Source organism: Pedobacter sp. KBW06 (assembly GCF_003852525.1).
In the GTDB taxonomy this organism is placed as follows: Bacteria; Bacteroidota; Bacteroidia; order Sphingobacteriales; family Sphingobacteriaceae; genus Pedobacter.
Map to the genome: position 1 here is coordinate 705,009 of NZ_QAJL01000001.1, position 57,671 is coordinate 762,679.

Annotated in this window: 40 protein-coding genes (2 of these 40 cut by a window edge); 11 read left to right on the forward strand and 29 right to left on the reverse strand. The window is 42.3% G+C overall.

Annotation, left to right across the window (positions count from 1 at the left end; translation table 11 throughout):
• A protein-coding gene (locus DBR43_RS02775) for a PAS domain S-box protein (RefSeq protein ID WP_124577694.1) crosses the window boundary here: on the reverse strand, positions 1-2,309 show its 5' portion. It extends 97 nt beyond the left edge of the window; the window shows 2,309 of its 2,406 coding nt (coding positions 1-2,309); its start codon is at positions 2,307-2,309; its stop codon lies beyond the left edge, outside the window.
• 252 nt (positions 2,310-2,561) lie between these two features.
• Between DBR43_RS02775 and DBR43_RS02780 the strand changes: the two genes are divergently transcribed.
• The 3 genes from DBR43_RS02780 to DBR43_RS02790 all read left to right on the forward strand — a co-directional run bounded on the left by DBR43_RS02780 (position 2,562) and on the right by DBR43_RS02790 (position 5,811).
• The gene (locus tag DBR43_RS02780) at positions 2,562-3,764 is read left to right on the forward strand and encodes an FAD-dependent monooxygenase (RefSeq protein WP_124577696.1); all 1,203 of its coding nucleotides are present in this window, start codon (positions 2,562-2,564) and stop codon (positions 3,762-3,764) included.
• 113 nt (positions 3,765-3,877) lie between these two features.
• Entirely contained in the window at positions 3,878-5,197 is a 1,320-nt protein-coding gene (locus DBR43_RS02785) for a serine hydrolase domain-containing protein (protein ID WP_124577698.1), read from the forward strand.
• Between the two features lie 59 nt (positions 5,198-5,256).
• The gene (locus DBR43_RS02790) at positions 5,257-5,811 is read left to right on the forward strand and encodes a hypothetical protein (RefSeq protein ID WP_124577700.1); all 555 of its coding nucleotides are present in this window, start codon (positions 5,257-5,259) and stop codon (positions 5,809-5,811) included.
• 92 nt (positions 5,812-5,903) lie between these two features.
• Here the strand turns inward: DBR43_RS02790 and DBR43_RS02795 are convergent, their stop codons facing one another.
• The 5 genes from DBR43_RS02795 to DBR43_RS02815 form a co-directional block, all read right to left on the reverse strand.
• Entirely contained in the window at positions 5,904-6,311 is a 408-nt protein-coding gene (locus DBR43_RS02795) for a VOC family protein (protein ID WP_124577702.1), read from the reverse strand.
• 240 nt (positions 6,312-6,551) lie between these two features.
• Positions 6,552-8,084: a PKD-like family lipoprotein gene (locus DBR43_RS02800; RefSeq protein ID WP_124577704.1), complete on the reverse strand. Its 1,533-nt coding sequence runs from the start codon at positions 8,082-8,084 to the stop codon at positions 6,552-6,554.
• A 6-nt stretch (positions 8,085-8,090) separates the two neighbouring features.
• Complete coding sequence (locus DBR43_RS02805) at positions 8,091-8,840, reverse strand: DUF4843 domain-containing protein (protein WP_124577706.1); 750 nt, start codon at positions 8,838-8,840, stop codon at positions 8,091-8,093.
• A gap of 25 nt (positions 8,841-8,865) precedes the next feature.
• Positions 8,866-10,302 (reverse strand): RagB/SusD family nutrient uptake outer membrane protein, encoded by a 1,437-nt coding sequence (locus tag DBR43_RS02810; RefSeq protein WP_124577708.1) that lies wholly within the window; start codon positions 10,300-10,302, stop codon positions 8,866-8,868.
• Positions 10,303-10,313: 11 nt separating this feature from the next.
• Positions 10,314-13,616: a SusC/RagA family TonB-linked outer membrane protein gene (locus DBR43_RS02815; RefSeq protein ID WP_158622403.1), complete on the reverse strand. Its 3,303-nt coding sequence runs from the start codon at positions 13,614-13,616 to the stop codon at positions 10,314-10,316.
• 941 nt (positions 13,617-14,557) lie between these two features.
• Between DBR43_RS02815 and DBR43_RS02820 the strand changes: the two genes are divergently transcribed.
• Positions 14,558-15,133, forward strand: coding sequence for a GNAT family N-acetyltransferase (locus DBR43_RS02820; protein ID WP_124577712.1), 576 nt, complete (start codon positions 14,558-14,560; stop codon positions 15,131-15,133).
• A 13-nt stretch (positions 15,134-15,146) separates the two neighbouring features.
• Here DBR43_RS02820 and DBR43_RS02825 read toward each other — a convergent pair whose 3' ends face one another.
• The gene (locus tag DBR43_RS02825) at positions 15,147-18,089 is read right to left on the reverse strand and encodes a DNA polymerase III subunit alpha (RefSeq protein WP_124577714.1); all 2,943 of its coding nucleotides are present in this window, start codon (positions 18,087-18,089) and stop codon (positions 15,147-15,149) included.
• A 4-nt stretch (positions 18,090-18,093) separates the two neighbouring features.
• Positions 18,094-19,251: a DNA polymerase IV gene (gene dinB, locus DBR43_RS02830; RefSeq protein WP_124577716.1), complete on the reverse strand. Its 1,158-nt coding sequence runs from the start codon at positions 19,249-19,251 to the stop codon at positions 18,094-18,096.
• A gap of 203 nt (positions 19,252-19,454) precedes the next feature.
• On the opposite strand from dinB, the gene DBR43_RS02835 reads away from it, so the two are divergent.
• Both DBR43_RS02835 and DBR43_RS02840 read left to right on the forward strand, forming a co-directional pair.
• The gene (locus DBR43_RS02835) at positions 19,455-19,997 is read left to right on the forward strand and encodes a GNAT family N-acetyltransferase (protein WP_124577718.1); all 543 of its coding nucleotides are present in this window, start codon (positions 19,455-19,457) and stop codon (positions 19,995-19,997) included.
• 136 nt (positions 19,998-20,133) lie between these two features.
• A complete protein-coding gene (locus DBR43_RS02840; protein WP_124577720.1) occupies positions 20,134-20,466 on the forward strand; it encodes a TfoX/Sxy family protein in 333 nt (110 codons plus the stop codon).
• A gap of 54 nt (positions 20,467-20,520) precedes the next feature.
• Here the strand turns inward: DBR43_RS02840 and DBR43_RS02845 are convergent, their stop codons facing one another.
• Both DBR43_RS02845 and DBR43_RS02850 read right to left on the reverse strand, forming a co-directional pair.
• Positions 20,521-21,441 carry a helix-turn-helix domain-containing protein gene (locus DBR43_RS02845; RefSeq protein WP_124577722.1) on the reverse strand — a complete coding sequence of 307 codons (921 nt, stop codon included), beginning with the start codon at positions 21,439-21,441 and terminating at the stop codon, positions 20,521-20,523.
• Positions 21,442-21,459: 18 nt separating this feature from the next.
• A complete protein-coding gene (locus DBR43_RS02850; RefSeq protein WP_124577724.1) occupies positions 21,460-22,341 on the reverse strand; it encodes an NmrA family NAD(P)-binding protein in 882 nt (293 codons plus the stop codon).
• Positions 22,342-22,495: 154 nt separating this feature from the next.
• Here DBR43_RS02850 and DBR43_RS02855 point away from each other — a divergent pair, with 154 nt between their 5' ends.
• Positions 22,496-23,419, forward strand: coding sequence for a GyrI-like domain-containing protein (locus DBR43_RS02855; RefSeq protein WP_124577726.1), 924 nt, complete (start codon positions 22,496-22,498; stop codon positions 23,417-23,419).
• A gap of 9 nt (positions 23,420-23,428) precedes the next feature.
• On the opposite strand, the gene DBR43_RS02860 is transcribed toward DBR43_RS02855, so the two are convergent.
• Complete coding sequence (locus DBR43_RS02860; protein ID WP_158622404.1) at positions 23,429-24,292, reverse strand: AraC family transcriptional regulator; 864 nt, start codon at positions 24,290-24,292, stop codon at positions 23,429-23,431.
• Positions 24,293-24,373: 81 nt separating this feature from the next.
• Here DBR43_RS02860 and DBR43_RS02865 point away from each other — a divergent pair, with 81 nt between their 5' ends.
• The gene (locus DBR43_RS02865; RefSeq protein ID WP_199756939.1) at positions 24,374-25,468 is read left to right on the forward strand and encodes an alkene reductase; all 1,095 of its coding nucleotides are present in this window, start codon (positions 24,374-24,376) and stop codon (positions 25,466-25,468) included.
• 41 nt (positions 25,469-25,509) lie between these two features.
• Here the strand turns inward: DBR43_RS02865 and DBR43_RS02870 are convergent, their stop codons facing one another.
• The 9 genes from DBR43_RS02870 to DBR43_RS02910 form a co-directional block, all read right to left on the reverse strand.
• A complete protein-coding gene (locus DBR43_RS02870) occupies positions 25,510-28,785 on the reverse strand; it encodes a carboxypeptidase regulatory-like domain-containing protein (protein WP_233602829.1) in 3,276 nt (1,091 codons plus the stop codon).
• A 22-nt stretch (positions 28,786-28,807) separates the two neighbouring features.
• Positions 28,808-29,788, reverse strand: a complete 981-nt coding sequence (locus DBR43_RS02875) for a fasciclin domain-containing protein (protein WP_158622405.1) — start codon at positions 29,786-29,788, stop codon at positions 28,808-28,810.
• Between the two features lie 16 nt (positions 29,789-29,804).
• Positions 29,805-31,127 (reverse strand): fasciclin domain-containing protein, encoded by a 1,323-nt coding sequence (locus DBR43_RS02880; RefSeq protein WP_124577732.1) that lies wholly within the window; start codon positions 31,125-31,127, stop codon positions 29,805-29,807.
• Between the two features lie 20 nt (positions 31,128-31,147).
• Entirely contained in the window at positions 31,148-32,236 is a 1,089-nt protein-coding gene (locus tag DBR43_RS02885) for a fasciclin domain-containing protein (RefSeq protein ID WP_124577734.1), read from the reverse strand.
• 2 nt (positions 32,237-32,238) lie between these two features.
• On the reverse strand, positions 32,239-33,468 hold the full coding sequence (locus DBR43_RS02890; RefSeq protein WP_124577736.1) for a hypothetical protein: 1,230 nt from the start codon (positions 33,466-33,468) through the stop codon (positions 32,239-32,241).
• A 10-nt stretch (positions 33,469-33,478) separates the two neighbouring features.
• Entirely contained in the window at positions 33,479-35,233 is a 1,755-nt protein-coding gene (locus tag DBR43_RS02895; protein WP_124577738.1) for a DUF4397 domain-containing protein, read from the reverse strand.
• Between the two features lie 2 nt (positions 35,234-35,235).
• Positions 35,236-38,709: a TonB-dependent receptor gene (locus DBR43_RS02900; RefSeq protein WP_233602831.1), complete on the reverse strand. Its 3,474-nt coding sequence runs from the start codon at positions 38,707-38,709 to the stop codon at positions 35,236-35,238.
• A 252-nt stretch (positions 38,710-38,961) separates the two neighbouring features.
• Positions 38,962-39,978 carry a FecR family protein gene (locus tag DBR43_RS02905; RefSeq protein WP_124577742.1) on the reverse strand — a complete coding sequence of 339 codons (1,017 nt, stop codon included), beginning with the start codon at positions 39,976-39,978 and terminating at the stop codon, positions 38,962-38,964.
• Between the two features lie 123 nt (positions 39,979-40,101).
• Complete coding sequence (locus DBR43_RS02910; protein WP_124577744.1) at positions 40,102-40,701, reverse strand: RNA polymerase sigma factor; 600 nt, start codon at positions 40,699-40,701, stop codon at positions 40,102-40,104.
• A 259-nt stretch (positions 40,702-40,960) separates the two neighbouring features.
• On the opposite strand from DBR43_RS02910, the gene DBR43_RS02915 reads away from it, so the two are divergent.
• Both DBR43_RS02915 and DBR43_RS02920 read left to right on the forward strand, forming a co-directional pair.
• Positions 40,961-41,497: a DUF2975 domain-containing protein gene (locus DBR43_RS02915; RefSeq protein WP_124577746.1), complete on the forward strand. Its 537-nt coding sequence runs from the start codon at positions 40,961-40,963 to the stop codon at positions 41,495-41,497.
• 3 nt (positions 41,498-41,500) lie between these two features.
• Positions 41,501-41,710, forward strand: a complete 210-nt coding sequence (locus tag DBR43_RS02920) for a helix-turn-helix domain-containing protein (RefSeq protein WP_124577748.1) — start codon at positions 41,501-41,503, stop codon at positions 41,708-41,710.
• Between the two features lie 107 nt (positions 41,711-41,817).
• On the opposite strand, the gene DBR43_RS02925 is transcribed toward DBR43_RS02920, so the two are convergent.
• Complete coding sequence (locus tag DBR43_RS02925) at positions 41,818-44,268, reverse strand: TonB-dependent receptor (protein ID WP_124577749.1); 2,451 nt, start codon at positions 44,266-44,268, stop codon at positions 41,818-41,820.
• 88 nt (positions 44,269-44,356) lie between these two features.
• On the reverse strand, positions 44,357-45,094 hold the full coding sequence (locus tag DBR43_RS02930) for an SDR family oxidoreductase (RefSeq protein WP_124577751.1): 738 nt from the start codon (positions 45,092-45,094) through the stop codon (positions 44,357-44,359).
• Between the two features lie 93 nt (positions 45,095-45,187).
• Between DBR43_RS02930 and DBR43_RS02935 the strand changes: the two genes are divergently transcribed.
• The gene (locus tag DBR43_RS02935) at positions 45,188-45,541 is read left to right on the forward strand and encodes a winged helix-turn-helix transcriptional regulator (protein WP_124577753.1); all 354 of its coding nucleotides are present in this window, start codon (positions 45,188-45,190) and stop codon (positions 45,539-45,541) included.
• Between the two features lie 301 nt (positions 45,542-45,842).
• Here the strand turns inward: DBR43_RS02935 and DBR43_RS02940 are convergent, their stop codons facing one another.
• The 7 genes from DBR43_RS02940 to DBR43_RS02970 all read right to left on the reverse strand — a co-directional run.
• A complete protein-coding gene (locus DBR43_RS02940) occupies positions 45,843-46,952 on the reverse strand; it encodes a glycoside hydrolase family 105 protein (RefSeq protein WP_124577755.1) in 1,110 nt (369 codons plus the stop codon).
• A gap of 87 nt (positions 46,953-47,039) precedes the next feature.
• Complete coding sequence (locus DBR43_RS02945; RefSeq protein WP_124577757.1) at positions 47,040-48,980, reverse strand: glycoside hydrolase family 97 protein; 1,941 nt, start codon at positions 48,978-48,980, stop codon at positions 47,040-47,042.
• A gap of 14 nt (positions 48,981-48,994) precedes the next feature.
• The gene (locus tag DBR43_RS02950; protein WP_124577759.1) at positions 48,995-50,593 is read right to left on the reverse strand and encodes a glycoside hydrolase family 28 protein; all 1,599 of its coding nucleotides are present in this window, start codon (positions 50,591-50,593) and stop codon (positions 48,995-48,997) included.
• 5 nt (positions 50,594-50,598) lie between these two features.
• Positions 50,599-51,750 carry a glycoside hydrolase family 76 protein gene (locus DBR43_RS02955; RefSeq protein ID WP_124577761.1) on the reverse strand — a complete coding sequence of 384 codons (1,152 nt, stop codon included), beginning with the start codon at positions 51,748-51,750 and terminating at the stop codon, positions 50,599-50,601.
• A 7-nt stretch (positions 51,751-51,757) separates the two neighbouring features.
• On the reverse strand, positions 51,758-52,891 hold the full coding sequence (locus DBR43_RS02960; protein WP_124577763.1) for a SusE domain-containing protein: 1,134 nt from the start codon (positions 52,889-52,891) through the stop codon (positions 51,758-51,760).
• Between the two features lie 22 nt (positions 52,892-52,913).
• Positions 52,914-54,731, reverse strand: coding sequence for a RagB/SusD family nutrient uptake outer membrane protein (locus DBR43_RS02965; RefSeq protein WP_124577765.1), 1,818 nt, complete (start codon positions 54,729-54,731; stop codon positions 52,914-52,916).
• Positions 54,732-54,748: 17 nt separating this feature from the next.
• Positions 54,749-57,671 carry the 3' portion of a SusC/RagA family TonB-linked outer membrane protein gene (locus DBR43_RS02970; RefSeq protein ID WP_158622406.1) on the reverse strand. It continues 371 nt past the right edge of the window, so 2,923 of the gene's 3,294 nt are visible here — the last part of the coding sequence; its start codon lies off the right edge, out of view — the gene reads right to left on this strand; its stop codon occupies positions 54,749-54,751.

Below are 57,671 nucleotides of genomic sequence, written 5' to 3' on the forward strand. Positions count from 1 at the left end.
AACAATCCAATACCAAATCCACTATAATGAAATTCGCTCTGGCCCTCTACCCGGTAAAAGCGCTCAAAAATCTTCTGCTGGTCTCTTTCATCAATCCCGATCCCATAATCCCTTACAGCGATCAGCACTTCCGTCTTAGTTGTCATCAGGGTAATATCTACCACCTCACTATCCGGTGCATACTTCAGGGCATTGGCAATCAGGTTAATCAATACCTGACTGATCTTGTTCCGGTCGGCAATGACCTGGATATCTGTTTCTGAGGAGAGGTGGAAGTGATGTTGCTGATGGCTAAGCCTGAAATCCTCCACAACCTCCGCTACGAGCGCATCAATCAGGAAGGGTTCTTTACGCAAATCCAACCGGCCTGCTTCGATCCTGGTCAGGTCGAGCATATCACCAATTAAGCCCGTTAACTGGATCAGCAGCTGATTGATCCTGGAAAGCGAAGGCCTTACTTTTGTGCTGAGCGGAGAAGCCGGTTCCCGCTCAATATTACGAAGGAGCAATTGCACATGCCCCTTAATCGATGTCACAGGCGTCTTTAGTTCATGGCTCAGCATGCTTACAAAGTCGCTCTTACGCTGTTCTTCTTCTTTGAGGACCTGAATATCGGTAGTTGAGCCCACCCACATTTTGATCTGACCTTCTTCGTCCATAACAGGTGAAGCGATATTCAGGTGCCAGATGTATTTCCCATCGGTATTCCTGAACCGCATCTCGGATACGTGAGGACGGCCCGTTGCCGCAGCCTCGGCAAGCCCGGTCTGGAAAGCCTGAATTTCATCCGGATGCATCATTTTATGATAACCAAAATCCCTTAAATCCTCGAAGCCCATTCCTGCAAAATCAAGCCATTCCTTATTAAAAAAAATAACCTCGCCGCTGGGTAGTGCATTGGAAATTTTCGCCGGCACCAGGTCAGACAGCTGACGAAAATGCCGCTCGCTTTGTTCTACTGCTTTTCGCGAATTTACCTGCTGGGTTACATCTGCTGCGACCACCAATATGTCTGCCACTTCCCTATCAGTACCTTCCACCGGCTGATAAACCAGATTAAAGAAGAGTTCTTTTAGTTCACCGTTATGTTCAAGCATCGCCCCGATTTCATTGGCATAAAACGACTCTCCCGAACTAAATACATCATCCAATATGCCCAGGAAGGGTTGGTTATCGATCTCCGGAAGCGCCTTATTTAATGGAAGCCCCAGCACAGCAGCTGTCTTTCCCCAGACTTCCAGAAGCTTCTGATTGGCGGTCTCCACGATGAGTTCCCTGCTCTGCAGCACCCCGATAGCTACCGGTGCTTCCTGAATCAAAAACTTGAAACGCGCCTCGCTTTTAGCCAGTTTATTATTTGAAATCGACAACTGGTCATTTGCCAAAGAAAGCTGATCTGCATACTGCTCCAAAAGCCTGCGCGAGTTAACCCGGTCGGTAATCTCAAAAGACATGACCAGGACCCCGTTTCGGTTGCCCTCAAGATCTGAAAGTGGCTGATAGGTATAATCTACATAAGTTTCTCTCGTGCTTCCGTCTTCAGCGGTGAAAAGCACAGGGCTTTCCTTCACATCGATGATTTCGCCCGTTTCCATGACCCTGCGCAGCTGACCGGCAAAAGGCTGATCAGCGAGGTCAGGCAAAATCTCAAGAAAGGGTTTCCCCAGCACTTGTTCCTTGGTTCGGTTCCAGTACGCAAGATTGCTTTCGTTGATCATTTCCACAATCAGGTCATCCCCCCGGATCACCACTACTGAAGCAGGCAGCATATTTAGAATCTGCTCCAGATTTCCCTTAGCCTGACTCAGATTGTCCTGAGAGCGCTGAAGTTCATCGTTAGTTACGCTGAGCTCTTCATTGGAGGCTCCCAGTTCTTCGTTTAAAGCCTGTTCACGTTCAAGCGCATCGGCACCGGCCTGCTGATCATCAGCATTAGCCATGGTAACCAGCTCATCAATGTCCTGCGCATAGCAGAGAAATCCTAAGAAGTTTTCTTCCGGATCATACCAGGGCACCGAAGTTTCGGCAAGCCAGCGGTAATCACCGCTTTTGCCTTTAAACTTATATTTGAATTTAAAAGCTGTTTTCAGATCGATATGGGTGGCAAGCAGCTCCTCCCAATCCTGTTTAAAATCCTGATGAATTCCGGCTGACCAGGAAATGACATCCCCGGAAAACCTCTGCCATTCTAAATTAAAATAATGCAGCCGTCTGTTTTCAGCCACTGCCCGCACCATAAGCGGTAGTGGATCCATAATTGCCTTAAACTCATGCTCAGAATTTAACCGGTGCTGCTCTATCGATTTCATGCGCAATGATAATTAAAAGCAGCTGGATTTTTTGAATACACCGGCAATTCTGTTAAAATACAGGGATAAATATAAGTTCATTTGACAGCGCAGGTAAACATTCCTATTCATCACAAAATACTATGTTTTTGGATTTAACTATGTAATTTTGATACGTAAACACGGTATTATTTTTGTTTAAGCCTGGAAGAAATCAGCGAAAAGGCACAGGCAATCCGGCATCAGGATTGTGATTATAACTAATTTGAGAATATGAAGCATAGCAATAAAAAAGTCCTGATATCCGGAGCCAGCATAGCAGGCCCGACACTGGCTTTCTGGCTGGCTAAATATGGGTTTGACGTCACGGTAGTGGAACGTTCAAAATCCTTGAGGCTGGGCGGGCAAAACCTGGATGTGAGGGGCGCCGGCCGGGCAATAGCCAGAATGATGGGCATCGAGAAAGAAATCCTGGCTGCGAATACCGGAGAGATAGGCCTTCAGTTTGTGAATCGTGAAAATAAGGTTGAAGCTGCTTTTCCCAGAGATGGTGCCGATGGTTTTACAAGCGAAGCCGAAATTCTGCGGGGCGACCTCGTCAATATTCTATACAAGCACACAAAAGATAAGGCAAAATATGTCTTCGGGAAATACATCACAGCGATTGATCAGGGCAAAGACACCGTTACCATCACCTTTAACGATGACAGCACTGAAGTCTTTGACCTGCTGATTGCTGCAGATGGCGTACGGTCAACTACCAGACAACTGCTGTTTGGCGATGAACCGAAAGTTAAGTTTATTGGGCTTTACAATGCCTGGTATACCATTCCCAAAAAAGCAACAGATTCGAAATGGGCGCGCTGGTATACCGCACCGGGATCCAGGGTCATGTTGATCCGTCCGGATAATCATGGCACGACAAGAGCATCGTTCAGCTTTCTTTCTGAGGATAAGAATTATCAGAATCTATCTGATGGCGAACAGAAAAAAATATTAAAAGAAAAGCTTTCAGATGCCGGCTGGGAAGCGGATCGTTTGATGGAAGAAATTGACAAAAATGAAGATGTGTATTTTGATGGCATCAGCCAGATACATGCGCCAAGATGGTTCAGTGGTCGTGCCGGCATGATTGGAGATGCTGCCTACTGTCCTACCCCGCTCACCGGTATGGGGACCACCTTAGCGATCGTGGGTGCTTACCTCCTTGCAGGAGAACTTGGGCGACATGATCAACATGAAGCTGCATTTGCAGCCTACGAAAAACGCATGCGTCCGTTCGTGGAAGATATTCAGCGCCTGCCCCCGGGAGTTCCATGGCTTGCACATCCAAAATCGAAGTTTGGTGTATCGGTGGTCAATACAGTGGCCGGAATCCTGGCAAGCAGTCCTGTTAAAAAAATCAGTAAGCTTTTTGGCAGTAAAGAAAAGGACGTCACAAAAGATAAGATCGAATTGCCTGACTTTGGGAAATAATACATCAAATTTACCTGATGATTCAAACGCTAAATAAATCTACCGAATATTGATCACCATTTGGTGACTTAGCATTACATTTGTCATCACTGATCAATACCTTAAACAGAAATATGAAAAAAATATTTATCCTCAGCTTTTTAAGCCTGGCTACCCTAACCGCTTTTTCACAAAGTTTTAATGCCCAAAAATTAGACAGCCTATTTCAGGTCTTAAAGAAAAAAGATAAGTTTATGGGGAGTATTGCCATTAGTCAAAATGGCAAAACCATCTATTCAAATGCAATTGGATACAGTGATCTGGCAAGCTCTAAGCAGGCCACCGCAGCAACCAAATACAGAATCGGCTCCATTTCTAAAATGTTTACCGCAACCTTGGTATTTAAGGCTATCGAAGAAAAAAAGCTCTCATTAGATATCACGATTGACCGTTATTTTCCGCAAATCGAAAATTCTAAAAAAATAACCATTGGGAACCTGCTTAATCACAGAAGTGGCATCCATAACTTTACAGATGACAGTGAATATTTAACCTATAATACGCAACCAAAAACCGAGCAGGAAATGGTTGAGATCATTGCCAGGGGGAAAAGCGATTTTCAACCTGACAGTAAGGGTAAGTACAGCAATTCAAATTATCTGTTGTTGAGTTACATTTTGCAGAAAGCATATAAAAAAGATTATGCTTCAATTTTAAATGAAAAAATTCTCAAGCCAGTAGGATTGAAAAACACCTATTCCGGAACCAGGAAAACAAATATCCTAAGCAACGAGAGCTACTCTTATCATTTTAAAAATCAATGGATTAAAGAAGACGAGACCGACCTAAGCATTCCTATGGGCGCAGGCGCAGTAATCGCTAGCCCAACTGATTTAACTACTTTTATTACGTCACTCTTCGCACAAAAGATAATTAATCAAAGTTCATTAGCACTCATGAAAACCATAAAGAACGGTTATGGAATGGGCTTATTCGACCTTTCTCATTCCGGTACGGAAAGCTTTGGGCATGATGGAGTAATTGACGGGTTTCAGTCTGTAATGGCTTACTATCCCAAAGAAAAACTAGCTATAGCCGTTTCCTCCAATGGATTAATCTATCCAATTCCCAATATTTTTGCCTGCGCAGAAAGCAGTTACTTTAACAAGCCATTTGCAATACCAACATTTGAAAAGCTGGCCATTGCTTCAGAAATACTGGACACCTATGCCGGAACCTACGCGAGCACGCAGATCCCGATAAAAATCAACATCACCAATAAAGAAGCCGAATTATTTGCACAGGCAACAGGTCAGACAGGATTTGTATTAGAAGCCGCCAGTCCCACTATTTTTAAGTTTGACCAGGCAGGGATTGTATTGGAGTTTAAACCAGAGCACAAGCAAATGACATTAAAACAAGGTGGAAAAGAATTCTTGTTTAAAAAAGATTAAATCTTAGCTCGTGTTTTATGTCATTACCTATTTGATATCAGAAGAAAATCTAAATTAAAATGAAAAACCTTTTTGTACTCCTTGCAATTTTTCCATTTATGGTTTCATGTAACGGACAAAACGATCCCAACTACAAATATTCAGATCAGGAAACAGAACAATTTTTAAATGAGATCACAAAAAATGCCAAGGTTAGCATCACCGACATTACCGAAATAAAAAAACAACCAACCGATGAATTTGGCATCATAACAAGGTGCCCTTTATCTAAAAAGGAAGTTGATGAGTATCATAAAAACCACGGGACTATTGTAGTTAAAGATGATAACATTTATGATTTTGCAAGTTATATTCTAAAAGATTTTGAACTTACAAATGAAAACAATGAAAAACTACAGTTTATAGATAATGGGAGATCCAAAAATCTGCAGGGACTTCCACTAGGGGAATATGAGAAGATTTTATATCAAAATTTAGGTGTTGTATTTAAACTAAACAAAAAATTTGAAAAGCTTAACGGGTTTATAAAAATTGGATTTAAAATGCCAAATGGAATGGAAAAAGAAATAAAAATTCCGGTAAACATCACGATAAATGATAAAATTCCTGAATAAGAACTACTGCTAACTGTGATTTAATGTTCACCGCATTAGATCACTCAGGAATTTTACTTTACCTTATCCATAAACTGTTATTGTCCGTCTGCTTACTGGGCTGGAAATTTTGTGATGTCCATATAGAAAACTTCCCAGGTATGCCCGTCGAAATCTTCAATTGTGCGCTGTTGCATAAAACCATAATCCCGCATTTCGTTAGGTTCTTTCCCACCCGCGTTCAGCCCATTTGTCACTATACTATTTACCTCCTCAACACTGTCGGTCGATAATGAAAAGAGACCAGCTAAATTTGATTTTGTATCTGCAATAGGTTTGGTTGCAAAGCTTGCGAACTTTTCATGTGTCAAAAGCATTACAAAAATGTTTTCGCTCCAAACCATACATTTTGCAGTATCGTCTGAAAACTGAGGGTTGTTTGTGAAACCTAATGCGGTATAAAAGTCTAAAGATTTTTGCAGGTCTTTTACTGGTAAATTGATGAAAATTTGTTTTGCCATGTGATTAGATGTTTTGGTTGATCTAAAAATAACAAAACTATTTTAGACCTCCTCATTTTGAAATGCGATATCCTGCCTGCCACCACAGAATAGGTTAAGACAGGAAAGGCAGATAAGGCAACAGCAACAACCGCAATCAATTAGTGGAAATTTTAACGAAAAAAAAATCGCTCTCTTATGTTCCGTTATGGTAAGAGAGCGATTGAAAAGGTAAACCTTTCAGCCGGGATAATTTTTCAGTTATCTGCTTCGGTAAGTTAAACTCACAATTTTACCCATGCCACTAAAAGACTCTTCTTTAACCAAAGGCCCGTTAATTGGCGGGATAGTATAAAGGTCCAGCGTACCTGAGGTATTCAGGTTCCCTTCGTCATAGGTACAAACACACAATCTTTTGGTGATGTCCAGGTAACGCTTATTGATGGTACGGCTGCCGACATTTACATATTGAAATTTTAGAAGGCTGATTTTCCGCGAGCCATAATCAGCCATTTCTTTGTTCAGGTTCAGGTTAAAATCATATTCGTATACCTTCGCACCTACAGTGTAAAAAACATACCCAAAATCTTCGCTGACTTCAAAATGTTCGGCTTGCGCTATAGGTGTATTGGTGATTTCTGCGAAATAATTTTGCTTTCCAACGGTAAACCTGGCCAGATATACTTTATCGCCCGTCTTATCCTTCAGGATCGCAAAAGTTTCGCCCCCGTTATAGCTAACAGACTTCATAAACAGCAGGTTTTTGTCCGTTTTATTTTTGAAAAGCGTTTCATTTTCAATTTTTTGGCAAGACCTCGCTCCGTTACCCGGATACCATACAAATTCCGATGAGGTTTCATTAAACAGAATGGCCGCATTCCAGCCGGAAATAAAAGGAGCAGCTTTAAAAGGTGTCACATCCCCTGCAGACATTTTGTTGACCGGATATATCGGATCATATACCTGTGTATATACATTTCCATTAGCCCATAAAAACACCTTTAGGGGCCTTCCTTCCAATTTTGATCCTGGCCCTATTGCCACGTTAGTCCTGTTCTGCACAAAAACCGAGAAATCATAAGCCGGCTTATATTCCAAAGTATCCACCCCCAAAAATGTAGCCATTTCAGACGTTCCTACCACCAGTGCATCCTGGGTACCATTGATAATCGGTACCGCATTGGTATTGAAAAAGGTGACAAAAGAGGGTATCCCCTTCAACTTAAGACCCGACTTTGATGCGGCCAGCACATCAGAAATAAATTCATATTTTTTGGTACCCTCCTTATAACTCAACATATCAAGACGGCCTTGCCTGCCTGCTGTTTCTGATAAAATATACCAGCCCTCAAAAATTTTATTGGTCACAAATATCTTGAAGGGAGTCTCTTTCCAGACACCCGACTTTTTATCGGTAACACGGAAAGCATAATCATATACTCCCAGGTTTTCATTCATCCTGACATTAAAATTTATGGTGCTGTCCATTACCTTTGGTATCCCGGAATTATACCCTGCCCTCTTGATCCTTAACCAGGAAAATTTATAGTTCAACGTGTCTCCGACCTGATCTTTAGTGAAAGCAATTTTTGGGTTAATCGTTAAAACCTCTCCCCGGTTAACACTATAAAAAGTATCCAGTTCACTCACTATGGCCTCGTTCACATTGGTATAAACGTAGTTTCCGGGATCTTTTTTGCAGGCATATAACATACCGGCAATCGTCAACGCCAACAGTAAAATTTTCCTGCCTTTATTTAAACATTTCATTTTCGGATATTTAATCGTTATCATATTGGTTTATTTATAAAACGGACCTACTTCCATCAAAGTCCCATCCTCTTCCATTACTGGTGTACCAGCCGCCTTTTGTGCATTCAAATAATTATTGAGTAAGTTGCCATAGTATGACCGATAGGTATCTACGTTGTCATACAATGTTTTAAAGGGCCAGTCATCATCAAGTATGACAAGTACTTGTATTTTCTTTTTGGTAAACCGTCCAAGATAATGCTCTGTTCCGGGAACGCCCGGCGTATTCAACCATTTCGGAGTAGGTTTTAATATATCTGTCAGGAAAATTTTGATTTTCCTGGACCGGGTTTTTTCCAGGTTATTGTCGAATAAAGCATTGTTAAATTGCCGGTTTGATTTTAATTCCAGGCCTAATACAAATTCTGCATTTGCCATTCTTGCCGTACGGATGATTTTCAGGGCAACGGTGTCCATATTCTTTTGAGGTAAAAAGCTGAATTGCCCTGGCAGCTCAAATTCTGAGCCTGTAATGGCCGTAGTAATCTGATTGTTCACCCCGATCTCAAAAGGTGCAGCTGCATCTAGTTTCAGCCCTAAAAGTCCAACCGGAATTTTGAGAATGGTATCCTTTACCTGGTCTGGAAGTGTAGAAAAATTAACGCTTACCGAATCAACAGATGCGATCGAAAAGTAAAGCGCACGCGATCCTTCATAGGTAATCAGGTTAGTCTTTTTACAGGAAAAAAGAAGTGTGAGGCTAAAAAATAACGTTATGTAAATTGAAGATATTTTCATCTCTTTAATGATTTAATAGTAAACATTATCTGTTTTGGGTTTCTGATAGTGGCAATGGCACCACATACTTTAATGCGGTCATGGGTACATTAACATCCTTAACACCACCTGGAATACTGGCAACAGCATTTCGTTTATAATAATAAAACAGCTGTCCTTCACCCCAAAACTCCTTACGGTATTCTTTTTGCAAAACATCACGCAACACCACACCAGCACTCAGTTCAGCTAAGCCTCGGTTTTTACGTACCTCGTTAACATATTTTACAGCCGCATTCGGATCAGCAGTACATTCTGCAGCAATATAATACAGCTCAGAAAGCCTGAGCAGCGGCTGCAGGTTCCTGAACAATAAGGTTTTGGAAACTACATCCTCATACTTAAAAAAGGTTTTATACGCTTTTCCCGAAGCTGCTCCCGATACCCAGTTGATGCGCAGGCGGTAATCATTTTCGTTGTTTTCAAACACTTCAGCCAAACGTTCCGAAACCGGTGCAAGGATATTGGTCGCATCTGCCACAGCCGCGAATAAGGTTCTTTGCTGGTTATACAATTCATAGTTCTGAACGCCAAATATCACTTCAGACGAAAAGCTCCTGTCGGGGTTCTGGATACCCGGCAAAGTAAGCCCGCCTACCGTCCATGGAAACCACTTACCAGCCTCATCAATTACCTTGACCGCCGCCGCCAACGCGCCAACCTTGTCTCCCTTATAAAGCAATACCCTGGCCTTAATTCCTACCACAGCATAATAATTTAACCTCCTGTTCCTGAGTTTAACAAAATCAGACAAGGGATCTGCACCACTTACCGCGACCACACCTGCAGTACGTACAGGGTCATTCTGCAACAATTTCTCCGCCCGGTCGAGATCAACAAGTACACTGTCTATTATAGCCCTTGCGGTTAATAGCGGCTGGATTTTTTCTGTTGGAACCGTAAAATACGGGATAGACTTTTTGTCTGCATCGGTAGTATATACCGGACCGAACAACCTGAGCAAATCAAAATGTACAAAGGCCCGGAGCCCATACGCTTCGCCCTTAAGCAGGTCTTTACGGGCATCGGCAAGTACGCCTTCCGATTTGTCAATTTTAGTTAAGAAACTGTTGGTATTTAATATGGCCACATAGGCCGACCGCCATATTGAGCTATAGATTTCCTGCAGCGGGGCATCTTTATAATTGTAATCGGCGGTTTGTTTCCAGGTAGCCACCGGGTTATAGTACTGCGCCATTACGTCAACAGTACTCATCGTCAGTCGCCCGCCGTATAATCCTGGCTTCGCAAGATTCAGATAAATACCATTCAATGCGTTGTTAACCGATGTTTCATCTTTAAAAACATCATCTGAAAGAAACCTGTCTTCGGGTTTTACGTCCAGAAATTTGTTGCAGGATACCAGACCTATGGTCATTAATCCACAAAGTAGCAGCAGTATAGTTGTTTTCGTAGTTTTCATGGATAAATCAATTAAAATGAAGCATTAATGCTAAATGAAACCGTGTTGGCAAAAGGATAGTCGATACCACGTTCCGAAACAATATTGGATAGCCTGAAAATATTGTTCATATAAGCAGAGAACCTGAGGTTTTGCAAACGCGCAGACCTAAGCCATGGCGTTGTTGCCGATTGCAATTCATAACCCACCGAGATCGACTCGCCGGTAATGATGTTTTCCTTTTGAACGAAACGCGAAGAAATTGGTGTATAATCGGTTACGGAAATCCCTTTGAACTGGGCAATATCCCCCGGCTTTTTCCAGCGTTTTTCCAGGGCTCTTTTATCCTGATTAAAGGAAAGATCAGCAAAGCTGATATTTTCAACCTTGTCATACAAAGCTTCGTTAAACCTGGAAGCGCCCAGGTTATACCTGATATAGGCATTAAAAGTAAAAGCCTTTATCCGAATAGAGGAACTGAACACCCCCTCGATCTTAGGTCTCGAGTTTGCGATCACCTTAATATCGGCAGGATCATAATCAAACGTATAGGTACCATTTGCTTTCTGGAATACCTCAAGCCCGGTTCCGGGATCTATCCCTAAAGATTGAACTGCCCAGATGTCGTCCGGACTTTTACCATCTGTAAAACGTTGTATTAAATTGCTCCGCTGCTGATCGGCATTCAGGCTGTTTAACACATTACCAAAGCCAGCATATTTACTCGTATACATACTTGCGGTTACACCAAGGGTCCAGATGATCCTTTTATTTAAATTAAAGATTGGAGAGTATTTAATATTTGTTTCCAGACCTTTTACCGTCATGTTACCTGCATTCATGGGATAGCGGGAGATCCCATTCGAACCTGGAACATCCAGGGTCACAATCAGTGGACTGGTGTGTTTGTTGTAGGCATTAAAATTAGCCGTTAAGCGGTTATCAAATAACCCGATATCTATGCCCAAACTCGTCTGCAGTGTTTTTTGCCAGTTCAGATCCGGGTTTCCAAGACCGGTATGGTACAAACCCTGACCAAAATAATTGCTGTTTGCTTCCAGGTTATATACCGTAGCAGAAGCAAAACTACCAAAGCCCTGGTTCCCGGTAGAACCTATGTTTGCCCGGACAATCAGGGAATTGATCCAGTCTACATTTTTTATGAATTTTTCATTATGCAGGCTCCAGCCAATTCCCGTAGCCCAAAATGGCGAATACTTATTAGCCGTACCAAAGGCAGTAGATCCATCAATCCTGTAGGTAGCATCCAAAAAATAGCGGTTGTTGTACACATAATTGATACTTGCCAATGCATTAATCCGCCGTGTTTTTGGTGGAGTAGAAATTTGTGGTTTGGAGTTCGGCAGGTAGCTATTGGCAAAAGTTGGGTTTCCGGAAACCCCTAAAGGAAAACCTACAGCCGTAAGACCTATAAAATCATTATTTACTTCCTGCACTTCCGCCCTGGCATTACCAGTCAGCACATGCTTTTCCCTGATGATTTTGTTGTAGGTAAGTCCAAGGTTCCCGCTATAATTGAAACCTTCCGTGCGACCATTGGAATAGCTTCCCTTTTCCAATACGGCGGTGTTGTCAAATCTGGTATTCAGCGGAGATATAAAGCTGATCGAAGTTGCGCTATTTTTCGACAATTGAAAGGCTCCTGATATCCTGATCGACCTGCTGGCATCATAATTAAAGCCCAGATTGTTCTGCAAAGTTAAGCTCGTGTTATACTGTTCCGAATTCAACTGGGCATTATATAATGGATTTGCAACATTCGCAAGACTACGTCCATCATATCCCGCAGGAATTTGTTCAACGTACTTTCCTGTAATCTCTTTTTTATAGTAAGGGTTTATTTTAGCGTAAGTAGTAAAAGATCCATATGGAGATTCGTCTGCTCTTGATCCGCTGATGAATACCCTGTTCGTCACATTGAGTTTACCTTTTCTGTAGGTCAGGTCAGCTCTGGCACCCCAGTTTTTTCTATCAGAACCTTTCATTAAACCAGTAATGTCCTGGACATTCATTCCCACACCATATTGGAATTCATTACTACCGCCACTGGCATATACAGAGTGATTCTGATTAAATGCAGTTTCCCGCAATGGCTCTTTAAGCCAATAGGTATTTACACCTTCACGAACGGCTTTCAAACGCTCGTTATAAAACCGGTCCAACATTACAAAATTCTCGTTACCCACCCCATTTGCAGCATAACGACCCGAAAGCCTTTCAAATTCAAGTTTTTCTTCCGAATTCATCAGGTTATAATCGCTCAGATCGGGTACACTTACGTTAAAATCTCCGGTATAAGTTACCCGCAACTCTCCGGCCTTCGGCTTAATGGTTTCCACCACCACTACCCCGTTGGCCGATCTTGCACCGTAAAGCGCTGTAGATGCAGCATCTTTCAGAATGGTCATGCTGGCAATGCGGTTAATATCAAGATCTGTAATCTGGCGTAGTGTCGATTCAAAACCGTCTAAAATGAACAACGGCATATTAGGGTCTGTACTAAACTGATCAGTCAGCGTACCGGCATTCGTATTCATAGCAATACTGGTTTTTCCACGGAGTTCAATTCTGGCCAGTGCATTTGGATCTGAGCCCTTCAGGTTGTTGTCCAGTACAATAAAAGAAGGATCCAAACTTCTCAGCATCTGGATCACATTCTGATTGCCTACCGCACGAAGCTGATCGCCTGTGATGGTAGCTGCGCTCCCGGTAAAGCTTTCCTTTCTTCTTTCAAACATCCCGGTGATCACCACATCTTTCATCATTTGTTCTTCCTCAGCTATTTTAATGACCAGTTCGGCTTCTTTGCCCGTTATCACCACTTCCTTAGTCTTATAGCCGATATAAGAGATCACAAGTGTGAGCCTTCCTTCTATGCCCCTGATTAAGAACTCTCCTCTTTCATTGGTCCTGGTTCCGCTTTTTGAACCTTTAATCAGGATGTTTGCACCAGGTATAGGTTTTCCATCATCTGATACTACCCTGCCCCGGATATCTGAAGCATGGAAATAAACAAGAGGACTTTCCGGTATTCCCTTACTTTTTTCTTTAATAATGATGGTTTTGCTGACTATTGAATAAGTAAATGGCTGCCTCATCAGGCAAATTTTCAGGGCTTCTTCCAGCTCAGCATGATCGACATCAACGCTTATAGAGCGGATGTGTTTAACCAGGTCAACATTGTAAATGAAATCATAACCGCTTTGCAGCCTGCTCTCTCTTAAAACTTCGGCAAGGGAAACATTATTTTTATGGATTGTAATCTTCTGTGCACAGCCGGTTGATGCGTTTACCTGTATAGCGAAAATAGCCATGATCAAGATAAGGATAGGAATACGCTTCAAACAGCAGCTTACATTTGGCAGCCGAAAAAATGGCATACCTATATTAAACCTATTAATTTTCATAGTTTTAGTGTAGTTTGGATTATTTTCAAGAATGGATTACCTCGCTTTTCGTTCCTGGTTCCTTTGAAAAAAAAAAGCAATAGGAATCCTAATGGACAATGTGATGTCCGATCTCTGTGAACAAATTAATTTTGTGAGATTTACCCTTTTGGCAGGTAACCTGCAGATTTATTAAAACATCAGATCTGATGTAGGAGGTATAGTCTTTGGTACTTACCTATGGGCAAAAGCACATACAGCAACAGTTGGTAAGGCTGTTTTTTTCATTTACAACATCCATATAGATTTTTCTTTTCTCTGCATGGATTTCCTTTGCATTTTTGTTGATACTAAATGGCTGTTGGGCCAATTCACTTATCGGCGACGAAGTGAAGAAGGTGAGTAATTGTTTTTTCATTTTTTATGAACTAAATATATTATGGGCGCAAGATAAATAAATACTACTAAATTAGTAGATTTTATTTTAATATTTAGCAAGAATACCTTTGAATTATAGCCCTCTCTCATGTTTGGATTATTTAAAAAGAAGTTCTCGTAAAAGCTTATTATGTTTCTCCTGCTGCCTCAATCAAATTATCAATCACAAATTGCTCCATTAATACCGTTCAATATGCCCGTTTATTCCGGCACAAGCAAAACTGTCTAGTCCTAATATAACTTAACAATCGTCCGTAAAAAACTTAACATCATCCTGAATTTAACTTAACACATCCGTATTAAGTATTACAAGCTGTATAGTCATTTTCTCACTAACGCATTATCGATAATTCATTATTTTATTTAATAATAGTCTTGAATAATTTTAAGCATCTTCAAACTATATCTATTATACTATTGAAAAGCAAAAAATGAAGAAAATTGGTATCGAGTATAAGGGTTTGGTAGTTGATTTACTCTGCAAATCATTCAAAGACAACCTTAGTGTTAATTTTATTGTAAACAAATCCGGAGATAAGGCTAAAAGACTTCAACATCTAATGGACTATTCATTCGAAGTTTGCAACACCTTTGGGGATGTTTTTTTATCCGACGACGACAAAGCATGCGCATTGGTACTTTATCCGGAACAGAAAAGATTCACGTTTAAATCGCTACTACTTGATATAAAATTGATTTTACAAGTAGTAGGCATTAGTAATATTTTCAATGTTACCAATCGCGAAAAAGCCATAAAAAGCAATTATCCTGATGCACCTTTTTACTACTTGTGGTTTATTGGTGTTTCGATGGAGGATCAGGGTAAAGGAATAGGTTCTAACCTGCTAAGCGAGATTATAAAAGATGCTGACCAAAAAGGCAAACCGGTCTATCTGGAAACCAGTACAGTTAAAAACATAGCCTGGTATCAAAAATTCGGGTTTTCTATTTACAACAAGTTGGAATTTGGTTATACCTTGTTTTTGTTTAAGAGAATAATATCATAAAACAACCTTTAAATTAATCCATTACAGGATTATTGACAATAGGCAGTTTCGCAAATTTGATCACCTCAATACTCGGAAAACCAAAATCTTCCACCACTTTGCCTAAAATCAAATAACAACCAGCTCCTCTGAAAGGATAAGAAGGGGTACTGTTAGGGAAATGCGTGGTGTCAAAAAAGTTTCCATCTGCATCGAGAAAAGTTCCAAACCACATTTTTTTATTGGTTTTGGTATACACGGTTTTCTCACAGACATATAACCCCACCATTTTAACGGTTTGTCCAATATATTTGCTGAGGTCATCTGTTCGGATATCACCACGATATTCCGTTTTAAGTAGATCGAACATGGAAAGTGTAAGTGGAAAGCCCAGCAATTCCAGCTCATGATAAGCATCTTCTAATTTGGTATTGATCAGATCGGGCATTACATACTGTTTAGCTTCTACATGAAATAGTTCTGCATGATTATTGGGTTTAGTTTTATTGCCTAACATGCCATGAACATCCCACAACAGCGCTTTTTTACTTTTTCCTGTAAAACGTAAACACCCGCAGCGAATTAAAATAATTACCTGTTCCAGGCCGATTTCTGTTCGTTTTACAAAATCCTCAAGATCGAGATAATCACCACCCAGTTTCCGCTCTTCCGGGATCAGTTCAATCAGTTTCCCCTCGAGTCCCTGTATGCCAATAAATCCAAGATAAGCATCAGTTCCCTGGATAGAAACTACGGAGCTGCTTTTGTTTACACAAGGTAAATGGACATTTGCTCCGGATTTTTTAAGTTCATGAACATATAACCATCGGGTATAAAAACCACCATAATTATTCAACACACCAACCATAAATTCCATCGGATAATATGTTTTCAGATATAAACTCTGATAACTCTCCACCGCAAAACTGGCGGAATGTGCTTTAGAAAAGCTATACCCTGCAAATGACGATACCTGTCTCCATACTTCCTTTGTGACCTCTTCCGGCCTCCCCAATGCCATTGCCCCTTCATGAAACTTTTCTACCAAACGATCAAACTCCACGCGGGAACGGTATTTTCCGCTCATCCCCCGTCTTAATATGTCAGCATCTGTTCCATCCATGCCCCCGTAGTGGATACAGACTTTGATCACATCTTCCTGGTAAACCATTACCCCAAAGGTTTCCTTCAGCTGCGCTTCCATTACCGGATGAAGGTATTTGACCTGATCAGGTGCATGGAAGTTCTGGATGTAGGTTTTCATCATTCCTGATTGGGCCACTCCCGGACGAATGATAGAACTGGCGGCAACGAGCGTGAGGTAATTATCGCAGGCCAGCTTCGTATTGAGTTGTCGCATTGCCGGAGATTCTATGTAAAAACAGCCAATGGTATGACCTGTCTTCAGGCGGTTGTTGAGATTGGGATCTTTAATGAACTCCTCTACCTGATGGATATCCAACCGTTTTTGCTGGTTCTGTTCTACCAGTTTAACCGCTTCCTTAATGTGTCCAATGCCCCGCTGGGAAAGGATATCGTATTTATCATATCCAATTAGCTCTGCTTCATACATGTCCCATTGTACAGTCGGCATCCCTTTAGGGGGAAGGTCCAAAGCGGTATAGTAAGTAATCGGTTCTTCTGAGATCAGCACTCCACCTGCATGGATACTTCGCTGGTTTGGCATATTGCCCATCATGGAATGGATCGCCATGATCTTTTTAAAAGTATCGTTGTCCCGGTTAAGGGCTGCGCGACTGGGATCGGTAAAACCATCTATTTCAGTTTTAGGAAGGCCCATTACTTTACCAATCTCCCGGATTACCGAACGGTCTTTGAAAGTAGACATCGTGCCCAACAAAGCAGTATGGTCCCTGCCATAGCGTTTGAAAATATAATCCTGTACATCTTCACGTTCGTCCCAGCTGTAATCAATATCAAAATCCGGAGGTGAGGAGCGTTCCGCATTTAGAAAGCGCTCAAAGTATAAATCCAGTGCTATAGGATCAACATCGGTAATCCGCAGACAATAGGCAACAATACTGTTTGCCCCTGATCCCCGCCCAACGTGATAATACCCCCTGCGCATAGAATACTGAATAATATCGTTTGTAATCAGGAAATAGGCACAGAAATCCATTTCTACAATAACCTTCAATTCATTTTTCACCCGCTTCAAAGCTTCCCGGTTCTTATTTCCGTAGCGATAGCGCATTCCTTCTACAGCCAGCTTTTCCAGAAGTGCCTTATCATCATTTATGCTTCCGGTAAAGGTTTTACGGTTTAACTTAATTTTTCCCTCCGGATAATCCATCGTACAGGTATCCATGAGCCTGCGGGTATTGTCAAGGATAAAAGCATATTTAGAGAACTTCGCTTCCAGCGCTCCGGGTTGGAGAAACAGATCAGTGTCTCTGCATTTGTCTTCTTTATCAACCATCGTAATCAAGGTATTCAGATCGATCCCTCTCAGGTATTCATGCAGACGGTACTCAATTTTATTGGCCACAAAAACAGGTTGCAGTGCAAGCAGCCTATCCTGATGGTCTTTTAAGTCCTTATTGAAAAGCTGATGTAGTTCATCGAACCGAACGCCTATGTATTCATTACTTTTCAAAGCTGACTTGTGACCATGAGGATAAATAATGTATACGTTTTTAAATTCATTAGGTTCATCGGGCAGGTCTTTTTGTTCAAGGTTATAGTAACTCAGATAATCGTTAAGTTCCTTCATCCCTTCCCTATTCTTAGCGATACCGATATACAGCAGTTTTTTATCTCTACGGAATTCTATCCCTCCAATAGGCTTAATTTTTTTTGAACGGCATTCGCGCATAAATTCCATGACCCCGGTAGAATTATTGATGTCAGTAATTACCATTTGGGTAATGCCCCTTGCCTGTGCTTCTTCTACTAATGTTTTGATCGACATTGTGCCGTAACGAAGGCTATACTGAGAATGGACGTTTAAATACATCTTGCTATAATTTAATGTCCATTGTGGAGGCTCTGGTTACCGCATCCTGCCCGAAACGTCTGCGTATTTTATCTAATGCCTGAACCAGGCTATATTGCTCCTGTGATTCACTGTACAGGTCGATCTGTTCAAAGCCTGTTACTAAATTGGATAAGCTAACGCCAACGAGCCTCAAAAGCATCCTGCGGTTATATATTTTTTTGAATAAATCTTTTACGGTAGCAATCAGTACGCTATCCAATGAGGTGTAAGAAATAGTAGTCTGTTTGGTTTCCGTTTCAAAATTGGCGTACCGGATCGTAACGGTTACACAGGCGCAAAGTTTCTTTTTTTCTCTAAGCTGATAAGCAATATCCATTACCTGGGCTACCAGTAAGTTATTGATCATGTCGATATCAATGGAATCTGCATGAAAGGTACATTGGGTGCCGATTGATTTTTGTTCTGTATAAGGAATGACCAGGCTATTGTCAATACCTTTTGCCTTTTGCAGCAAGGAGAGTCCGGATTTACCCAAAAGTGAATTCATCTGATCCGGATGAATCTGTGATAGCGTGATGATTTTCTTAATGCCCATATCACTCAGCTTGATGAATGTTTTTTCACCTAAGCCTGGTATTTTACGAATAGATAGCGGGTTTAAAAAAGGCTGTACTTCCTGCTGTTTTACATTCCTCTCGCCTCCGGGCTTACATTCATTGGTAACCATCTTGGCCACGGTCTTATTGACTGAAAGCCCGAAAGAAATGGGTAAATCCATTTCCCTGATAATGGTTTGCCTTAATTCATGGGCATATTGCATGCAGTTATGGAACCGGTCCATACCGGTCATATCGATATAGTGTTCATCAATGCTCGCCTTTTCAAAAAGCGGTACTTTTTCACGGATAATCGCTGTAATTTCATGGGAGGCTTTTGAATACTCGTCCATATTTCCCTTGATAAAGGTAGCATGAGGGCAAAGCATCTTAGCCATACGGGAAGGCATAGCGGAATGTATTCCAAACTTCCGGGCTTCATAACTACAGGATGCAACGACACCTCTGTCAGAAGTTCCTCCGATAATTACTGGCTTTCCCTTTAATGAAGCATCTTTTCTTACCTCAACTGAAACAAAAAAAGCATCCTGATCCATGTGGATGATTTGCTTGCCGCTTTCCATGATTTTAAATTTAGGTAGGGACAAAGTTATACTAATATTTTTAGTATTTTGATCAGTATTTCAATTTTTTTATCGATTTACCCCTTCGTATTTGCATTATAAAAATGGCGACAATGGCTTGTATAATTAAGAGATTTAATGCTACTGTTATTGGCGCTGAAAAAATATCCCTTAATGGCATGGAATCTGCTTAGGGCAATTATATGTTTAAGCCTGTTTCTTTTGAAAATGAGAATTTACTAATTCACCCTTTGCGCCCTGAAGATCTGAACAGATATGACGCTATCGTAAATGACATTTATAAGATTCTTTCTGATGAAATGACGCTAAAATTTCTGCCGAGCAAGCGTTTGAACAATCTTTCTGAAGCAGGAATCTTTTTGAATAACATGATCATCAATTACCACTCAAATCGTAACTATCTCCATTTTATAACAGAAAAAAATTCAGGTAAAATCATCGGACTTATTGACCTCATATCCCCGAACGTAGCTATGGAACATTATCGTATTGAACACTACCCGTTTTTTATTGAGTTCTATCTAAGTGGTCATTCCTGCGGATGCGCCATCATGAGTAATATCTTACCTCCTATTGTTGACTTGATATTAGGTCAGGGTATCACAAGCATCGGAGCAATAGTGCACAGCAAGAATATTGCGGCGAGAAAGGTTCTGGAAAAATCTAAGTTTACCTATAGCGCCAAATTCGATGGGATCCAGGACTTGTTTGAAACAATTGGATAAACACCTTCCAAGGCTCTTTGAGGACCTGAAATCAGAAACAGAGATAAAATTGAAACTCCAGCTATAAAAAATGAAATCTGAAAATTCGGTTGCAAAATTACTTTTTCCTAATTTGTGCTATTCAATTTTTAACCCTATGGCAACGGATCAGAAATACGTAGATTACATTATCGACCAGATCAATCATCCCGCTGGTATCAGCTATAAAAAAATGTTTGGTGAGTACGGACTTTATGCCGGGATCCGGATCTTTGCATTGGTATGCGACAACCGGCTATTGATTAAACCCACGGAAGTAGGCCAGGCATTTATTGGAAAACCAAACTTAGCCCCACCCTTTGCAGGAGCAAAATCATATTTTCTAATACAGGAAGAATTGGATGATCATGAATGGATTTCAGCTCTGGTAAAGGTTACCGTAAATGAACTCCCTGATCCTAAGCCGAAAAAACCTAAAAAAAAGGTTTAACTTTTCATTAATCATCAAGGCATTTCACTAAGGTGCGAATAATGACTAAACACCTCAGTTAAAAGACCGTCTGAATTCCATTGGCGAAAGATTAGTTTTCGTTTTGAATAGCTTACTGAAGGATTGCGGATGTTCAAAACCTAATTTATACGCGATTTCGCTCACAGATAAACTGGTGGTTGACAATTCTTCTTTCGCTTTTTCGATCAGTTTTTGATGCAGGTATTGCTGAGGGCTCTGACCTATTAATGATTTAAGCAATCCGCTAAAATAAGTTGGCGATAAATTTAATGAGTCGGCAAAAAAAGTAACAGTAGGCAAGCCATTTTTTGACAGATAATCATCTTTAAAATAGTCCGACAGGATTTCTTCCAGGCGATTGAGAATTTGATGATTAACAACTTTGCGGGTAATGAATTGCCGGTTATAAAATCTTTCGGCATAGGTTAGCAATACTTCGAGCTGTGCAATAATGAGGTTTTGGCTGAACTGATCAATATTGGAATGATATTCCTGCTCAATACTCACGATGATATTTTTGATTGATGTTTCTTCCTTTTCGGAAAGGTGCAGGGCTTCATTTACCGAATAACTGAAGTATTCATATTTCTTTATAGTGCTGGCCAAAGGCGTATTCCATAAAAAATCGGGATGGACGAGCAGCAACCATCCCGAATGGTTCAATTCTTTATCTTTCTCTATCTCAATTCTAAGCACTTGTCCCGGAGCCATAAAGGTCATCATGCCTTCGTCAAAATCATACTCGTGCTGACCATATTTCATTTTAGCATCAAAATTCCGTTTAAGCCCTATCGAATAAAATTCATTGACCAAATTAATGGGTTCGGCACCTGGTAAATGTTTAATATCTTCAAAGTTTATGACACTTATTAAGGGGTGCTCAGGCTTTGCAAGACGCATTAGTTTATGATATGCCGTTATTGTTTTGATGAGCTGAGGCTGCGTGCTTGTCATAAGAACAATATACCTATTTTAGTTAAATGCCGCTGCAAATTCTTTCGCGAAGTCTTCCAGTTTTACTTTACCCATCCCGGCAGGCTGATGCAGATCATAATCCTCCCGCATTAATCCGCTATGAATGGCAGCGTTCAGTTCCACCAGCAGATCAGCGATTTGGGGCTGTACTCCATTTTTTTCCATAGCTTCCTTAACTTGTTCATCTGTAAAAGTCAACCATTTTAAATCGGGTTTGCCAATGGCAGTTCCTAAAACAGTTGCAATTTCATTACAGCTGCGCTCGTCACTCGCTATATATCTGATCTTTTTGACAGTTGTTGGCAATTCTATTTCTTCGGCAGCAGCGCTGGCAATGTCCTGAGTTGATACCATTACGATCTTGTCCTCCCCTCCATAGTTTGTACCGATAATCCCTGCATTTTTTATCATGTCTATATAATGGAATAAATTATAATAAAAAGAACATGGCCTAAGGTAAGTAACAGCAACTGCTCTCAGCTTGTTAAAAATTTGTTCCACTCGGTGCGAGCCTACAATTACTCCTGTTCCTTCGGCCAAATGTGCTCCCCAGCTGCTTAAGTTAACCACACGCTTAACTCCTGCCTGTTCGATAGCTTTTGCATAACTGTTTCCAACGAGTTCATAATATGCCAATGGATCTTGTACTGCAAAATTTGGCGGTATCATGGCATAAACCACATCTGCACCAATAAATGTATCTGTTAAAAATTGGGTGTTCTGTAATGAACCTATGGCTGCAATAGCACCTAATGCTTCGATGTCCCCTTTTTTATCAGCGCTGGTGCTGATAATAATGACTTCGTGCCCCTTTTGCAATAATTCCTGCGCAAGTGGCTTACTAATATTTCCCAAAGAACCTGTTACTATAATTTTCATTTTGTTTTATTTGATATCACAAAGGTCAGGTATCGAAAATCAGCAGAAGTAGCCAAACTTATGTTTGTTGTAGTCAAACTTATTATTGATTGATCGAAAGTCTAATACTGATTTGACTTACACTATATTTGAACATCATTTATTCCTTAAAAGAATGGTAAGTATAGATAAAGAAGCACAAGCAACTTATACCAGCAGTGTCAATAAAGCCTTGCAATTTATAGACGAAAACCTTGACACAAATTTGTCACTGGAAACAATTTCAAAAGTTGCCTGTTTTTCCCCTTTTCATTTTCACAGAATATTTAAGGCCATTACTCATGAGGCATTAAACGCTTACATAACCAGAAAGAGGGTAGAAAAAGTAGCCTCGGTTTTAATGCACAAACCTGAAGTCAGTATTGCTGAGCTTTCGCTTCTATTCGGTTTCAATAGCAATTCTTCCCTTACAAGAGCTTTTAAAAAATATTACAGCATAAGTCCTTCTGAATTCCGTAAACAAAAAAACAGCAGATTTAGCAAGATCAGTCAAATTGAAAGCAAGAATGGACAAAAGCAGGTCGTCTTTGAGGAATACATTTGCAGCATCAATCACCTTAAATATTGGATCGAAATGAATGCAAAAATTGAAATCAGAGAAATGGCTAAATTAGAGCTGGCTTACGCAACAAGTATCGGTGTACAGCACATCAAGCCTGCTTATGACACCTTGGTAAAATGGGCAACTCCATTGGGATTACTGAAAAATCCTGAGGCAAAAATGGTCACTATTTATCACGACAGTTTTAAAACCACAGCTCCTCAAAAAGTTAGGATGAGTGCCTGCATTATCCTCCCTGAAGCCCTGAAGACCTCAGGCAATATTGGAAAAACCTCCATCGAAAAAGGAAAATTTATCGTTGGAAGTTTCACCATCGGCTTAGCTGAGTTTGAAAAATCCTGGAATAGTCTTTTTCTCTGGATGGCCGAAAATGGATATAAAAAAGCAGATAGAGATCCCTTTGAGCTATATCACAATGATTACAGGTCACATCCCGAAAAAAAATGTATCGTAGATTTTTTCATCCCGATTTTATAGTTTACTCCGTCAGTTTTGGCGTTTAAACTGCTTTCTGTAAGTAGCAGCGGTGATTCCTTTATGCTTTTTGAACTGCCGGCTTAAATGGCTTTCATCAGAGAAACCTAAATCATCAGCGATTTGCCCGATGGATTGCTCGCTATAGGTTAACCGCTGTTCCACAATATTCATTTTATATTGGGTCAGGTAGCAGTGTAGACTGTCGCCGGTTAGGTTTTTAAAATATTCACCTATATAGTTTGCAGACAAATTAAATTGTTCTGCAAGGTGCTTTATTCTTAAATTTTTCGGGCAATTGATGTGTTGATGCAGATAAACCAACATTTTATTGATCAGGGGTTCGTCCATTTTTGTAGGAGAGCTGATCTGTCGGGGATTAACGTTACGGGAGATGATGTTCAAAACAAGAATTACCAGATGCTGTAAATTTTCATCGTAATAGGCAGGCTTATGGTCATACTCTACCAACATATTTTCAATTAACGTGGCAATCATATCACAATCTCTTTTCTCTTTAATCAAGACCTGCTCAAAGCGGTTATGATTGGTGAAAATAGTTTCTAATTGTTTCAGCCATTGTATCAGTTTCTCTTTTTCCTGTTGGGTTTTATATTGTTCCAGAAAGACCTCAGAAAACCGGATGGAACAATAACGGGTATCGGTAGTACTTTCAAAACCTCTGCAATCCAATGGGGTGAATAAAAAAATACTGCCTTTACGATATGGGAATTTGTTGTCATTTACAATCCTGGTGCCTTCTCCATCCATGATCTGTACAATTTCGAAGAACTGATAGATCAGCGGGCGTTCATGCCAGTGCTCCATATCTGAGACAAATATGTCTAAAGGTTTATGTAAATGTTTAGTCTTCATTACTCGAAATGTACAAAAAAAACCACTCTTCATCCCTGTTTTCAGCTATTATCCAGGACTAATTTTGGTAAAAAAAACATCATGTCACAGAAAAAATTAGTTAGTCCCTTTATTCATGAAAACATTTCTTTTGCTAACAGGGTTGTCATGGCTCCTATGAATCGCCGCAGGGCGGTTAAAGGAATTCCTCCCCTATCTATGGTTACCTATTATCAGCAAAGGGCCAGCGCAGGATTATTAATAACAGATAATATTGCCATTTCTTCCAATGGTGTTGCTTATATGGATACGCCTGGAATATACAATGAGGAACAAAAAAATGCCTGGAAAAAAGTGGTAGATGCAGTACATGCAAAGGGAGGAAAAATCTTTGCTCAGTTGGTACAGGCAGGTCGTATCGGACATCCGGCCATACAAAACAATGAGCCTTTGGTAGCGCCATCGGCAATACCAGTGAAGGAAACCATTCGGATTCCTGACCATACTTATCAGCTCATGACCATGCCGGTTTCTATACACATTGATGAAATTCCATTTTGGGTAAATGCTTTTAAACAGGCCACAATAAATGCATTGGAAGCAGGTTTTGATGGTGTTGAAATTCATGCAGCACATGGCTTTCTGATTGATCAGTTTATCAATCCGCTTAGCAATACCAGAACAGATGAATACGGAGGAAGTATCCGGAACAGAACGCGTTTTTTGATGGAGGTAATGCAGGAAGTAGTTGCTGTGGCCGGGAAAAATAAAGTAGGCATCAGGCTTTCGCCTTTTCGTGAAATCTATGATTTGAAACCTTATCCGGAAGAGTTGGCAACACACCAGTATATTCTTGAAGAATTACAGAAACTGGATATTTTATACCTCCACTTTTCTAATGCAATTACAAATGGGCAGGACTCTATTCCGGTGAGTTTTCTGCACAACGCAAGAAAGTTTTTTAAAAACATCATGATGATTGCCGGTGGCTTTACAGTAGAAACTGCCGAAGAGATCTTGCAAAATCAGTTGGTAGATTTTGTAGCTTTTGGCAAACTCTATATTTCAAACCCGGATTTGGTGGAACGCATAAAAAATGATGGTCCGTTAGCAGAATGGGATGAGGAAACATTCTATCATGGTGGAGACAAAGGTTATATTGATTATCCGGAAATGATTTTAAGTAAACCCCGTTAAAAGTAACCATTCCGGCTATGGCCGGAATGGTTAAAAAGCGACTAAAAAGTATACCTGAGTCCAAACTGAAGCTGAACTCTTGAATTAAAATAATCTATACTATATGGTTTACCAGGGTTATTAAAGGTAAACGAAGGATAATTACCCAAATTTTGCTGTGGAGGAAACAATGAAGGGCTCAAGCCCACACTACTTGTGGAGTTAAAATTATTAGGGGAGAAATACTGAACACCCCATTCTTTATTCATCAGATTGGTCAGGTTCAGCACATCAGCGGTTAGCGTAACAAATTGCTTTTTATCCCTTGTCACAAACACATCATGCGACAGGTGCAGATCCGCCTGCACATTCCATGGTGTTCTTCCAGTATTACGCTCTGTATACTTCCCTCTCCTGCTGCTCAGGTATTCATTTCCATCGATGAAAGCATTAAACTCTGCAGCCTGCTGTGTTGCCGTTCTTCCGGGGATGTCTTTAAAATAACGGACTGCCTCCGCAGCAAGCGGAATATAAGTTAAACTCACCTGCTGTGGCAGGCCTTGTACACTTCCGTTTACAATCCCATAAGTAAAAGGGCTGCCCGATTGTGCGCTAAAGAACAGACTGATATTCGTTTTACCCGCTTTTTCCCATTGATGGTCGTAGCTGATGCTGGACACGATACGGTGACGGATGTCAAAGTTACTATAGCTCAGCGAAGGCTTGTTCGGTACCAGAGCCTGATTCAGTTGCCAGTTGCTTTCCATCGAGTTACGCACCCCATTACTCAGGTCTTTAGACTGTCCGTAGGTATAGGAGGCACTGACATTTAAACCCTTTGCAAATGTTTTGGCGATGGTAGCGCTAAGGCTGTAGCGATAACCTTCAGAGGTGTTGCTCAACAGGTAAGTATTGGAAAAACGGGGATCAACCGTACCACTGTAAACCGGTTGTTGTTTCTCCTTGTCATAGCCATAATACAAGGGGTTGTCTTTGGTGTTCAGCTGCTGGAACAATACATCTTTTAAGCTTTTGGTATACATCCCTTCCAGCGTAAAACGCCAGTTGCTTTCTGTTTCATAATCAATTCCCAAACTGCCCCGCAATACCTTCGGCATGACAAAATCATTATCGATCAGGTCTACCTGGGTACGTCCGCTGCCCGGATCATTAATTACCGTTCCGTTTTGCCCGATAAAACCGGCAATTCCGTTCGGGTTTGGTTTTACCGGATCTGTTCCGGGTACGAAAGGCTGCTGATCGGCTTTCTGGTCAATAGCGCCAAAGTTGTTACCGGTATTGTAATAAGCATAGGCAAGCCAGGCAAAAGGAATACGGCCGGTAAACATGCCCAGTCCACCCCTGAAAATAAGTTTCTGGTTAGCCAGGGCATCATACCTGAAACCCAAACGCGGCGACAACTGTACCTGATTTAAGAACTTATTCTGGATGCGGTTTAGCGGCGTATAGGTATAGGTATTTCCAAAATTCGGATCGGTCATGATGTTGCGCAGCTTATCGCTTAGCGCCGGCATGGTTGGCAGGTGGACAAAATCGGCCCTCAATCCGGGTGTGATGCTCAGCTGATCCGTAATACGGAATTCATCCTGCAGGTACAGACTGTACATGTTCACCTTAAAATCTGCCGCGGGCTTATTCAGCAGCTCATTCCTGTCGTTATTCTGATAATTATAGCTCCCCCTTACCCGGTATGGATTGTTGTTCACATAATCTTCAATGCTCAGATAATCTACCCGGCCATTCCAGGCATTCACAAAACCATATTTAATATTGTACAGCTCATTGTGCGTACCTACTAATATTTTATGACGCCCTTTGGTCCAGTTCAGATTGGCGGTGAATTCCCAGGTCTGCTGTTTCATGTTAAAGACACTGGCTTCCCGGTCTGTACCAAAATAAATGGTCGTTCCCGGTGTACGGCCCATAATCTGTACCTGGGGCAAAGTCGGATCAGCCAGGGGATCGCGACTGTCCTTCACATTTGTAAAACCAACGATCAGGTTGGCCGACAACTCATTATTGAACCGGCTTTTTAATTCGGCCACAGTGCTGCTCTGATTGTTTTCCTGCAAAAAAGCCATGCTGCTGAAACGGAAGTCCTGCTGGTCGCGGTCCATATGCGTGGCTTTGCTGAAAATGGTATTGTTCCTGATGGCCAGCTGATGCCTGTCGCTGATGTTCCAGTCCAGGCGGTTAAAGAACTTCTGTGATTTGCTCCAGGTGTTAAATACCCCTGCAGTACCCAGGTCTACCTGACTGCCGTAACGTGTTTTTGTGGCAGTTTCAATGGCCTGTGCATCTGTCACGCTAAATATATGCCCGGTTTCGGTGATCCCTGCATACAATTGCGTCGGGTCTTGCCGACGGGTAATTTCCTCATTGCTAAAAAAGAAAAGTTTATTTTTTAGGATCGGGAAGCCTACGCGAAAGCCCGTCTGGTAATCGTAAAAGTCGCTGTTCATTTTGCCAAGACCACCTGCCCGGTCGCTGCCGGTAATGGCGGCATTCCGGCCGAAGCCATATACAGAACCGCTGAAGGTATTGGTCCCTCCGCGGGTAACCGCATTTACAGATCCCCCAGTAAAATTCCCGATCTTAACGTCGAAGGGAGCAAGATAAACCTGCATATCCGCGATGGCATCAATAGAAATCGGGTTGGTCCGGGTACTGCTTCCGTTCATTCCGGATGTTCCGGTTTGTCCGCCCAATGAGGGACTAAAGCCAATGGCATCGTTATTTACCGCACCATCAATGGTGACGTTATTGTAGCGGAAGTTGGTCCCCCCAAAGCTGTTGTCCCGGCTCCCCTGAGGCGTGGAGCGGGTCAGATCGGTAATGGAGCGGGAGACCGTAGGCATATTACGGATTTGTTCGCCGGAAATGTTCTTCCCTGTTCCATAAGCATTGGCTGATGGTTTCCGGACACGGGCAGTAATGTTTACCTCGCTCATGGTTTGTGCGCTGTTGCTGAGTACAAATAGCAATTGCTGCGCTGTACCCAGGCGGAGATAGATGTCCTCCCGGGTATCCGTCTGCATGCCCACCATACTTGCACTTACCCGGTAAGGGCCACCGGTACGCATGTTGTTAATCGTAAAACGTCCATCTTTATCTGTAGAAAGACTGTACCTGGTTCCTGATGGCGTATGTATCGCGATGATGGAAACACCAGGCAGTGCTTCAGTTCCGGTATCGGTAACCCTTCCCGTCAGTGCACCTGAAGTTTCCTGGGCAAGGCTGATAACTGGTGCGGAGAACAGCAGAAAAAATGCCATTATGATCCCCCACCAACGATATGAATTGTTGATTTTTTTCATTGCTTTTCTTGAATATTTAGAATTACTTTAACACCTCTCCTATCACATGGATGACACCGTTACCGGTCACGATATCCGTTTTTACAGGGGTAATGGCTGATGAATTTCCGGTTCCCTTCAGGGTTATTCCGGTAAAACTATTGGGCACATTATACTCGCCGAGTAAGTTAACGGTCAATACCTGATCATTCAGCATCTGCGCTGCATAGCTCGTAGTCCCTGCAGGTGTAAGCAGGAAGTAATCCTGTGCAAACTTGCGCTCTTTGGCAATATGATAGCTTAACCAGGCTTTAAGGACCTCCGGACTGGCCTGTTCTATGGCTTCCAGATTGGCATAACCATAACGTTTGACAGCATCATTATTTGGTGCAAAAACCGTGTAACCGATACTGCCGGTTAAAGTCTCGAGCAATCCGGAAAACTTCAAAGCCTGATAAAACAGGGTGACACTGGTATTGGCTGCCAGGCCTTCTTTCAGCGTGGCATGAACATTAGGCACCAATACGCGGTCCAGGACTTGCATGGTTCCATTGTCAGCTTTGGTATCGGTCTGTAAAACACGTCCCCCGTTTATGGTGGTGATGGTATCCTGACCACGTTTTACACGGCTCCAGTAAACTTTTGTCCCCAGTAGCGTTTCCATTTCCTGGTTCATTTTCAATGGCTTGCCGGAGAAAGAAAATTCAGCTTTGAGCACATGGTAACGGTTTTCTTCAGCGAGTTTAGCTACGGGTTCATCAAACACTGCTGCCGGATTATAATACAGGGCTTTATAGGCGGCATCCGAAGGAGCCAGTAAAGTATAAGGGCCAGGCTGACGAAGCGTTTCGTCTACTCCGCTTCTATACAGCGAAGTCGCCAGATAAGTGAGGCCAAAGTTATCCCTCACTACATCTGTCAATGTATTTTTCTTCTGGTTTTGCGAGGTTTCCCCATCCTCCTTCTTGCAGGAAAACAAGGCGAGCGACAACAGGGTGCAAAACAGGTATTTATCTAATTTCATAACCTTCATTTTTTGTTTATTTCTTGTGCCACATGGTAAAATCTTTGGGAACAAAGATCCGGTCTACGGCATGGACCGGCCCCTGGATCGTGTTGATGTTTTCTTCGACTACAGTTGCCGGCTGAGGAGTCGCCTCAATATGCCTTACCGCTAACTGATGGTTTGCCAGCCGGTTAAAGCGGTAAGGCAGATAAGCACTGACCCATTCACCTCCATTTGTTGTTCCATAAGCGATTGGATAATTTGCCAGTATCTTATCATCCAGCATATGTCCATAAAACGTTAAATCGTTGATGTCTCTTTTCTTCTGCACAGAGAGACCAACCACTGTATAATCGTCATTAGCGATCACCTGATTGAAGGTCATCCCTGTGTGCTGGTACCTGAGTAAGCTGTCTATGGGGGTAAGTTCTTTATCGCCAAAATAAGCAGGTTGTGGGATGCGGCGATGTAAGGCCCTCAGATCCGCTTCATTCTGGATCCCCATTTGCCGGAAAGCCTCATTGGTTGGTGCAAACAGTGTAAAACGGATCACATGACGGGGAAACTCAGGGGTTTCAAAAATAGAACCTTCATAATAAAAGTTAAAGTCAACTAAAAAGTTCAATGGTGGCTCATAAATGGGATACATGTTCATGATCATGTCTTCCTGATAACCTTCATTGCTGATTTCCATCGCTTTTAAATACAGGCTGAACCGGCCGTCTTCCCGCAGCACATCAATCATCTGTTTTTCGGGCTTTTTCAGCACCTGATCTATAAAAAGTGCTGTTCCCTGTGCAACAGCAGCTTCTTTATTTATTTTCAGCCCGATGCCATTGTCCAGTAACTGACCTTCTTTAATGGTCAGGGAATGCCGGTATTCATAAGGAATAGTTCCCAGTACGGCTGCTCCTCTTTTTATGCCTTCCCTGAATGTAGGATGTTTCAGTAAAGAAGGGGTGATTAAGTCCGTTTGTGCTGCCTTTAACTGTTCTATACTGATACTGCTGCCGACGATATGATAGCGCAGAAAGTCTTGTAAAACATTTTTAGGGGCAGAGCCGATTTTAGCATTGCTCCATCCTGCTTCCTCCAAGGCTTTGTTGGAAGGAATGAAAAAGGTCAGTTTAGACTGTGTCCGTTCCACAGCTAAAAGCTTGTCCATTTCTGCTTTTTCCCAGGCCGACCTGAACAGGCTGTATTCCGCGTCGAATAAAGTCGTCAATGCCGGATAAACGGGCGCTGCAATGGGCTCCCCCATTGGGTCAGGCATAAATTCGTTTTTTCTGCAGGCCGAGATGATCAACAGCAGCAGCAATGCCATTGCCGTTAATTTAGTATATGAAAAGATTTTCATGATCAATTTATTTTTGTTCCTTAATTGATTTTCGCTTCTGAGGGTAATACCAGCAGATCTGTAATGCCATGTATGATCCCGTTATCCGCCTTATAATCTGTACGGTATCCGGGTTGTAAATTGGTTTTGCGCAGTGGCCTGTTTCCGTTGACCAGCCGCTTCTCCACAATAAATGGTTCCATCTCCGGATTGCTGGCAATCGCGAAATAATAGTCCTCATCCCCCACAACAGGTACACGGTAAAAGGGGCCTGCATAATATCCCGAACCTGCCTGTTTTCCATAGATAATCATATCGGAAATGAAAAAATGGTTGTACAGCAGGTATACCCGGGATAAGCGTTTATGGTAACTGGCAGGATCGAGGTTTTCCAGCTGCTGCTTTGTGATCCCGGCCTTTTCAAAAGCCTGGTTATCCGGTGCAAAAACAGTGGTGAAATCCGGCCTGGCCAGACGGTCCCAGTCGCCGGTACGTTTAAGGAGGGTAACAAACATACTGTACTCCTTTCTGCCGGATAAAACATTCTGCAGATTGGGCTGATATTTCAATACTTTATCGATCAGGTGCAGCACACCATTGGCCAGCACCGTGTTCTGGGTGACCTTTGGCGCCAAAGCGCCATTCACATACAGGTCTGCGAGGACGTTACAGTTTGCACAGGCTTTTTCGTACTTGTACCCCACAAACAACTCCTTCCCCGCTAAATTAACGTACTTATTGTCTATGGTATTTACCGGAACATCATTGCGGTAAAGTACACGGGGCAAAATATGGTATTGCAGCATCATGCGCAGGCTATCCTGGTTCATGGTTGCAAAATCACCTGCCCGTACAATCCCCAGATCGTTGAAAGCCTTATTACTGGGTGCAAATAAGGTATAAGGACCTTCTTTACTCAGTAACTCCAGCAGGTTGACCTGTTTTAAAGCCGCATACAATAAAGTGAAGTTATAGTTGTTCTTTACAAAATCCGCTGCATTACTGTAATTATCGCTTTCTTTATAGACCTGAAGCTCATCGTGCTTACAGGCGCTGAAAAATAAAAGAAAAAAAGCGAACAGGTAAAACATCATTTTTTTACCATTCATATCTGATAGCTTATCGTTCATAATTAATAAATAGGTTGTGGATATTTGCGCTGTACAGTGGTCAGGAAAACGTTTCCATTCACAATTTCTATACTGTTCACCACACCAAAAGTCCTGGGGTTATAGATCCCTGAATGCGTACTTATGGTTAGTCCCGGAAAGGCTGCATTCAGATAATAATTCGGATTATATTGTACATGGTCCATCCGCAGGTAGGCGTACCTTCCCTTTAACGATTCAACAGATGCACCCGCCCCTCCATCAGGTGGTTCCGCATAGGTCATGGAAGTTGCCGGATCTATTGGCGGGACACAGAACTGTAAAAACTGCCAGGTATCAGAATAAACCTCTTTATTCGATTTTAAGAAAATAGGGAAACCATAATAAGGCGTCACCTTTGGATCATGCAGGGTTCTGAAAACCGTTCCTGCAAACTGAAAACTAAAGGCAGGGATCCTTGCATGTTTGGGATTTCCCCGGAAATCCACTCCATCGGTCCTGATATGGGTCATAAATACATTCATGGTATCCCGGATGCCAAACCTGAACATACTACTTGTAGCAGGTACAGGCAGCTTCAGTTCCGGAGCAGCGCTCATAAAACCATCTGCACTCAGGTTATAAAAATTAACATAACTCAGCGTATCTGAAAAGGCTTGTTTATGGAAGGTTTCCTGACGGACATAAAGCCCGTTTTTCTTGGTCTTAAAGTCTTTTTGTAAAACATGCAGGGTATATACTTCCCGGACAGAAAGGTTGATCACCGTATCCAGAAATACCTTACGCTGCTGCTCGTCCGGAAGCTTTGCAAATGGAACATTGCTGATCGGGCGCGACATGAACAAAAAACGGCGCTTACCTGATTTGACCTGTGCCCAGTTGGTGAGGTCAAAGCCATTCAGAATGGGTGCTGTAGGTACGAGTTCCTTTCCCGGATATTCAGGATTAAATTTAGAGGTGCTCAATCCTGCATGTGCTGCATTGGGCGCAGCATAAATGCCCCGCTTATCCAGAAAATCACTCACGACCAGGCCACCTGAAGGCTTTCCTGTAGCGTCAAATTCAGGATCAATAAACATACAAAAGAAAGGCTGCAGCTCTTCTTTATTGTCTAAGGTAAGGGTATAGGTGAGGTTATTGAATACGCGGATGTAGGCAGGATCTTCTACTACACGGTAATCTGTCTTTTTACAGGAAGACAGGTAAATGGCAGTACAAATAACTGACAAAAGGATTAAAATCTTATTCTTCATCGCTTTAATTCTATTTAGTGTGTTTAATGACCATAAATCTTGCTTTTTCCGCAGCACTGTTCTTATCCGGATCTCCGATAACTGCAATAGAATAGACGCCGGGCTCGTGCGCAGGAACTTTGCGTCCTACAGCCGTATACAGGCTCTTGTTTGCTACGAGAGTTTCACTGGACAGGGGTGTGATTTGTTTCAGCCAGTCTCCCGGAACACGTGCCGGAGCAGAGCTGTAGGCCATAAACTGATAGTTTCCACCTGAGACAGAAGTACTATACAACAGCGATGCATAGGGTTCATCCGTTTTGAGTATGCCCTGCTGTACATTCACCCCAGTCCCATTGGCTAAATTCTTTGCATAAGGTATTCCATCTCCATTGGTAAAAGTGACATAAGGCAGCTGGTTGCTGAAATTTAAAAACCTGAAGTTGAAATAATACTCAGACTGGTACCTGTCTATCGTACTGTTTGTGCCATCCTTTCCGTTGCCGGTATAACCGGTACCGGCAAGATTATTGGCCACGAGCAAGGTTTTGAGCTGTTTGTCCTGATCAGCATATACCCAGAAAGTATAATTCTGACCTCCTACAAGTTCTACTTCTTTTGAAAACAGCGTTTGCCCGGTCTTGGATAACACTTCCAGTACCTGCTTTCCGGCAACCACGCGTTTATATTCTGAAGCAGTACCATAAGCAGTGACAGCGGTAGACTGCCCCTTTACATTCAGGACCAGATCCTGATTCATTACGGTATTGGCCAGTTGCAGCTGTGTATAGCTGATGTTCTGAGGCTCGCTCACATCTGAGATGATACGGAAAGCATTCTGTATGGTACGGATGTCATCATTACCTGTAGTCCAGGTAAAATCTGCCGGGTGAATCACAATGGTGTACACGCCGCCAGGTTGAAAAGTACGCATGGGTGCATAAGTAAGCCCTGAACTTACGTTCGAAAAACCAGGCCCGCTCATTTCCATGGTAGAATTAGCCCTGTTGATGTGGTTATAATAAGCATGACCTGTGGCAGGCACCTGCCGGCCATCCTCGGTCAGTACTTTAAACTGATAGGTACCATAAGGTATTTCTACATATTCAGACCAGGTATTGCTTGCAATTCCTGAGGTTGCTGCGCTAACCGGCGTTCCATCTGCATAAGCAAGCTTCAGTTTTGTGGCCAGGTCTTCCATCGTATAGGTCGGTGCAATTTTCCTGGACAGGTTTAAGATGCGGATCTTAAAATGGTCCGGTTTTACCGGGCTCGTGATGCTCCGGGGTACTTCCAGTAATTTGGTCGGGTCCTGTACGAGTGCCTCGTGATTGATCAGCAGGTAATAATCTTTCGGCTGTTCATAGCTTTCTTTTAGACTGAACTCCACTTCATGAGAGGGAATGATATTCGTAATGGTGGATATGAAAGTCGTTTTCAGGTCTGCCTTACCATCTTTCTGAAACAGGTGCTGAGGAATGTACCAGGTCTGCCCCAGGAAACCATTTTTTGGAAAATAATGTGTTCCCGGAGGGGTCAGTTGCTCTGGCGGAATATATCCTGAACGCTGCGGAGCCACAAAGAAATTCGTTAAACTATCTCCGTTAACAATCAGTTGGTTGTTTTTGGATAAATTGACCAAACGTACATTGGATGGCTTTTCTGCATCCTGATTGCGACGATAGTCGTAAGTATAATCCACATTGGCCTTTTTGCATGCTGAGGCCAGCAAAACAGTAAAAATAAAAAGCAGAAAACTGCGGATGGGTATGATGCTGTATTTCATGACTAAAACAAATTATAGGTAAAACCAAACATGAACTCGGCCCCACGTTTATAACTGCGGTTGATATATTCGTTGCCATACCATTTACCGCCTGTATCCGGATTTGAGTATACCGTCTTGATTGCCGGGTTCAGGATGTTTTTTCCATACCCTTTAAACAGCAACCTTTTATTTAAGCGCTGACTGAACACCAGGTCCAGCATGGCAAAAGGACGGGTATATAAATCAGGCTCACCGGTCAGGTTAATCTGTACCAGACGCTCCCCTACCATATTAAAAGTGGCGGTAAGGTCTGTACCTGATTTTTTGTTGGCATAATTGAGCCATGCGTTAATGCTGTATGGCGCCTGTTCAAATAAAGGACTGTTGGTTGGTGCATTCCGGTCTACAGACCAGTTTGCAGCCAGCCTTTCCGGGGTCTTTTTGACGTTACTTTGCGCCAGCAAGAGATTTGATCCCAGAAAGAAGTCTTTGGCAGGATCCCAGATGGTACCCAGATTTTTAACCAGCTCTAACTCGAAGCCATATACACGGCCTTTGTTGGGATCATTTTGAAACTGGATCACCGGGAATTCAGGAAAGGTTGCTGCCAGTCCCTGGGTCTGTAAACTGAAGACTTTAACCAGCTGGTTGTTGATTTCTTTTCCAAAAGCCGATACGGCGATCACCTCTCCTGAATTAGGAAACCATTCCCAGCGGAAATCTAAATTCCTGGTAGACTGATTGATCAGATTTTTATTACCCACCACAAGCCCCATCTGGAAAGCGTCAAAATCATAGATGTTTGTGATCTCCCTCAGCTCTGGCCTGGCCAGTGTGGTATTAAATGCTGCCCGGAAGTTCATATTGTCGTTTAAGGTATAAGTGGCATTCAGGGAATAGAAAGGTTTGTAGCCCTGTTTGTACTTAGAATTGGGGTTCTGCGGATTCAGGTTGATGGTTCCGTTCTCGTTCGCTGCAATCAGCGAAGGATCCAGAAACACATTTTTGGTATCTACCGCCGATTGAATATTGGTATTTTCAAAACGGACACCCCCAACCACTCTTAGTGCCTCCGACACTTTCAGGTCGAGCATTCCATAAATCGCATTCGTTTCATAAAAACCGGTGTAGTTGTTTGGGGATTTCTGGATATTGTAAAGGAAACCACCTACCGGAAAATCACCTTCACCCAGACCTCCGGAAGGCGTTTTGATGCCAATCACATCATTGCTGACCAAACGGTTAAGGTTACCTTCTACGTCATACAAAGGAATGTACGAGAATCTGCCTGGCTGAGCACCGGCATAAGATCCGTAATTCGTAAAGTTAGATCCCGGCAAAAACAATACATTCTCCCCGAACTTACGTTCCCTGTTCAGGTAATTAAATCCGACTTTAAACTCCTGTTTAAGCCCTAAAAAAGAAAAGGGCACTGTCAGGTCGGCTTTGTAATTGTAATTCGTCTCGTCCAGTTTACGCCAGCGTCTTCCATTCGGATCTGCCTGCATGATTCCATAAGGACCAAAGCCATTCACATAACCGGAGGTTAATGCATAATACCTGTCGGTGTAGATGTAATTGGTATTTGGGGCACCAGGTATATTATTCATCACCGGTACTTCATAGACCCCGCCATTTCTTGGTTTATAATCCACCAAATTCACGAAACGGTAATCCGGGTTGTTCTGATCGGATTTTGAGGTGGCAATATTATAGCTTAACCTCGGCGAATATTCTGTACTCAGCAGCTTGTGCTCCCCCTGTAAGTTAAAGGTATGTAAGGTCCGGAAAGTTTGTTTCAGTGAATAGGTGGTACTGTTCACCTCACCCGGTAAACCTGCGTAATAATACCCTCCACGTAGGTTAGAGGCTGCATTTTCAGCACCCCAGCTGCCCAGATACTGGAAACTGATCTCATGTCTCGGATTGAATCGGTAAGTTAAACCGGCCAACATGCCATAGTTCAGCGTCTCTATTCCTGTATGTTCCTTATAGGTCTGATATTTACCCATCACAATATTATTGGTGGTGGTATAATTCGGGATCTTACGCTGACTATAGATATAAGGGTTACCGGTAACCACCCCCTGATAAATACTATATTGTGTGAGGTCTCCATCATAGATATTCGATGTACGGCGATAGTAGTTCCCGCCAAGAATAACCCCCAGCTGATGACGGTCAAAAACTTTATAACTGTTTCCAAAGGTGGCGGAGTAAAGTTGATTGAGCGGTGCTTTTTTGGTTTGCGATGTCAATACCGGGTCGAAGCCTTGCATGATGTTATTGATGCGGTAAACTTCTTTACGCGTATCTGCGTTGTAACTGCTTGCCGCAATCATTTTCTGTATAGAACCAAGACCATCAGGATATTGTCTGGAGAGGTCTAAAAAATCAGCAGATAAATTCTTCTTGTTGACTTTGGTCCCAAGGAAGCCCATATCACTGTTCCAGAAGCTGTTGTAATTGCCTCCAATGCCTATATTGGAATTAAAACCCGTTTGGGTAATGACCTCAAAGGTCATTTTTTCAGGTACAGATTTCGTTTTCAGTTCTACAATACCCGAAGCAGCATCTGCCGGTTTATCGGGTGTCACGGTTTTATATACGGTAATGTTATCGAGCAAAGATGCCGGAACCAGATCCAGCGGGATACTGCTGCGGTCGGGATCAGAAGAGGCCAGTCTGACCCCGTTCAACTGCCCGATCACCGAACGGTCGCCCAGTCCCCTTACCGCAACATATTTATCATCGGTAATGGTAACTCCGGAAACCCGTTGCAAGGCTTGTGTGGTGGTGATACTTGCTGTTCTTTCCATCTGCTGGGCAGAGATGGCATCCTGTACAATGGAGGATTTTTTACGCTCGTCCAGTACCGAGCTCTCGGTTCTGGTATTTCTGCGTGCCTGAACAGTGACCTCACTTAACGCGGTACTGGAGGGGCTTAAGGCCACAGTGATCGCGTTGTTGCTCTTATCCACCTTTACTTCCCTGGTATTGTAGCCCATATAACTGAACACCAGGACCGGTTCCGGACTGGCAACAGTGAGGCTGAAATCCCCGTTCTGATCGGTCGTGGTGCCACCCTGGCTCCCCTTGATCCTGACGGAAACCCCGGGCAGGGTTTCTTTGGTATTTGCATCAATGACCTTCCCCGTCAGCCTTTGCTGGACCGGCTTTTGCAAGATGATGACAAAACCCTGGATCACTTTATATTCCAGCGAGGTATGCTTTAATACTTCGTTTATGGCATCCCTGATGCTGATCTCCTCTTTAGTTAAGCTGACCGTTTTACGGAGGGGAGTCAGCACATCATTCCTGAACATAAAGCGGATATTGCCGCTTTGTTCTATGGCCAGCAAACTTTCTTTAACACTTGCGTTTTCGATTTTAAGCCGAACCTTCTTTTCCAGGTTCTGACTGTATCCGGAACTTGCAATCAATACATTGGCAACAATGAGCTGGAAGACAATCGAAATAAATGAACACTTCATTATAAAATAGAGGTTATCTTTTATTTTTAATGGTATTGAAGGATACTGATATAATCCTTTTTGCATATTTTTGAAAAATTAAGGGTTAACCCGGCCAGCCGGGATTGCTTTTAATGTTCATAAGCCGGACTGACGTCGAAATCCTCCGTGCTTATAGCTTCTTAATACGTCTCTGTCTTTTGGCAGGGACGTTTTTATTTGTAGTAGAATGGGTTACATAATGCTCCTTTCCGATTTCATCTGTGTTTTAAATTAATAAATGACCACCTGACCGTTCTTGAGCTTGTACCTGAAATTTCCGACCATGGACAATCCATCCAGCAGCTTGTTGATGGAGACATTGGCATCAAGGGTAACGGAAAGTGGAATATTGGAGAGCGACTTACGTTTAATCGTGACAGGAACATTGTACCACCTGCCGATTTCGGACACCAGTTCATGAAGCGGGGTTGCATTGAAAACCAGCAGGCCGTTCTTCCATTTTTCCGTATCGGTAACGGACATCGTTCCTGCGGTCAGCTTGCCCTTATGATAGCTTAACATATGGCCCGGTGTCAGCAGGCCCAGTTCCTTTGGCTGCTGGTTGGCAAGCATCTGGTCTACCCTTACTTTACCTGTGGTGACGGAAACGGTGAGTGGCTTACCCTCAAATGCATTGATTTTAAAAGAAGTACCAAGGACCATGGTCCTGATTGCGCCCGTATAAATCACAAAAGGTTTCGCGGGATTTTTGGTCACCTCGAAATATGCCTCTCCGCTGAGTCTCACCATCCGCTGATTTCCTGAAAACCTCCTGGCGTAAGAAAGTTTACTTCCTGCACCAAGATAAACCCGGGTACTGTCGCTCAGCAGGAATGAACTCCGTCGTCCGTAAGGGTTAACCTTTTCTTCGATGACTTCTGCTATTTTATTTTGGGAATCTGGCTCCCTGTTCCAGTTCAGCGCAGCATAGGTAGCTATACCAAGAATGGCAATGATCCAAACGGCAGCATAACGCATAAAAAAATTAATTCTCTTTGGTTCCCTTAGCTCCGCATCGTCCGCATGGGGCATCCCTATCTGATCATACAATTGCTTCTTCCATTTGTCAAGAACCTGATCATCCAGATGGAAATCCTCTGCTTCCTCCCATTGCGCTTTAAGCACTTCATTAAAAAGCGCCTGCCCCTCAGGCAATTCAAGATAGTGGTTTACGGCAAGCAACTCTATGTCGGAACATGCTCCGGCAATAAATTTCCTGATTAATGGTTTGTCTACTGGTTGATCCATTCCAAGTGATTTGAAAGGGCGAGACACGGTTTTTAGAAAAGAATACTATTGGACCAAGCGAATTATTTTTAAAAAACAAATAACAAGCTGATTATCAGGATGATTATTTTAAAGAAATACCTGTTATTTTTTTAACAAGACGGAAACCAGCAGCAGAAAAACCGGAACTTCATCGTATTCTGTCATATGTTCACGAAAATATTTAAGGGTTGCACTCATCTGATTTCGGACGGTGCTTACAGAGAGGCTCATCCTTTTTGCGATTTCGACATAGGTTAAATCGTCAATGCGGCTAAATTCAAAGATCTTCCTGCGCTGGGGAGATAAACCTTCGAGTTTTTCGGCGAATATGGTCTCGAGTTCAGTATAGAGGTAGGCAGCATCCGCAGCATCTGCAGACTGTTCCTGGTAATCCGGATAGGCATCCAGTGAATGCGTCAGAATCCTCGCCTTGCGCAAATGGTTACACATGGAGTTTCTGACTGATTTAAATAAATAGGCCTGCAGACTTTGTTGTAATTGAATCTCTCCTTTTTTTTGCCAGAGCCTGATCATGACATCCATAGCCATTTCCCTTGCCGTCTCACTGTCTTTAAGCAGGGAGTAAGCAAAGCCATAGATCCGCTTAAAATACCGGTCAAATAAGAGGTTATAAGCCTTTAAGTTGCCTGATTGAAAAGCATCCAACAATTGCTGATCTGAAAGGTCTTTATGGAGCTCCATGGTGTATTAAATAGCTGAAGCAAATTTAGCGGATGAAATATGACGGGCAGAAAGCACAATATTATACTTATGTTAAGAAATTGCTTTTAAACCAGGTCTTTGCAGAACAGCAGCAACATCCTTAATCAGGTAAAGGTTAGGGAAACAGACATCCCTTCAATTAAAGTCAGGCAAATATAATTTTATTGAAAAAAAACCTTTATTTATTGATAAACAATAAATATTTATTACATTTAGGTATGATTTAAATTTTACTACTATGTCAAAAACAAACAACATCGTATTTAAAGGCCTGCATATTGTAGCATGGATCATCTTCGTAGGGTTGTGTATAGAAGCAGGTGCCTTCATCGTCAATTTTATTTTTAGCGTCTTCAAACCTGAATTTGTTGCAAAACTCTATCAAAAGCTGGATTTAAGCCAAATGTACCACAGCAACAAAATGGCTTTTTTCAGTATCTACAGCTTTATCATATTGATCTCAGTTCTGAAAGCTTATTTATTTTATATCGTCGTTATGCTGTTACACAAGTTAGATTTGTCAAAGCCGTTTAACACTTTCGTCTCCAGTCAGATCACAAAAATGAGTTACTATACTTTTTCCATTGGCCTGCTGAGTTACATCGCGCAACAAACAGCCAATGACCTGAAATCTCAGGGCTATAATATTGGCAACCTTACTGAGTTCTGGGCAGATGGGCAAGCCTTTATCATCATGGCAGCAGTAATCTATGTGATTGCGACGATATTTAAAAAGGGTGTAGAGATTCAAAGCGAAAACGATTTAACCATTTAAGCCATGCCAATCATTGTAAACTTAGACGTAATGATGGCGAAGCGAAAAATCTCGCTGAATGAGCTTTCTGAAAGAGTGGACCTGACCTTATCTAACCTGTCTATTCTAAAGACCGGAAAGGCAAAGGCCATCCGTTTTAGTACGTTGGAAGCGATTTGTAAAGCTTTAGACTGTCAACCCGGAGATATTTTAGAGTACGTAAGTGACAAATAATCACAAGGGGAACTGCCCCTTGTGATTATGATACCAGTAAGCTGCCGCCATCAACGACAATGATTTGACTGCTCATTTAAATTTACAACAAGTAAATCCTTCAAGGGTTAAAATTTGTACGCAAAGCTTGCTGCGAAGTTTCTGGGCTTTTGCGGGTTAACGGACCAGTAACCAATGTAATAATCTTCATTGGTCAGATTGTTCATATTCACCGTAAACCTGTATTTATTTGAGTTATAAAATAAGCTGGCATTCAGCAACGTATAACCTGGCAGTTCAAAAACTCCCGTTACACTATTGTCTATTACTTTGTAAACACCGGCATGGTTTCCTCCTAACCCAAAACCAAAATCTTTTAATTTACCGTATCCAAACTTATAAGTTGCCCATAAGTTGGCAAGATTCTGAGGCCCCTGCCCACCAGGTGATCTTCCAACTTCGTTGTAAAAATCTGTCGGCGTACCGGTATTGCCTTTAAGCACTTTAATACGCGAATGGCTAATTCCTGCAATGATATTAAAACCGGGAAAAGGATTTGCACTTAAATCAAAATCAAAACCTTTACTTCCTGTTTTCCCACCTTGTACTGCGGTAACTGGCGTATTGTAAACCCTGTTTGAAACCCTGATGTCATATACAGAGAAAGTAGCGAACAACTTATCAGAAAACAGGTTGGTTTTTACACCAAACTCCCACTGATTGGCCTGCTCAGGCTTAAATGACTTTACCCCCTGGCTTACTTTATTGTCGTCAAATACTTCACGGGGATTTACATTAAAAAACGCATTCATGTAATTTGCGAAAATGGATACTTTATCCAGAACCGGCTGGTAAACCAGGCCAAACTTAGGTGACAGCGTAAACTGATGATAAGCGTCGGTCGGATCTTTGGCTTTATTGATGTCTCCTTTAGAATCGAAATAATCCATCCTTAAACTAGCCATAACGCTTAAAGAAGGGCTAAAATTAAGTACATTAGATACATAAGCACTCGTTATGCTGTTTTTAATATTGGTGTGGCTGCCACCTCCTGCCGCGGTTATTGCTTTATCTACCAAAGCCTGTGTCAGGAATACAGGGCTTATCTCATTGCCGCCTTTATCAATGGCAACCTCGCTGCTCTGCGGAGTAACCTGTCTTACCGATGCCCAACCTGAACCATTGTCAATTACATTACGGGTATAATAATCCAGCCCTATCAAAAAACGGTTTCTCAGGTTTCCAATCTTAAAATCACCGTTAAAATTCTGCTGTATATCCGTAGTATTGGTGGTTTGTTGTTCTTTGTGGAAATATTGGTCAAAATAATTGTCCCTGTTTGCACCACCTGTTCCCAAAGAAGCATCATCCCAGATATAGCTATAATAGCCATCTGACTTAACATTTCCTCTGGAAATCACAGTTTGCGAAGTCCAATGATCCGACAATTTGTACACCATCTGACCCTGAAGATTATACCTTGGATTTTTTATCGGAACATCATTGCTTGTAAAAGAGAGCTTTCTATTTAAATTCAACTCCTTCAGGTTTTTAAAAATCAGTATAGTATCTCTGTTGGTGTTAAAAAAAACCGGGGCAACAGCTCTTTCTTCCTGCAAAATTTCGGTAAAAACATGGAAAGAAAGCCTGTCGTTTACCTCATAAGCCAGACTAGGGGCAATGTAAAAAGACTTCTTAAAACCGGCATCCTGGAAGCTATTTTCAGTATGATAGGCCGTATTTACACGCAGTGCAATTTTTTCTGTTTTGCTTAAAGGCATATTAATGTCAGCGGTAACCCTATTCAAACCAAAGCTACCCATATTATAGGCGATTTCGCCACCAAAATGATCATATGGTTTCTTGGTAATGGTATTGATAATTCCACCATAGCCATAAAAGCTTGCGCCAAACAATGTACCCGAAGGTCCCTTCATCACCTGGATTTCCTCTACGCTTGCCGGATCAAGATTTCCACTGGTTAAGCCAGGTAATCCATTAATCAGACTTGGCTGGGCTTCAAAACCGCGTAGGGCAAAATAAGAGCCTCCATCTCCGCCTCTTCCTGTAGATTCCCATGTTCTCGATATTCCGGGGATATTCCGCATCGCATCATCATAATTACTAATGGCTTGCTGTTTTAATATTTCGGAAGAAACGGAACTATATACTTGTGAATTCTCCAAATTCTTTAGCGGCATTTTTGCCACTGCAACGGTTACTCTATTTACATTTCTTGAAGAAATCATCACTTCCTGCAGTTGATCTGCATTTTCGTTGAGTATAAAATCAGCAAAAACGGTTTCACCTGATTTTACTGCTACAGCCAATTCCTGTTTTGCCAGACCAATAAATGTTGCGGTCAGCGTATACTTGCCTGTTTTAACATTCTTTAAATAATATACTCCTTTTTTATCTGTTAATGCTGTTTTTCCTGTGCCTTTAATGTTGATGGTTACCAGGTCTGCAGGTTTTCCATCAGAGGTTTTTACGGAGCCTTCAATATTTCCGGTCTGCGCAAAGGACAGGCTTGCAGAAAATAAGAGTAAAAAAATACAATTGGTAAAAATTCTTATCATGGTTATGTTGTTTGATCAAACAAACCTAGTATTTAAAACGATTCTAAACAAATAATTTAAAACTAATCTAAATAAGAACTTTAATGAGTTATACCAGTAAGCTGCCACCATCAACCACCACGATTTGCCCCGTGCTGAAACTACCACGCATAAGATAGAGGTAAGCTTCGGCAAGTTCTTTTGTATTGCCAACCCTGCCGGTTAATAACTTGTTTCCAACCCTGCTGAAAAAAGCTTCCCGCTCCGATTCGGGCATACCTTTTAAAAGGCCGGTCTTCACCGTTCCTGCGCAGACCGCATTCACCCTGATTGGTGCAAGTTCAATCGCAAGCGCACGGGTAAGCCCTTCAATAGCGCTCGCCATTCCTGCGACTACGAGTGTCCCCTTTCTCGGCCTTCTCCCCAGCGCACCGGTGGTCAGTGTAACGGAGCCACCCTTTCTAATCTTTGGTGCTCCATGTTTCACCGCCATAATTGCCCCCCAAAAGCGCAGGTTGACAGATTCTTTTGCTTCGTCAATATCCAATTCAGATAAATTACTAAACTTCAATTCATCACCTGCAGTAAAAACCAGGTGGTCAAATTCCCCTGTCTTTTTGAAAAGCTGTTCGACCTGCTTTTCATCTCCAAGATCGGCAATGAAGCCCTGACTGCCTTCAGGTAGAACAGTCAAAGCACTATCGACTTTCTGCCGACTGCTGGAAACCACAATGACCGATGCACCTTCATCTGCCGCGGCCATTGCGGTCTCTAAACCAAAACCTGATGTCCCGCCTAACAAGACTACTTTTTTACCGGATAAACTGCTTTCTCTGTTGATTTTCATGCTGTTGATGATTTCATTTCTTTTGATGGAACAAAATTATTCCGGGAATACGATACTTTTGCTATCCCTTACCTCTGGGATAGTGAAGTTTTTATGGAAAATTCTAAATGTGAATCCGCACCGACTATTGACAGGCAATTGGCCTTGATCGATGCCATTGATTTATTAAGCGGCAAATGGAAAATTGTGATTTTGCGAGGTTTATATCTTGATGGATCGATGAGGTTCACAGACCTGCAGGAGAAGACAAAGGGAATAAGCCCCAAAGTGTTGACGAAGGAGTTAAAGCAGTTAGAGGAAAATCTGCTGGTTACCCGGACGGTGAACAATACAAAACCTGTCACGGTAAGTTATGCCCTTACTGATCATGCCATTGAAACCCTGCCTGTGATTAATGCTTTAATTGAATTTGGCTTGAAGCATCGAAAGAAGATCAAGAACAAATGAGTATAGTTTTTAAGGTTAAAACTATGCTTATCTTATTACTTCCAAAGTTGTTTTGCCTTTAGGAATATGAAGGCAAAGACTGACAAACACATCAAACATCTTATTTTCAATCACTTAACCAAGTTGTAATATAGATTAAGGCATAAATCATTTCAAATGAAATCAGCTTAAACTATTTTATCAACTTTATAACTATAGTCCGATAATTAAGTATAATTTAAGTTCAGCTTTTTCACGCTGAACTTAAATTATAACTGGAAGTCATGGCATAAAAATTCTGAACTAAAATGGGGGAATAATTTTATTGAAGCAAGGCAAAAACACTCCACAATACGGGGGCCTGCCCATGCATATCCCCGGTAATTCTCTTTCTATCCAGGTAATACTGCCTGCTGTTTTCTTTATTGGTCCCCTGACAAACTTCTCTCACATCGCCATTTGCTTCAATATATTTTGTGAGCGCGATCCATCCTCTTCGCGCTACAGGAGCATATTCCTTAGCATCTAACCATCCCTTTTTCACTCCCGTAATCATGGCGAATGTAAACATACCTGTCCCCGACGTTTCCGGCCAGGAACCTGCATCATCTATCAACTGTAGCCACATCCCTTCTTTTGTCTGGAATTCCTTTAAACTTCGCATCATGGTCTGATAGGCTTTTAAAATCCTGGGGCGGTCTTTATTGTCTTTAGGTAATGAACTCAATAGTTCAGCCATCCCCGCAGCCATCCATCCATTACCTCTTCCCCAAAAAAACGGCACATCGGCAGCATGGAAAAATAAACCGTTGGGACGCTGGATAGCATCCAGATAAACCACCATTTCAGCGGCCGCTCTGTCTATGTATTTTCTGTCGCCGGTAGCCCTGTATGCCTGAGCTTGAATATTGGTGATCATATACATATCATCAATCCACATTCTGGTTTGCCAGGTTAAGCCCCTGTCTAGCAAAGCCTGGTATTCAGGTTTTGTATTTTTTGGCAGCGTCCATTGCTGATCGGCAAACCATTTACCCATATCCAGGTAAACAGGGTTCTTATTCTGCATAAACAGTTCCAGGGGTAAGGAACCAAATATGTTGGGGTCTACATGATCAGGTCGTGGCTGCAGGTTTTTCTTTTCGTACAACAATGGCCTGAATCTTTGATCGAGCTTGTTGAACAGCTCCGGATTTTTGGTTGTTGCCGCGAATTTTAAAGCGCCGTACCAGGAACAGACCTCGGAATAGGTAATGGAGCCCGGCAGGCCGGGCATGCCGAAATTGGTATGTGGAGTTTCCACAAAATGCCAGGACAACAGGTTCCCGATCTCCTTCGGATCGCTACCCTTCGGCCAATTTTTGAATTCCTTTATCTGGGCATTTGCAATGCTAAACCCTAGCATTGCAACAACAATAAGGTATCTTTTCATTAGAATGTATTTATATCCGGTTATGAAACCATGATTAGCAAACTCGGCATGCTTATCATGGTTTCATTGGAACAGCGTGTTTAAGTATTAACGTTTAATTAGTCTGGCCACATAGCCTCCGCCTGATGCCAGCTTGATATTCAATGGCGTATTACGGTTAACCTGAAGTTTTTCCATTTTAAAATCCTTCGCATTTTTGTTGGCATTGATTCCATCCTTCCAGACCTGCATTTCATATTCCCCATCCGGCAAAAAAGAAAGTGACAACTCAAATTCTCTTTCGCTCCAGTCTGTCATTGAGCCTATATACCAGTCGCCGTTTGCGGCCTGCCTGGCCATGGTTACGTATTCCCCCACCTTTCCGTTCAGTGCTACTGTTTTCGCCCACACCGCAGGAACCGCTTTAATGAATTCCATAGACAGAGGCTCTTTCAGGTAATGAGTAGGGATATCACACAACATCTGCAAAGGACTCTCATAAATCACGTACATAGCCATCTGGTTACAACGGGTACCGAGGGTCATCGGTTCAGAGGGAGCGGCCGCCCATTCCTTTTTATGCACATTGCGCATACCTCCCGGGGTAAAGTCCATTGGACCCGCCGCCATCCGCGTAAAAGGAAGCGTAGCGGTATGTGAAGGGGTTATGGATCCGGCAAACTTACTGATCTCATTGCCCAGTACTCCTTCTGAAGTCATAATGTTTGGATAAGTCCGCAGCCAACCTGTCGGCTTATAGGCACCATGAAAGTCGACCAGCAGTTTTCTCTTTGCTGCTGCTACTGCAACCTTCTCATAATAATTCACCATTTCCTGATCGTCGCGCTGCATGAAATCCACTTTGATCCCCTTGATGCCCCATTTCTGAAACTGGTCAAGTGCCATATCCAGTTGTTTGTCCAATACCAGCCAGCTAGACCATAACAACAGATCTACGTTTTTACTTTTTGCGTATGCTGCAAGCTCCGCAACATCAATTCCCGGCGCTTGTTTCATCAGGTCACGGGTATCACACCAACCTTCATCCAGCAAAACGTACTCGATTCCGTATTTTGAAGCTACATCGATATAATACTTATAGGTGTCATTATTAATTCCTGCTTTAAAATCTACTTCATAAACATTGTTATAATGCCACCAGTCCCACTGCACTTTACCTGGTTTCACCCAGCTAAAATCACCTGTAGATGGTCGTCCCAACAGATAAGGCATTTGATTTACGAGAATGTCTTTATCTTCTCTTGCCACCATAATCACTCTCCATGGGAAGCTCTGCTCCCCATTGGCTTTGGCCAGGTAATCTTCCCGCTGCTTCACTTGCTCATCACGATCGCTGGTAATGGCTTTTACTTTTGGATAAGCAGGAAAAACGCCACGTACGCCACCTTTTCCTGTTCCCCTTAACCACATCCCCGCATAGTTAAACAAGTCTGATTCGGTAAGCAGCAGCTTTAGCTCTCCAACCTGGAACAAGGCTGGCAAACTGGCCAGTTTCTTGTCTTCTAACTGATCCAGGGTATAATTTTTATATTCCCGTTCATTATGTGAAAAGAACTGCTCTTCCTGCGGATACCAGGCCTTGCCGGAACCTTTAAAGTTAAACTTCGCAGTTTCAGATCTTACTACAAAATCTCCTTTAAGTTTGCTTAGCCATCTCCAGGACACTCCATTATCAAAGGCTTTCCATTCCAGAGCAAGCCCGTTATTAAAATCAAGGCGCAACTGGTTGTAAACATCCGCTACATCCTTACTCTTTTGCCAAACTACCGGATGTAATATATCATTGTGCTTAGCCCTACTGGTTTTCGCAACTTTCCATTTGTTTTTACCATCCACATCCAAGGCAATTGCAGAAGCTGAAATGAGTTCTTTCTGATCTGCTTTTACCGTATAATACACACTATCAGATACAGAAAGTGTGACCTCAATTTTATGGTCTGGCGAATAGACGAGATATTTTTGCTGTGCCTGTATGCCTGTAGCGTACGAGAACAGTACTGATAAAATAAGTACTTTAATAAATTTCATGTGTATGTTAAGTTTTATTTTTTGATTTCAATCTGCCTGGTATAGCTGGTATCGGTCATATTTATTTGCTGTAAAGTACTTGCGGCTCCTGTCGTTCCTGGCATCACGATATTTTTAAATCTCAGATTTGAGATAGGGGTTGCAGCACTTATACCTTTAATCTTACCCGGTGATTTACCCTGGTCTCTGACCAATACATTTTTAACAAGGACGTTATCGATTGGCCCGCTTCCTTTTTTATCGCCATTCTGCATCAGGAAAATCGCCCACGTACGATGGTCATCGTTCTGATAGGACAACCGTTCTATGTCTATCCCATCAAACAATACGTTTTTTACGGATGCCGTTCCCCATTTATGATGAATGCCGATACCTACTGCGGCATCATAAACAACACAGTCCTTAAACACAATATTCCGCTGGTCCTGCATTACCCCCTGGCCAATTTTATAACCATAGCAATAAGTCCAGGAAATACAGTCATCAAATACCACTCCATCCTGTACCATCGGTTTTCCGGGCCAGTTGCGACATAGGTCTGTATTTTGCATCCAGGTTTTTGTAGAAAAAGGATCATCGAGCGCAATACCGATGGCATGTTTCACCAATACATTTTGTGACTCTATGACGTCAATTCCGTCATTTTCGCCCATATCAAAACGGTTAAACAGTTTAAAATTCTGGAACACGAGGTTTTTAGAACGGGTAGGAATGATGGCCCAGGCTCCGGACTCCCTGATTACCGGTCCGTTGAGTTCAAATCTGTCCGTATGCATGATGGCGAGGATGTGTGCACCAAGGTTATTTTTTTCTGTTGCATACTTACCATTCCCGTCCAGAGTTCCCCGTCCGTATATCCTGATGTCATGTGCACCACTATCTGTAGCGATCCACCAGGTAATGTTTCTGTTTTGTGAGGCTTTACGGGCACTGATCTTAAAGTCTTTCTCCTGTCCGCTGAACAACAACACTGCTCCACCTTCCAGGTAAAGGCTCATATTGCTTTTCAGTTTTAAGTTTCTTACCGGGTAAACCCCTGCCGGGACGTAAACAATTCCTTTACCGCCTTTGTAAGCCGCAGCATCATCGATGGCTTTTTGAACGGCTTCGGTTGCCAGTTCTGTCGCTGAGCTAACCGCCAAATAAGGCTTCCCGGTAATGTTAAAGATCCCTTTTCCGGAAGCAGCCGGTTTATTTCCTTCTGCTGCATCTGCGACGATCACCAACTCCCTGAACCTATTGATTTTGATGATCAGGTATTCATCTTTATAAAGGGTGAAGCTAAGCGTATGACCATGCGGGATACCTGCGACAGCTAATTTTTTAGGGCTGATATGGTATGCGGATACCTGGTCTCCATTTTTAAGGCTGATGGTAAATTCCGCTTTCCCTTTGCTCATGGAAAGCTGGGCATAGTCGTACTTGTCATTGTAACCAACAACTGGTATGCCCGTTCCGTTCACCTGCAACTCAAAAAAAGAAGAAGCTTTGTAAATTGAAGGTAAAGGGTAGCTGAAAATCTTCGCTGTACCCATGGGTACAGCGAATAATTGAAAAGAGGTTAACACGGCGAGAAACAACATGAAAAGCCCTCTGCATATCTTAAAATTCATATGATTTATTTTAACAGGTTTGCACGCTTTAGTTCATCCAGAGCTTCAAACAACATTAAGCCACTGAGCTGAACAGAACTGTCGCTCACTCTGCTACCGGGTTTGTTTGCCCAGTCGGCCCCGAATGTATTTTCCGGAGACCTTGTGGCTTTGGTATATAAACTCTGTCCATTGTTTTTAAGGTAACTCAGATAAAGTTCGCGGGTATAATCATCCAGTACACCCCTCAATATCAGCTGTGCCATATACCTGATAAAAATACCTTTAAACAAACCGCCATCACCGGTATTTTCTCCTTTTAATACGCCTTTAGGAGAAAATCTGACCTGATCATTCATCACATAATTCGCATTCCTTACTGCATCGTTCAGGTAAACCTGTTCATTCGTAATTTTATAGAGTTCCAAACCCGCGCCCAGCCATGTGCCCTGGTTATAGGTATAGATGTTATCTTCATTGGTATTGCCATATGCGTCCCATACCACTCCCCTGGCGGGTTCTACCACATAGGCTTTAAGCCAGGTATAGATCTTTTTAGCCCAGACCAGATCGTCCGGATTGTTATCCAGCTGATAAAGCTTTGCTGCGATAATTACTGCAGGGGCATTAGAGCAGGCATTTTTAGAATCTTTAGAACCCGATGCCCAGGCAATTCCCCCATTCTTTACCTCGCTCCATCCCACCTTTATCCAGGTCCAGTATTGCCTGGCCATCGTTTTATATTTCTCGTCTTTTGTCGCATCATAAGCACGCAAGCATGCCAGTGCCCACCACTCCATATCATCATAGAAAGTATTCCAGAATGTATTTCCGTTTTTAACATAGCAGCCGGCAAGCAGGTTGTCCATTTTGGTCAGGTACTTTGCATCTTTGGTACGGTTATAGGCATCTACCAGAACATCCAGTGCATGGGCGTTCCACCAGTAATTGAAGCCGGTATGTCCGTTGTTGTTCTGGTTGTAATAATTCTGGGTTGTGGAATAAAACTGTACATCCAATGCAGTCTGCGACTGCTCTGCTGCCTTCGCCCAATCTACCACTATTGTGGGGATTACTTCTGGCGGTACAACCGCTATTTCCTCTTTTTCGCAGGAGAATAAGCACAGACCTAGGGTCAGTACTCCCCATATTTTATATGCTGAAATGATCGATCTCATTGGTTTATTATTTATAAGTGATTAGATGTGTATAATCTGCGGCAGACTGCATTTTAAATGTGACTTCAGTACTAGCAGATTCCAGCTGGAATTTATAGGAAAAATCATACTGGCTGTTATTTACTTCTTTAAGCAGGAAGTAAGCGGCATCCTGGTTCGCTGTCGGCCTGATATTGTCCTGTTTACTACTGCCCCAGTTTTTTGTGGTAGATATGCCCGCGGCATCCTTTTCAACCACCCTGAATTTATAGCGTTCGTCCTTACCCCATGATTCGGTTTTCCATACATTGTTAAAAGTAGCCTTCCATATACCTGCAGCGTCATAAACCAGGTTCGCTTTTATGGCGTTATATCCGGAAAACCATAAGCCTACTGACACGATCTCTGTCAGCACGGCTGAGGCGGAATTAAAATCAAGGTTAATGCGGTATACCGTTTTAGTTGTTGCCGGACTATTTGCAGATGCGGCTTCAGTAATCAACGTGCCGTTTAATACAAAGGTTATCGGAGTTCCGGTAATTCTATCTACCATTTTATAGGTACCCGCATTTAAAGACGTATAAATTTCAAAGACTCCCTCACTCAGCTTTTTAAACTTTAAAGCTTTAGGCGGGTCCTCTCCTGCTTCTGTTGCGGTTCCTAAAATGTAAACATCAACCGGATTATCAGCGAGGCCGGCAGGTCTTTTAACTTCCAGAATACCTGCCTGCGAAATCGCCGACACTACCCCTGTATTGGCAACCACCCGCCATTTCAGTTTTCCTGATGCCAATTCATTAATACCAGCTGCTTTGGCTATTCTATTTACAATCCTATGGTTAACAGATAATTTAGTATCTGCTCCTCCCCTTGTAGCAGCTTCTTTGTAAACCGGATTAGAAAAATCACCACTTTCTTTATCAAACTGAACCTCGTAAAATGAAGGTGTATTGTTGCCCACCTTCGCCGCAGTCCACTCAAAATTTACCACCGCATTCAGGAGTGGAGTAAGGTTCACTACCGTATTGCTTGCAGGAGCATTTAGTACAGCAGCATTAATAGTGGTATTTATACTATCGTTTTTGTCCTTTTTACAGCCCGACAAAACAATAAGGCACAGCACCACGCTTATAGCGTAGCTATTTTTAAATATCTTCTTCATGTTAATATGCTTATAAAACAGGTTACCAGCCCGGGTTTGGTACGAGGTTTTTGTTTTTATTCAATTCTCCGGGTAAGATATTCCAGAGGTAATTTCTGGGTAAGAATACCCTCGTTTCAAATACCGTGCGTTTGGTAAATGCTGCGGTAGTGGTTGCGTTAACATCCATGCCGTAAAAAGGGCCTCCGTCTGTTTGTTCTGCAATCTTCCATCTCCGCACATCAAAATAGCGGTGACATTCAAAAGCAAGCTCAACCCTTCTTTCTCTGTGGATAGCTATTCTCCATGTGTCTTGATCTGCCGGTTCCGGAACAAAGCCAGCTCCTGTTCCATATTGAGGGATACCGGCCCGCTCTCTGATCATATTGATGTATTTTTTTATGTCGGGGTTACCAGGACTGTATTCATTTAAAGCCTCCGCATAATTCAAATAGATCTCGCCCAAACGAAATAAGACTTCTGCACGATCGGCAACGATGCTATTACTTCCCATTCTTGAATTGGGGTTCACATGTTTCCTTACGCAATAGCCCGTGCGCGACCAGTTACGACCATTATACTGCCCGCTATTGCCACCGTTATACATCTGAATGGTAATCGGCGCCGGGCCTGTTCCACCAATATTATTGCTGGAATTATTGATCCACTTACTCAGGTTAAATGTAATGGCACTATAAAAACGTGGCTCACGACCTACATACATATTAGATGTTCCTGCAGCATATTGCGCGGTAGCGGTATTCGTAAAACCAATTTCAGTATACTGTGAATTTGGATCATCCTTAGGCAAACCGTTTGCCATAAAATAAGCGTCTACGGCAGTTTGTGTCGGGCCCCATGACGACCAGCCCCCGAGGATATACGGCGTACCGTTTTGATCGTAAGAGCCCAATTTATCGGTGGTATAGCGGCTCAATATCACTTCTGAATTCCAGGCCTTTATAAAAATACCTTTTAGCGACTCATATACTTTCAGTGCACCTGTTACCGCATCAACTTCCCGATATAAACTATAGTCAGGATTATCTATAAGTGCCTTTGCAGCTTCTGCAGCACGCTTCCATTTAGTAACATCAACAGTCTGGCTGATCAACACCTTCCCATCGGGATTTTTAAAATTCGCATAAACCGTATTTCCATTAAACATGGGGCTTGCTGCATACAAAAGTGTTCTGGATTTAATGGCCAAAGCCATTCCGCGTTTCATGCGCCCGAAATCGGTCACGCTTCCCCTGCCTGGAGGCAGATCGGGCATCGCTTTATCCAATTCTGCTACAATGTAATTTACACATTCATCATAACTGCTTCTCGGAAGACTAAAAGTACTGATGTCTGCATCAGGTGAAATCACAGTTTCAGGAAGTATAATAAAAGGGCCATACTGGGCCAGGATGCCTGAGTAAAAATAGGCACGCAATACCCTTGCTTCAGCAATGTATTGCGACATCAGTCCTGCTTCAATCTCCGGATTTTCAGGAAGGCGCTGCATAAAATACGATGCCCGGCGGATCCCCTGATAATAATGAACCCAGAAGTTAAAATTATCACGGTTTTTATCCCAGTTGCCGGTATTCATCGCAAAGGTGGGATAATCATTATAGGTCACATCAATTTCGTCAGAAAGGCCTTCCCATGGACTACTGTCGCCATTCCATTCTGAATTGGATCTGATGTAATCATATACACCTGCAAGGTATTTTTCAGACTCTGATCTTTTCTTAAAAACATCATCAATCGTTTGCCTGTCGTCAGGCACCTGATCAAGGAATTTTTTACAGCCACTTAACGAACTTATAACTGCAATAACCAATACAGTTTTAAAAAATATGTTTCTTTTCATGTCAAAAATTGTTAAGGTTAAAAAGTAGCGCTAAGGCCTAAACTAAAGGTTCGGATATTGGGATACCTTGTACCGGATCCTCCGCCCATTTCCGGATCCCAGAACTTAAAAGGGCTAATTGTAAACAGGTTATAGCCGATAAAATAAAGCCTCAGCTTCTGTAAACCTGCAAACCTGATCGCTTCCTTTTTAAAGGTATATCCAAAATCTAAAGTCTTAAGCCTTAAAAAGCGACCGTTTTGCAAGAATTTAGTGCTTGTAGCATAATTTTGATTGATATCTGAACCATAACTAAGTCTCGGATAAAATGCATTTTGATTCGGATTTTCCGGGGTCCACCTATCCAGGATATTTGAATACAGACTTCCCCTGGCATCGCCATTTCTAAACGGCATAAACTCATTTGAAAAGTAAAAATCTACAGATGCTGCACCCTGGAAAAATGCGCCCAAAGAGAAACCCTTGTAACCTAATGTAGTTCCAAAACCATATAGTATTTGAGGAACCTGGTCTTTTCCGATGAAGGTCTGGTCATCAACATTAATAATTCCATCACCATTCAAATCCTTGAATTTCAGGTCACCAGCCTGAACAATACCTGCGGTCCTCGGCACAGATGGATCGTCAATTTCTGCCTGGGTATAAAAACCCTGAGCGATATAACCAATTCTGTTGTATACCGACTGTCCTCTGGATTCCTGCCATGGATAAGCAGGGATAGGGCTATCGTCTTCTATTACTTTATTTTTATTGTAGGTAAAAGTGCCCTGGAAAGAAACAGCTACTTCTCCGAACCTTTTATCGTAATTTCCGGTAAAATCTATCCCTTTAGCTTCTGTAACCCCTAAATTACCCTGCAAATTTTTCCTGATCCCCAAAAAGCCCGGTACTACTCCACGAGATCTGAATATATTTTCGCGCTTACGTGTAAATACATCGATCTGCAATCCTAAGGCATTGTTCAGCGTTTTGAGTTCCAAACCAAGGTTCAGGTCCTTTTCAGTTTCCCAGGTAGCATCAACGGCATAATCGGCAATATCAATTCCCTGAACGGCATTAATACTGGCCCTGTTTTCTCCGAAAACGTAGGCATTACCCGTGTTTTCTACAGTCCCTATATAAGAAAATCGCCGACCGCCAATACTGCTGCTACCTACAATACCGTAGGATCCTCTTAATTTTAGCAATTGAAATACATTAGCTGCCTTTCCGTAAAACGATTCATTGGAAATCACCCAGCCCAGAGCATAAGATGGGAAAAATCCATACCGTTTTGATGGTGCAAAATTCTCCGCACCGTTATAGCCAAAGGTAAGTTCAGCCAGGTAACGGTCTTTATAAGAATAGGTAAACCTACCCACACCACCCAAACTTCTGTAAGGGATCGACCCGATCAGGTTATCTGCAGTTGCGCTTACCTTATCACTTTGATTGTATAAAAGCATTCCACCAACCCTGTGATCACCAAAGTTCTGATTGTATTTAATGGCGCCTTCTAAGTAAAATTGCCTGCTGCCACCATTACTCCTGCCAAAAGAAAGGTAATCCTGTCCCTGCCCGATAGTGGTATAGACCAGTTCCCCTTTTTCATCTCTTTTTGTTGCAAAATAGGTAGTGGGTGTTTTGATCCGGTTGAGTGAATTGGAGTTTGTGGCATCAAAAGAATAAAGGACATGGGCAGATAATCCTTTTAAAATACCACTCATATCCTGGTTCACCCGAACATCAGACATGATCTGATTTTCATAAGTAGTGGAATACCCCCTGTTCGTTAGCAAGCCATAAGAGCTGTTTAGCCCGCCTCCGGTCGACAAAAATGGCTCCTTATTATCTGGATACATCACCGGATACAGTACAGGATAGGTCCTTAAAGAATTCTCAAATATTTCACTTGCTGATTTACCAGGGTAGTTACCATTGGAGATCCAGCCCTTGATACCTAAATCTATTGTTGTGGTTGGCGTTGCTTTTAACGTTAATGCAGAACTGAAGTTTACGCGTGAAAATTTAATGGCAGAATTGTATTGCTGCAACGCATCTGTTTTAAACAGACCAGTTTCATCGTAGTACCCTGCAGACACATAAAATGTGGATTTTTCACCGCCGCCCCGAATACTCAAATTCGCCTTTTTATTCTTTCCGAAATCGTTAAATATTTCGTCAAACCAGTTCACATTTGGATACAGATAAGGATCTTCCCGGCTCAATGTTTTACTGATCTGTTCCTGTGTATACCTTGGTGCCCCACCTCGGGTTAACCTCGCTTCATTAGCCATTTGCATATAGGTGACCCCATCAGCAGTTTCCGGAACCCTGGTAAAATTGGTCAGCCCCTGATAATAATCCAGGTTAATTTCTGTTCTTCCTGCTTTACCTCTTTTGGTATTGACAATCACCACTCCATTGGCCCCCCTTACCCCATAAACTGAAGTAGAAGAAGCATCTTTTAAAATAGAAAAGCTCTCAATATCATTCGGATCTATATTGCTAAAAGAACGTTCAACACCATCAACCAAAATCAAAGGGGCGTTATTTCCAAGAGAGATCACTCCTCTGATCCAAAGATCAGCGCCATCTCTTCCCGGCTCACCGCTCCTTTGTACGCCTACCAGTCCGGATACCCTGCCGGCCAGTACTGTAGAAATATTGGCAACAGGTTGTTTAAGGTCGTCCACATTTAAAGTGGATTGCGCACCAAGGGTCTCTATTTTTCGCTGCTTTTGTCCGTAGGCAACAACAACAACGTCCTCCAGCTTATTGTCTGCAGGCTTTAAATTAACTTGTATACTTTTTCTTCCCTGAACCGGGATTTCCTGCATTTCATATCCAATATAAGAAAACACAAGTATCCCATCTTCGGGCACTTTCATTGTAAAATCGCCTTCAGGAGAAGTAGCAACAGTAATTGCTGTACCTTTCAGTTTTACAGAAACACCGGGT

What these genes read in the sequence shown, in the direction of transcription:
- DBR43_RS02780 (WP_124577696.1), top strand. Translation starts at nt 2,562, where the DNA reads ATGAAGCATAGCAATAAAAAAGTCCTGATATCCGGAGCCAGCATAGCA.
- DBR43_RS02785 (WP_124577698.1), top strand. Translation starts at nt 3,878, where the DNA reads ATGAAAAAAATATTTATCCTCAGCTTTTTAAGCCTGGCTACCCTAACC.
- DBR43_RS02790 (WP_124577700.1), top strand. Translation starts at nt 5,257, where the DNA reads ATGAAAAACCTTTTTGTACTCCTTGCAATTTTTCCATTTATGGTTTCA.
- DBR43_RS02795 (WP_124577702.1), bottom strand. Translation starts at nt 6,311, where the DNA reads ATGGCAAAACAAATTTTCATCAATTTACCAGTAAAAGACCTGCAAAAA.
- DBR43_RS02800 (WP_124577704.1), bottom strand. Translation starts at nt 8,084, where the DNA reads ATGATAACGATTAAATATCCGAAAATGAAATGTTTAAATAAAGGCAGG.
- DBR43_RS02805 (WP_124577706.1), bottom strand. Translation starts at nt 8,840, where the DNA reads ATGAAAATATCTTCAATTTACATAACGTTATTTTTTAGCCTCACACTT.
- DBR43_RS02810 (WP_124577708.1), bottom strand. Translation starts at nt 10,302, where the DNA reads ATGAAAACTACGAAAACAACTATACTGCTGCTACTTTGTGGATTAATG.
- DBR43_RS02815 (WP_158622403.1), bottom strand. Translation starts at nt 13,616, where the DNA reads ATGGCTATTTTCGCTATACAGGTAAACGCATCAACCGGCTGTGCACAG.
- DBR43_RS02820 (WP_124577712.1), top strand. Translation starts at nt 14,558, where the DNA reads ATGAAGAAAATTGGTATCGAGTATAAGGGTTTGGTAGTTGATTTACTC.
- DBR43_RS02825 (WP_124577714.1), bottom strand. Translation starts at nt 18,089, where the DNA reads ATGTATTTAAACGTCCATTCTCAGTATAGCCTTCGTTACGGCACAATG.
- dinB (WP_124577716.1), bottom strand. Translation starts at nt 19,251, where the DNA reads ATGGAAAGCGGCAAGCAAATCATCCACATGGATCAGGATGCTTTTTTT.
- DBR43_RS02835 (WP_124577718.1), top strand. Translation starts at nt 19,455, where the DNA reads ATGTTTAAGCCTGTTTCTTTTGAAAATGAGAATTTACTAATTCACCCT.
- DBR43_RS02840 (WP_124577720.1), top strand. Translation starts at nt 20,134, where the DNA reads ATGGCAACGGATCAGAAATACGTAGATTACATTATCGACCAGATCAAT.
- DBR43_RS02845 (WP_124577722.1), bottom strand. Translation starts at nt 21,441, where the DNA reads ATGACAAGCACGCAGCCTCAGCTCATCAAAACAATAACGGCATATCAT.
- DBR43_RS02850 (WP_124577724.1), bottom strand. Translation starts at nt 22,341, where the DNA reads ATGAAAATTATAGTAACAGGTTCTTTGGGAAATATTAGTAAGCCACTT.
- DBR43_RS02855 (WP_124577726.1), top strand. Translation starts at nt 22,496, where the DNA reads ATGGTAAGTATAGATAAAGAAGCACAAGCAACTTATACCAGCAGTGTC.
- DBR43_RS02860 (WP_158622404.1), bottom strand. Translation starts at nt 24,292, where the DNA reads ATGAAGACTAAACATTTACATAAACCTTTAGACATATTTGTCTCAGAT.
- DBR43_RS02865 (WP_199756939.1), top strand. Translation starts at nt 24,374, where the DNA reads ATGTCACAGAAAAAATTAGTTAGTCCCTTTATTCATGAAAACATTTCT.
- DBR43_RS02870 (WP_233602829.1), bottom strand. Translation starts at nt 28,785, where the DNA reads ATGAAAAAAATCAACAATTCATATCGTTGGTGGGGGATCATAATGGCA.
- DBR43_RS02875 (WP_158622405.1), bottom strand. Translation starts at nt 29,788, where the DNA reads ATGAAATTAGATAAATACCTGTTTTGCACCCTGTTGTCGCTCGCCTTG.
- DBR43_RS02880 (WP_124577732.1), bottom strand. Translation starts at nt 31,127, where the DNA reads ATGAAAATCTTTTCATATACTAAATTAACGGCAATGGCATTGCTGCTG.
- DBR43_RS02885 (WP_124577734.1), bottom strand. Translation starts at nt 32,236, where the DNA reads ATGAACGATAAGCTATCAGATATGAATGGTAAAAAAATGATGTTTTAC.
- DBR43_RS02890 (WP_124577736.1), bottom strand. Translation starts at nt 33,468, where the DNA reads ATGAAGAATAAGATTTTAATCCTTTTGTCAGTTATTTGTACTGCCATT.
- DBR43_RS02895 (WP_124577738.1), bottom strand. Translation starts at nt 35,233, where the DNA reads ATGAAATACAGCATCATACCCATCCGCAGTTTTCTGCTTTTTATTTTT.
- DBR43_RS02900 (WP_233602831.1), bottom strand. Translation starts at nt 38,709, where the DNA reads ATGAAGTGTTCATTTATTTCGATTGTCTTCCAGCTCATTGTTGCCAAT.
- DBR43_RS02905 (WP_124577742.1), bottom strand. Translation starts at nt 39,978, where the DNA reads ATGGATCAACCAGTAGACAAACCATTAATCAGGAAATTTATTGCCGGA.
- DBR43_RS02910 (WP_124577744.1), bottom strand. Translation starts at nt 40,701, where the DNA reads ATGGAGCTCCATAAAGACCTTTCAGATCAGCAATTGTTGGATGCTTTT.
- DBR43_RS02915 (WP_124577746.1), top strand. Translation starts at nt 40,961, where the DNA reads ATGTCAAAAACAAACAACATCGTATTTAAAGGCCTGCATATTGTAGCA.
- DBR43_RS02920 (WP_124577748.1), top strand. Translation starts at nt 41,501, where the DNA reads ATGCCAATCATTGTAAACTTAGACGTAATGATGGCGAAGCGAAAAATC.
- DBR43_RS02925 (WP_124577749.1), bottom strand. Translation starts at nt 44,268, where the DNA reads ATGATAAGAATTTTTACCAATTGTATTTTTTTACTCTTATTTTCTGCA.
- DBR43_RS02930 (WP_124577751.1), bottom strand. Translation starts at nt 45,094, where the DNA reads ATGAAAATCAACAGAGAAAGCAGTTTATCCGGTAAAAAAGTAGTCTTG.
- DBR43_RS02935 (WP_124577753.1), top strand. Translation starts at nt 45,188, where the DNA reads ATGGAAAATTCTAAATGTGAATCCGCACCGACTATTGACAGGCAATTG.
- DBR43_RS02940 (WP_124577755.1), bottom strand. Translation starts at nt 46,952, where the DNA reads ATGAAAAGATACCTTATTGTTGTTGCAATGCTAGGGTTTAGCATTGCA.
- DBR43_RS02945 (WP_124577757.1), bottom strand. Translation starts at nt 48,980, where the DNA reads ATGAAATTTATTAAAGTACTTATTTTATCAGTACTGTTCTCGTACGCT.
- DBR43_RS02950 (WP_124577759.1), bottom strand. Translation starts at nt 50,593, where the DNA reads ATGAATTTTAAGATATGCAGAGGGCTTTTCATGTTGTTTCTCGCCGTG.
- DBR43_RS02955 (WP_124577761.1), bottom strand. Translation starts at nt 51,750, where the DNA reads ATGAGATCGATCATTTCAGCATATAAAATATGGGGAGTACTGACCCTA.
- DBR43_RS02960 (WP_124577763.1), bottom strand. Translation starts at nt 52,891, where the DNA reads ATGAAGAAGATATTTAAAAATAGCTACGCTATAAGCGTGGTGCTGTGC.
- DBR43_RS02965 (WP_124577765.1), bottom strand. Translation starts at nt 54,731, where the DNA reads ATGAAAAGAAACATATTTTTTAAAACTGTATTGGTTATTGCAGTTATA.